The sequence below is a fragment of the Archangium violaceum Cb vi76 genome (assembly GCF_000733295.1).
Taxonomy (GTDB): Bacteria; Myxococcota; Myxococcia; order Myxococcales; family Myxococcaceae; genus Archangium; species Archangium violaceum.
The window spans coordinates 1-57,671 of record NZ_JPMI01000089.1 but is presented as its reverse complement, the minus strand read 5'-3'; the positions used below and the strand labels follow the sequence as shown (position 1 = coordinate 57,671).

The following is a 57,671-nucleotide window of genomic DNA, read 5'->3' as shown; positions in this document are numbered from 1 at the left end:
GTGAGGAAGTGCCCCGTCAGCTCCGCGCGCCGCTGCACGGAGATGTCATCCGAGCGGTCCTCGGCACGCACCTCCACATCACTGGAGGCATCACGCCCCACCGCCTCCGCCTGGAAGGCCAAGGTGCCCTTGGGGCCGGCGACATATTCCCACGCGAACTCCTGGCTCGCTCCAGGCAGGAGGTCCGCGCTCCCGGGCACCGGCCCCGACACGGCGGTCTCCACGGGCCCCGTCACCACCGACACAGCCGGCACCACCCCGATCGCCCCGGTCTCCCCCGTGTTCGTCACGCGCAGGGAGATCTTCGCCCGCTGGCCCACGTTGACCACCTGCTTCTCCAGGGCGAGGAACGAGGCGGAGAGCACCGCGCGCTCGCGGATCCGCAGCGGCCCCACCTCCACGTCGGGTGCCCGCAGCGCCGTGCCCGTCAGCTCCTCTCTTCCCTGGATCTCCAGCGTGAAGTGCACCTCTCCCGGCGTGACCGCCCCGAGCTCCCAGGCGAACGAGGCGCTCCCGCCCGCTGCGATGTCCGCGGGCGCGGGCTCCGAGACGAGCTCCACCCTGCCCTCGCCCACCGGGCGCAGCACCGGAGTGACGGCGAGCGCCGCCGAGCTGCCCGTGTTCTCCACCGTCAGCGTCAGCCGGGTCCGCGTCTGGACCGATACCTGCCCCCGCTCCAGCACGGCTCCGGCCTCCAGCCGCGCCAGCTGTTCATCCGAGCACAGATACGCCCCAGGCAGCTCCACGCGCCCGCCCAGGGGCCCCACCACCGTCAGCGAGTAGTCCTTGCGCGGCGTGAGCCCCCGGGGAATCAGGGCTCGCAGCGTGCGAGCATCCACCCACGTCACTTCCTCGAGCGCCACCTCTCCGAGGAAGGCCTCGAAGTGGTGGTCCATCGTCACCGGCACCTCGCCGCCCAGGTGCTGGGTGGCGAGTGGCAGGAAGTTCTCCCCCTCGATGACCACGGGCACCGGCTCGGAGCAGTTCTCAAATCTCGGCTTCATGACCAGGGGACGTGGGTCGTACGTGGAAGCCGGACTCCGGTCACACGCGGCCGCCAGGACGCACAGGGCGAGGAACACGGCGAGCCGAGGAAGGCCACGATCAATAGAGCTCAAGGCGATACCCCACGTGGAGACCGCCGCCCCAGAGCGCGCCACGCAGCACGCGCAGGGACGGATCATCGAACCAGCTGAACCGCGCCTCGAGGAAGGGCTGTCCCCGTCCCAGCGGAAGGCCCATCCCCACCATCGCCTGCGCACCCAACACCCACGTGCCCTCCTCCAGCGCGGGCCCCTCGCTCCACGCCACGCGGCTGCGCACCCGGGCCACCGACGGCCCCGCCGCCACCCAGCCCTGGAGTCCCTTCTCCGTCAGGGTTCGCAGGCCCACCGCCACGGTGGTGTCGAACCACTCGTTGCGCCCCGTGAAGCCCGGCGCCACCTGGCCTCCCGTCCGCGAGAACCCCAGGTAGCCGGTGTCGAGCAGCAGCCCCAGGGCCGGCCACTGGGGCCACGGCCACGCCTCCAGCCGCAGTCCCACGGACGGCGCCAGCACATCCCCGAGGTTCGTCACCAGGCCCACGCGCGGCGCCACCAGCAGCACCGGACGGCGGCGCAACAACGGGAGCGTTCCCCGGCCGCGCGCCTCCCCCACCCGCACCTCCAGCTCCGAGACGTGGTCCACGCGGGCCACGGGCGGCACGTACCGCAGCTCGTACGTCCCCGGCGCCTTCGACAGGAGCGTGCTGGCCAGCTCCCGCGCGAGCACGGCCTCGGGCCGGGGCTCACGCACCGGGTTGCCGAAACGGTCCTCCACGGAGATGCGCCAGACGGCCTCCGAGCGGCCATCCGCCATGAGCATCGGCAACAACGGCTGCACCGACACCCGCGCGGGCGCGGCGGGGCGCAGCTTCAGGGTCCGCGTCAGCACGGGCGCCGAGGCCTCCCCCACGAGCAGCCGCAACTCCACCTGCTCCCGTGTGCCGAAGCGCGGCGCGAAACGGAAGACTCCCGCGTACTCTCCCGCCTGACGCTCGGTGAGTGCCCCCTCTCCCGCGAAGTCGGACTCGAGCCGCGGGTCGGCACGCGCCGGATTGCCCACGGCGTCCCGGGCGGACACCTCCACCGCCACCCGCACCTCCTCGGAGGCCACGAGCTCCTCGGGGTCCACCCGCAGCTCGAACTGCCGCGCCGGACCGGGCACCGCCGCCAGCCGCACGCTCACGGCCCCTTGCCTGTCCCCCGTCACCGAGCCCTTCAACTCCAGACTCCCGGCCGGCCCCGGGGGGACGGTCCACCGCAGGAGGAACACACCCGGCTCCAACCCGGCCGGCGCGCTCAGCGTTCCGCGCGACACGGAGAAGTCCCCCGGACGTGGAGACGCCTTCCCGGGCTTCAACGAGTAGAGGCGGATGGCCACCGTCTCCTCGCGATCGGCCCGCACCTCGCGGCGCTCGGCGACGGCGTGCAGGAAGGGCTGCGGGGGCACCCCGAGCTCGATGCGCCGCTTGCCGAAGTAGGCCTCGTGCACGCCGGGCGGCACCGCCACGGGAATGCGCGCCACGCCCTTGCCGTCCGCCTGGACCGGTCCGAAGGACTGGCCTCCCACCTGGAGCGTGACGGGCGCTCTGGCCCGCGTGCGCACCTCGGCCTCGCCCTGGCCCCACAGCGGGAGCACCGACCAACCATCGAGCGTCCCCCGGGGACCCCGGGCCAACGCCACGAGGATGACCTCCAACGGGAGACGCTGCCGGGGAGGCACGTAGGTGGCGCGAAAGACGCCCGGCTTCACCTGCGTCACCGGCCCCACGTCACCCCTGCTGGCGAACACCTCGAGTCCGGTGGCCTCGGCCTCCAGCTCGATGCGCACCTCGGCCTCCTGGTCCACGCCGAGCCGCACATACCCGGGGACACACTGGATGCGGATGCCCCCTTGCGGCGGCCGGGCGGCGTCCGCCCCCACCGCGAGGCCAGGCCATCCACCCACCAGCAGCCCCACCAGGAGCAGCGGGAGTGTCCGCGGGCACGAGCACATGGCGTCAGTGCGCCTCGTCCCAGCGGAATTTCACCGACTCCGCCTGCCGGGGACTGGCGCGCGCGCGGGGCGGACGACAGGCCATCATCTTCTCCCGTATCTCCCCACCCGGCTCCCTCGCCACCACCTTCACCTGGCCGAGGCCCTCACGGCGCGGGACGTCCACCTGGAAGGAACCATCCCGGGAGACCTCGGTGGGCTCGCCTTCCACGAACACCTCCGTCCCCACCCGCACCTGCCCCGAGAACGAGACGCACAGCGAATCCCGGGCGGAGGCCTTCGACGCGACCTTCAGCAGCACCTCGAGCGGGATGGGCTCCGCGGCGAGCGGCCGCGCGCCATCGATCACCAGCGACTGCTGCCCGGCGGCGACCTGGACGGTGACGCCCGCGGAGGACAGATTCACCGAGCCTCCCCGCGTGGCCACCGCCACCACGGAGCCATTGCGCAACATGGTGAAGCGCGCGGCCCGCGTCTCGGCCACCGTGCCATCCTCGCCCTGCACGCGCAGCAGCCGATCCTCGCGTCCGTCGTAGTCCACGTGGATGCGGCCGCGCTGCAGCCGGATGTTGTGGACGGCGCGCGTCACCTCGCCCACCCGCACCTCGGAGCGCTCCGGGATGGACAGGCGCGAGGCCTCGTCTCCCACCTTCAGGTCCACCCGCGCGCCGGGGCTGGTCCGCACGGAGTCGTCGGGAGCGAGCTCGTGCCCCACCCGCAGCGGCTCCCACCTGCCGTCATGGGTCCACTCCACCGCGCCCACCACCTCGACGACCGTGGCGCGCACGTCCCGGACCACGGCCGGAACGGGGGATGGCGCGGGAGGTGCGGACACGACGGCCAGGGTGCTCGGCGGATGGGCGGCACCGAAGCGCTCGAAGAAGAACCAGCCCGCCGTGGCCAGCAGGGCCACCAGACCCAGCCCGAGCGCCAGGGCCCGGCCGAGGGAGTCTCGTGACGAATCGCTCATGTGAGGTGCGCCTCCGCGCCGGCCGCGGGAAGGATGACGGTGATGGTGGTGCCCTGCCCCGTGTCGCTCTCCACCCGGATGCGGCCATGGTGGGCCTCGACGATGCGGTGTGCCACCGACAGCCCCAGCCCCACGCGGCCGGGCTCGTCCTTGGTGGTGAAGAAGGGATCGAAGATGCGCTCGCGCATCGTCTCGGGGATGCCCTTGCCGGTGTCCTTCACCGACAGGCACACCGCATCCCCCTCGACGGCCGCGAGCCCCACGGAGAGCGTGCCGCCCGAGGGCATCGCGGTGAGCGCGTTCTGCAGAAGGTTCGTCACCACCTTCTGGAGCTGATCCGCGTGCCCGAGCACCCGCGGCACCTGCTCGCCCAGCTCACAGGACAGGGTGACGCCGCGGGACTGGAGCTCCTCGCGCACCTCGTGGAGCGCGGCGCGCACCGGCTGGGCGGGATCCAACGGGCGTCCAGCGCCCGCGCGCTCCTGCTCCGCCATCTGCCCCAGCTCCCGGATGATGCCCGCCATGCGCCGGGCCTGCTCGAGCGCCATCGTCAGGCTCTGGCCCACGGGCGAGCTCGCGGGCACCTCCTCGCACGAGAGCGACAGCAGGCCGAGGATGCCGGTGAGCGGATTGTTGAGCTCGTGGGCGATGCCAGCGCTGAGCGAGCCGAGCGCCGCCATCCGCCGGGTGCGGGCGATCTGATCCTGCGCCTCGCGCAGCTGCCGGGTGCGCTCGTCCACGCGCTGCTGCAGCTCCTGGCTCCAGCGCCGCAACTCGGCGTCGCGCCGTTGCAGCTCGCCGGCCATGTGGTTGAAGGAGCGGGCGAGCAGTCCGAGCTCGTCCCGGCCCTCCTCGGGAACACGCTCGCCGTAGCGGCCCTCGGCGAGCGCGGCCACACCCTCGGAGAGCCGCGCGATGGGCTGGCTCACCCCCCGGGCGAGCACGAAGCCGAGCACCCCGGTGGCCGCCAGCGCCATGAGGGCCCAGAAGAACGTGGAGCGCCGCACGTGCTCGGCGGGGGCGAAGGCGGCACTGGCCCGGCGGCCCACCACCGCGCCCCAGCCGAGATCCGGCACGGGGACGAAGGCGGCGAGGAACTCGGCCCCATTCGCGTCGTGCACCGTGCGCACCACGGGAGCGCTCCGGGAGAGCCCCTCGGCCACCAGCGCGCGCTGCTCCTCGCTCAAGGCGCCGGCCCCATGCGCGGTGGCCACCGGGACGCCCCGCGCGTCCACGATGAAGGCCAGTCCGTCTTCTCCGGCGAGCTCCTCCACCTGGCCCCCCAGCTCGGCGAGCGACAGCTCCGCGAGCAGGAGACGGGAAGCGTCCCCGCTCACGCGTACCGCGAGCGCCACGCGGCCCCCGGAGGTTTCGGGCGTGCGGTACGGAAGGCCGATGGCGGCGCCCGTGGAGAGGGCGTCGCGCACGGGCGCCTGGCGCGAGAAGAGATCCAACGAGGCGTCGGTGACGGGCTGCCGGTTGCCGCCGCCCTCGGGCGAGACGACGGCCGGCGCGATGGCGTGGCCCTGCGCGTCCACCAGCACGAGCAGGTTGAGGGCCGCGAGCTGGCGCAGGGGAATGCTCAGCACCGCGGAGGCCTCCTTGGGCCCGAGTTGCTCGAGCGGGAGGTACTCGGCGGCGAGGCGGAGGTTGTCCACGCCCGTGAGGACGAGCTGGCGGCAGGAGCGCGCGAGCTCCGTGGCGGACTGTGTCTGGAGCCCTCCCACCAGACGGTGCAACTCATCGCGGTTGGCGTGAAAGGACAGCCCGCCGAGCAACAAGACGGGGACCACCCCCACCAGGGCCAGCACGAGCATCAATCTGGAGACGAAGCGCACGGGCACGGACCCTTCCCCTGTCCAGCGGACGCGGACGATTGCAGCACAGGGAATAGGCCTGGATCCGACCCGGGTGAGGCGTGACGTCACACCGTGAACGCGCTCGGGCAGCAGGCGTTGGCAGGAGGACGCTTCCCCTCGGAATCAGACGGTGGGTTGGCGCCGTACATGGGAAAGGTGCGCGTCACCCCCTTCCGAGAAACGCCGCGCCAGCTCGGCCTGTCCGTGCTCGCCGTGCTCCAGCAGGTACGCCACCTCCGGTGGCAGCAGCGCCTTGACGGTGACGAGCCGCACCTCTCCGTACGGTGTGGTGAAATGTCGCGGCAACGAGCGCGACTCCATACCGAGCAGCACGCCCACGCGGCCCTCGCCCGTGACGAGCGCCTTGGGCAGGCGTTTTCCCGAGACCTCCATGGAGAAGAGGCCCGCCTTCACCCGCTCGCGCACGTGCTCGTGTCCGGCCACCTCGTCCGCCACGCGCTCGAGGAGGAGCAGGGGCCAGCCCTTCAAGACATTCTTCACGGCCACGTCCGTCTCCAGGGCGAGCTCCAGACCGAAGCCCACGGAAGGCTCCCTGTGCTCGTAGAACGGATCCGAGAGCCCGTGCGAGACGATCAGGATGCGCCCACCCTCGCGACGGATGACGCGCCAGAGCCGCCGATGGGCGGGCCATGAGTCGTTCATGGCGATGGGCGTGGTAACGGCCTTGTCGAGATTGCCCAGGGTGCGCCAGGTGGCATCGCGAGCGGCCTCCGCTGTATCCAGGAGCTCGCGCCACTTGCGGCTGCGCGCACGTTCCTCCGGGCTGACGGAGCTCGGGCCGGTGACCAGCGTGAACTTCGTTCCGGTGACTCCGAGGCGATCCAGCGCGGCCTTGATGTCCTCGGAGACAATCATGGCCAGCCAGCCCCAGGTACGAAACACCTGGGCATCGCCTACCTTCGAGGGATCGATGCGCATGCCGATCACGGACCGGTATTGCCCGAGCTGTTCTGGCAGTTCGTGCTCTGGCGTCACATAGCGCACCTCATCAGACGCCTCGTCGTCGATGCATTTCACGACGCGCGTGATGTTGAGGAGGAAGTGCGGCTCGGCCTGTCCTTCCACTTCCACCGGGATCAGCTGTACATCGCTCGGCGCCATTTCAGCGAAGATGGCTGCGGCCCTGGCATGAACCACGGGCACGGGGCCACTTGTCAGCAGGGTGAAGTCGAGCACCTTGCCTGGGATGTTGACGGGAATGCGAATCCGCCCCTCGACATGAAACGGTTCGCCTTGACCAAACCGCCAGGTCTGTATCTCCCGCCCGCTCTCATCCAAGGGACGCTCCAGATGCCAGCGGCCAGGGATGTAGAGGTCATCGAACAGGTCGAAATACTGCTTCACCATGAAGAACTCCTAGCGGGGTGCCCCTTCTGTCAGCAGCCTATAGAGCTTGCTGCTCGTGTCGGAGAGCTCCGCAGCCAACTCTTGGAGCGCATCCCTCAATGCTCGCTCACATTCCCGCTTGTTGGAGCAGAGTTCCGTTGCTTTGGACAAGCGCCGATGGACAACGTCGTGGTACCCCTGGGGATGCGGCCCTTTGTGCCCGATGAGTTGAACCTTGTTGGCGGGGTCATCCATCGACATGCCCGCCTTGTCGAAGATTTGCTTGAAACGAGGCGTCCAGGGCCCGCCGCGCAGCGAAGACTTGCTGTTTTCGATGGTGGCGATGTGGTGCCACTCCGGCTTGCTCTTCGCTTGAGACCCGCTCGAGAGCGGGCCCGTCGCGGCCATGCTGAAGGCGTTGGCGGGCAGGACCACGGTGAAGGAGCCCTCGGCCACCGCGATCTTCAGCTTGTCCGCGTCCTTGGCCGCCGTCAGCAGGTGCACACCGGATGACCCGGCCGAGTTCGCGGCTTGCGCGAACCCCGGCAGGTGCGGCGCCCTGAGCAGCAGTTGTGCCGTGCTCCCCGCGGCAGCGGTGCCCAGCATGACGAGAACCCGCACGCTGTTGGGCCCGATGATCCTGCCGAAGCGCTCACCGGCCTCGCGCAGCTCAGCGAACGTGGTGGCCCGTGCAGCCTCCTCCCGGAGCTGCAGGTAGCCCCGCATCAGGTCGTAGAGTTCCCACCCCAGGTACGCCCACAGCATGAGTCCAAAAGCCGTGGCCACGCTCTTGGAGACGGGCTCCGGCATCGCCAGGAGCGCGAGATACCCCGCGATGGAGATGCCCACCGTCATCACCAGCTGCGCCGTGGAGAACATGCCGCGCAGCTCCGCGTCACGCGCCTCGATGGCCGGCCCCACTGCGAGCGCCAGCGCGAGGGTGATCAAATCCTCGGCGTCGAAGAGCAGGCCGTCCCGCGACAACCCCAGGCAATCGCCCGGGGTGCAGCACCGCGCGCAGTAGTTCCCGTAGGACCGCTCCAGTTCCAACCGCCAGGGCTCGTTCCCGAGTTGCGCGGAGGCCAGGGCTTGCCCGCGGCTGGCATACGACGGTGAAGGAGCGGAGCCCCCCCGCCGCGGCACCGCCGGCATCATGTGGGCCATGACCTGCTGGAAGTCGGCATCACCCAGCCGCACCGCGCCGAAGCCGGTGGGCAGACGAGCCGCCCCTCCCGAAGGTGTCAGCCGCGCCTGTCGGGAGCCCTCCAACGGGCCGCTCCGAGACAAACCCGGAGCACACGCGGCCTGGAGGACGAGCACGATGAGAACCAGCACGCCCGGCAGGGAGCGCCACCGCGCGCCAGCCAGGCACCACCGCATGAAACCGTCGGACACACCGCACCTCACCCGCGAGACACACGGACCACCCAGAGCCCATCCCCCCAGGAGGGAAGACGGGCCCCCGGGAGGCCGCGCCGCCGGGACTCAGTACACGAGGAGCGGATGCGGGGCGTAGTAGCTGACGATGGTGAGCACCGGCAGCTTGGGCGCGTCCTCGTCATCCTCCTCGCCGCTGGAGGTGACCCGCAGCCCGTCGAAGCGCGCGAGCACGACGAAGTCCTTGCCCGGGGCGAAGAACGGATCCGCCTTCGACAGGCGGCCGAGCGCCTCGCGGCCGGTCTCGTCGGTGATGTTGTCGAAGCGCGGCATCGTGGACGAGCTCACCTCCTGCTCGCTGGTGGAGATCTGCCCGCCCAGGTTGGACGGACCGAGCAGCCCCACGTTCCCGCCGACCGCGCCCGAGTGCACCTTCACCGAGTCCCTCCGGGTCGAGTAGCCCACGGACTGCTCCCGCGCCACCGAGCCGAGTCCCTGCTCCACGAGCCACACCGTGGGCTTGTCGTCCTCGGTGCGCACGTCCGCCACCTGGGCGCGCAGCAGCAGGTAGCGCCCCTTGTACATCTCCGGCTGCGCCACGGCGGCCGACAACGCGAAGATGGGCACCTTGCGCGCGTGCAGCAGCGGCAACTCCCCATCCACGCTGCCACCGCGCTGGGCCACCACCTGGGCGATCACCTGCGCCGCGTCCGGCCGCACCCGCAGCTCCTCGTACCACGCGTCGCTCAGCACCGCGTTGAGCAGCGTGAAGTGGGTGCGCTCGACACACGACTTCAGCGCCGCCCAGGCCTCGTCCCGAGACGAGGCTTGCAGCCTGCGCGCCGCCACCTCGCACTGGGCCGGGGTCGCGTAACGGGCACCAAACGCCTTCTCGTCCGGGCGCGAGGGCACCGGGCCCGCCTCCGCCCGGGCCGCCCGGGGCGCCCGCGTGGGCCGCTCCTCGGCCAGCAGCGGCTTCGCCGGCGCCTCGTCCACCGTGGTGTGCGTGTGCCTCGAGGAGCCACACCCCACCATGGCCACCGCGCACAACAGGGCGGCGCCCGAACGCGCCGCCACCTTCGACATCTTCTGGATGACTGACATGGTTCGCTCCATCCCGCCGGTTGCCACTACAGCGACCCCGAGAGCTGCGATGAGCGCCGGGCCTGCTGCCGCACGGGCCGCACCTCTCCGGACGTGGCCTGGGAGGCCGGCATCACCAGGGAGCACGCCTCGCCACACTGGTTGGACAGGCACGCGAGCACGGACGCGCCCATCTCCTGGCGGGACACGTTCTCGTAGCAGCGCTCACCCGTCCCCGGGCAATTGCGCTTCTGCGCGCACTGGCAGCACGCCGAGGCCACCGTCGCCATCATGGTGGTGTCCTGCAACACCTGCGACAGCTGGCGGTAGCACGCCCGCGCGGCCGGAGCGAAGCGGCCCTTCGCGTCGATGATGGGCGTCTTCCCATCCAGGCCACAGTGATCCTCCGCGGCGTCGGAGAACTTGCGCTCGCACTGCGACACGAGGTTCTTGTCCGTCGTCACTCCCGTGGGCGGCTTCGAGGCCTGCGTGCACAGCGCGTGGCCGATGTCCTTGAGGGTTCGGACGTTGCCGGCGGCCTGCGCCTGCACATCCGTGGACGAGCTCACATCGGCCTCGAAGATACATTCACGGCCCGCCCGCAGGGTCTCCACGGTGCAGGCCCAGGCCGTCGGCGATTCGTCCGCTCGAGGAGGCGCGCCCAGAGCGCCAGGCGGCAGCGCCTGAGAGGCGCTGTCGGGAGACGAACAGAGAAGGGCAAGGAGTACGGCGGTGATCATGATGCCCCCAGCGTAGGACCAACACGTCACATACTCAAACAGGCCCCGGGTGGTAGGCAACCATGAGTTTGCCTCATGCACGGTGGCCATCACTGACTAGCTTTCGAGCGTTGTAACGCGGCGGTGCTCCGGAGGGGGGAGGCCATGCTGTCTTCCGTTGGCAAACGTGCGTTCACGCAGCTGCTGTTGACGTGTGTTCTCATCTGCGCATGCAGCGCGCCCGTCATCCTCAGGGGCCCCGCGGCCCTGCCCGGCGAGGTCACGGGAGCACTCCCGGTGAAGCTTTCCATCCAGGCGGTGGATCCCGCGGGGGGTGCGCTCACCTACGCCTGGCAGCAGGTGCCCGAGTCGCCCGCCGGGACGTTCAGTGACGCTTCCTCGCCTGCTCCCACCTGGCTGGCTCCGGTGGTGGAGAAGACAACCGTCTTCACGCTGCGGGTGACGGTGACGGACAGGAACGGAGGCACCGCGCGGGCCGAGGTCCAGGTGACGGTCCAGCCCCCGGAGCGGCGGCACAACCGCGCGCCGGTGCTCTCCGGGGCGCCGGTGGTCTCGCCCGGGCCGGCGAGGGCCGGGGACACCGTCACGCTCTCGGTGCGGGCGGAGGACGCGGACGGAGATGCCCTCACGTACCTCTGGCGCCAGCTCGCGCCCGAGCCCCAGGGCACCTTCGTCTCGGGGCCGGAGGGCGCGGACGTCACCTGGTTCTCCCCCGCCATGGGCACCGGGACGGCCTTCACCTTCGAGGTGCTCGTCTCCGACGGCCACGGCGCCCCGGTGCGCGGGACGCTGACGGTGCCGGTGCACATGCCCCGCTATGCCCAGGACATCCAGGTGCTGTGGAGCTCGCTGTGCACCAGTTGTCACGGCCGGAGCGGAGGATTGGATCTGGCACCGGGCCAGAGCCATGCGGCGCTCGTCGGGGCGCCGATGCTGACCCGGGCGTGCTCGGACTTCATGAGGGTGACGCCGGGTGACCCCGACGCCTCCGCGCTCCTGAAGAAGCTGACCGGCACGGAGTGTGGCACTCGTATGCCGCGCAACGATCCCACCCACTTCGATGCCCACCCGGGAGAGCTGGTGCGTATCCGCTCCTGGATTCTCGGGGGCGCGGCGGACGACTGACGCCCGCTCCCCTGCTCTCCAGCCACGAGCCCCCGGTGCTTCGTCCTGGATAATCCGGTTTTCGACAGATAGAATGGGCTGCCCGTGGCAGCCCAAGAGTCACAGTCCTGGGGCCACCGACTGTGGCCCGCGGCGACGTTCCAGTTCGCCCTCATCGCTGGCGTGACGCAGCTGAAGACGGCTGCCAACGCACTCGTGTTGTCGCGCTTCGAGTCGCACACGATGCCCTACCTGTACCTGGTGGGTGCATTGCTCGTGGCGACGCTGACGTTGTTGCCGCGCCGGGAGCCGGAGGCCCGCAGCGAGTCGCTCAGCGTGCTCACCGGGGTGGGCGGGTTGATCGTGCTGGGGCTGGCCGCGGGCGTGTCCATGGGCCAGCGGATTCCGGCGCTGGTGCTGTACCTCTTCGTGGACGCCTTCACCACGGTCATCTCCCTGCGCTTCTGGGGGCGGATGGCGTCGGCCTTCGACGCGCGCGAGGCGCGGCGGGCCTTCACGGCGCTCAACGGCGTGGGCATGGCGGGAGGCATGCTGGGCGGCCTGTTGGTGCAGGGACTCGCCGAGCGGCTCGGCACCGCCTCCATCGTCGTGGGCGGAGCGCTGTCGCTCTACGCCGCGGGAGTGGCCTTCCACTTCCACCAGAGCGAGGGGCCGCGGGCGGCACGTCCCCGGTACATGGCCCCGCCCGTGGCGGCCTGGGAGTACCTCTCCACCAGCAGCTATGCCCGGGTGCTGGCGGCGCTGGGCGTGAGCTTCGCGGTGCTGTCCTCCTTCGTGGACTACCTCTTCCGGCTGCGCGTGGAGAACACGCTCAGCGAGGACGGGCTGGCGGCGCTCTTCGGCTCGCTGCAGTTGTGGATCGGCCTGGTGTGCGTGCTCTTCCAGTTGCTGGTGGCCGAGCGGCTCCTCAAGCGGCTGGGGCTGATGAGCTACCTGGCGCTGCTGCCCGGGGCGATGGCGCCGCTGGCGGTGGCCTCGCTGCTGACGAAGGAGCTGTGGCCGGTCCACCTGCTGCGGCTGCTGGAGAACGCGGTCAACTACTCGCTGCTGCCGGTGGGTGTGCAGTTGTTGTACGCGGCGGTGCCGGACGAGGAGCGCGAGGCCCTGCGGAGCGCGGTGGACGGGCTGCTGCGCAAGGGCGGGACGGTGCTGGCCGGTGTGCTGCTGATCGGCGCGGGCCGCGCGGCCGACGGCGTCACCATGGCGCTGGTGGTGGTGGGCGTGTGTGGACTGCTCGGCATGCTGCTGATGCGCCTGCGGCCGGCCTACGTGGAGGCGCTGGGTGAGCAGGTGGGCGCCCACGGCGAGGACGACGAGGAGCTGGGCCGCGAGGATCGCCGGCTGCTGGTGGAGGCGTTGGGCTCGAGCGCGCCGGACCGGGTGCTGCACGCGCTGGAGCTCCTGGCGGAGGAGGGACTGCCGCTGCGGCCCCACCTGTCCGTGCTGCTGCAACACACGAATGAGCGGGTACAGGAGCGCGCGGTGGCGCTGGCGCTGGAGCTGGGCGCCACCGAGACGGCCCCGCTGCTCGAGCAGTTGGTGACGCAGGGCGCGCGGCGGCCGAGGGACAGCGCGGTGGGGGCGTTGGCGAAGCTGGCGCCGGAGCGCGCGGAAGTGCTGCTGCCACCGCTGTTGCAGAGCCCGGACGTGGGGCTGCGCTGCGCGGCCGTGGGAGCACTGCTGAACACGAAGTGGCGCGCGGCGGCGCAGGTGTCGCTGGGCGCGCTGACGGCCCGGGGCTCGCAGGTGCCGGTGGCGGATCGCCGCGAGGTGGCCCGGCTGTTCGGGCGGCTGAAGGACCCGAGCTACACGCCCATGCTGACGCCCTACCTGGGCGATCCGGACAGCACGGTGCGGCGCGTGGCCTTGCACTCCGTGGGCGCGGGCGGCTACGTGAAGCTGGCGCCGAAGCTGCTCACCTTCCTCACCTGGCGCGAGGAGCGGCGCGAGGCGCGCGAGGCCCTCGCCAGCCTGGGTGACGAGGTGACGCCCCTGCTGGAGGCGACGCTCAACGATCTGAACGCGCCGCTGGCCATGCGGCTGCAGGTGCCGCGCGTGCTGCGCCTGATCGGCACGCCGGGGGCGCTGCACGCCCTGCTCTTCTCCAACGTGCGCGACGATGCCCGGCTGCACTTCCGCATTGGCGCCGAGCTGTCGCGCCTGCGTGATGAGCACCCCGAGCACCCGGTGGACGAGGACCGGGTGCGCGAGGCGCTGGGCCGGCGGCGCGACGTGTACCGTGCCCTGGTGGAGCCCTTCCGGGATCTGCGCGCGGAGCTGGGAGACCACGCGCTGCTCACCCGTGTGGTGGGGGATCGGCTGGATCAGGCGCTGGAGCTGTCCTTCTTCCTGCTGGGCCTGCTGCACCCGCCCCACGTGATGCGGCGCGTGCACCAGCAGGTGGCGGGCCAGGACTCGCGGCGGCGGGCCTATGCGCTGGAGCTGCTGGAGACGCTGACGAACGAGGAGGACCGGGCGCTGGTGCGCGAGCAGGTGGAAGCGCACCACCGGGATCTGCCTCCGGGAACGCCGGGCCAGTTGGAGGCGCACCTGGCGTGGTTGTGCCGCAGCGAGGATGTGGTGCTGCGCGCGTGCGCGCGCTACGTGGCGGGGCGGATCGGCATGGATCTGCCGCCATCTCAAGAGGGAGACATGAGCCAGGCGACGGTGCAGAAGCTGTTCCTCCTCGAGGAGGTGCACGTCTTCTCGCAGAGCGACGTGGACGACGTGGCGGCGGTGGCGGCCATTGCCCGCGAGGCCCGCTTCCGCGCGGGTGAGCGCGTCTTCAGCCAGGGAGACCCGGGAGACGCGCTCTACGTCATCATCGAGGGCGCGGTGGACGCGCGCAGCAACGGCGAGCACGTGCTGCGGATGCGGGCCAAGGAGACCTTCGGCGACCTGAGCCTGCTGGACGGAGCCCCCCGCCCCACGGACGCCATCGCGGTGGAGGACACGCGGGTGCTGGTCATCGACCGGCGTGACTTCCTCGATCTGCTGGCGGATCGCCCGGAGCTGCTGACGGGCTTCTTCCGCGCGGTGACGCAGCAGATGCGGGCCGTCATCAACGCGTCCGAGCAGACGCCGTTGAGCGGGGCACATGTGGTGGAGTTGCCGAAGGAGGAGCAGACCCCTCCCCCGGAGGAGCAGAAGCGTCCCCTGGCGGGCTGAGCGCGGAGAGCCCTCTTCCCCTGGTTCGTGACCCCCGCCTTCACCCGGGAGTTCCTCCAGTCGAAGGGAGTCCCTCCGGCGCTGCTGGAGCGGCTCTGGCGAGCAGATGGGCCGCGGCCACGGGGATGAGGGGGCGCAGGAAGCACCTCACCAGCGGCAGCGACGACAGCGCCCGCACCACCGCGAGCCCCATCAGACCCCAGGGCCGCCGCTCCACGCTGGCGGCCGGGGAGAACACCTCGCGCGTCTGGTTCGTCCACAGCGAGCCGTAGGAGCTCAGCACCGGAACGCGTGAGGTGAGCCCGTTCCAAACACGCAGGAACCAGGGCTCGCCCGCGGTCTCCTCCCTCCAGGCCAGGGAGCTCTTGCCCGCGGTGAAGACCACGAACCACCAGGCGCCCCACAGGGACATCAGCGTGGCGAGGACCTCGTCACGCCAGGGCACCCACCGCGTGGCCAGCCAGAACACGGGAGCCCCGAGTACGAACAACACCAGGCCCCGCCAGCGGCGCCTCATCTTCGTTCGCACCCACGGCAGGTTGAGCCAGACACGCGGGGTGAGCGGCTCGTCCTCCGGCACCAGCCCGGTGCGCAGGCTCACCTCGCGCTCGATCACCGTGTGGAAGTCGCGCGACAGGGCGATGACGATCCACTGAGCGAGCTGCAGCATGGAGAACAGCGCCGCCCAATAGATGACCCAGCGCACCGTGTGCTTCCCCGCCAACTTCTCGGCCTGCTCTCTCTTGGCTTCCGCGGCGTCCCTCGCCGCCCGCCGGCGATCCTCGGCCGCCTGGGCCTCCTTCAGGGCGTGCTCCACCGCGGCGCGCACCTTCTCCTCGTCCGCTCCCGCCATCCTGGCGAGCACCCCCGTGCCCTCCGCGGCCTTCTGGAGCTTGCGCAGCTTCTCCATTCCGGCCTCGGCCTCCTCCAGCTCGGCCCGCGCCTCCTCCAGCTCGCGCGACACCTCCTCCTGATGCTGCTCCGACCACTCATCGGGCCCCACCGTCTCCACGACCCCCTTGCCCGAGCCCGTGAACAGCACCGCCAGCCCCAGGATGGTGATCGCCTGGAGCACGCCCACCTTCAGGTAGTACCGCCGCAGCGCCCCGTCCTTCCACAGGTCGCGCAGCAGGTGGAACGGCAGACACACGCCGTGAACGAGCTCCGCCAGCCGGTTCACTGGCAGCGCAACACTCCGTTGTGGGAAGTGTCCGGCGCCCTCACGCACGTCCGCCCACACCTCCCAGAGCCACCGCTCGCGAGCAGTGGCCGGTCCGGTTCCTGGGCTCCCCCCACCCCGCGCTTCCTCTGGAGGCGGAGCATCCTTCTCGCGAGTCAACACACCCGAAACGCTAGCACGGCCGGCCCTGGCGCGCGGGGGTGCCCTTTTTGACGACCCCGGGGGGGAGGTGTGGTATTCGCGCGGTCGTATCGCCAACGAATTCGGAGTCCTCATGCCTCGAGAGTCCGTTACCAGGCCGGCGGCGGGTGGAGTGAGCCCGTGGCGCCGTGCTTCCGGTGTGGTCGCCTTCGCCCTCCTGGGCGCGCTCACCGGCTGCGAGAAGGAAACCCCGCCCCCGCCTCCGGCCGCCCCGCAGGCCCAGGCGCCCGCGGCCAGGCCCACCCCCAAGCCCACCACGGTGACGGTGCTCGTCACCGGCAGCCCCAACGGGCAGCTGCTGTCCACCTCCCCCGCCGAGGGCGAGCAGCCGACCACCGGCGCCGCGGAGCTGCTCGGCTGGTGGGCCGCCAAGGAGAAGCACTGTGTCGGCCAGCTCAAGGACGGCCAGGCCCCCTGTAAGGACGCCTCGACGCTGGCGCTGGCCATCGGCGATGCGTGGAACGGGCCGGCCATCTCCTCCTTCTTCTACGGGGAGACGACGTCCGCGGTGATGGGCCGCATGGGCTTCGCCGCTTCCGCCCTGGGCAACCACGAGCTGGACTACGGGCGCGAGCAGTTCCAGAAGAACCTCAGGGCGGGTGGCTTCCCCTTCCTGGCGGCCAACCTGAAGGTGAAGGACGCGGCGCTGGCCAAGGACTGGGATCTGCCGGGCTTCAAGGTGTTCGAGCGCCAGGGCATGAAGATCGGCGTGGTGGGCCTGACGTCGTCCAAGACGGTGTCCACGGCCATGGCCGGGCGCGCCGAGGGCCTCGAGGTCCTCCCCGACGAGCAGGCGCTGACGGAGGCGGTGGGCGAGGCCCAGAAGGCCGGCGCGGACACGGTGGTGGTGCTCGCGGACGAGTGCGCCAGTGATCTGCAGCCCGTGGTGGGCAAGCACCCCGAGTGGAAGGTGTCGCTGGTGGCCGGTGGCCGCTGCGCGCAGCAGGTGAACACGAAGGAGGGCAACACCACCTACGTGTCGCTGGGCCGTGGCTTCGACAAGTACCTGCGCGCCGCCTACACCTTCGACGGCTCCAAGCCCGAGGGTGAGCAGGTGACGGGCGTGGAGGTGACGGAGGTGAACGTGACCGGTGGCGAGGGCGCCCCGGCCGCGGACGCCGACACCGCGAAGGCGATCGCCGACTTCAAGGCCAAGCTGGATCAGGCCCTGGGCGAGGAGATCGGCTTCACCAAGAAGGCCTTCGCGAAGGACTCCAAGCAGCTGATCAGCTGGGTGACCACGGCCCTCCGGGAGCAGACCGGCGCGGACGCCGTGGTGCTCAACCGCAAGGGCTTCCGCGAGGGCCTGCCCGCGGGCAAGGTGACCAAGGGCAGCGTGTACTCGGTTCTGCCCTTCGAGAACTCGGTGATGGTGGTGGAGGTGAAGGGCGCGGACCTGGCGCAGCAGCTGGCCAACCCGGAGGCGGTGTTCTCGGGCTTCACGCCGTCCGGCAAGGGCAAGTTCAAGGACGCCAAGGGCAAGCCGCTGGATCCGAAGAAGGAGTACAAGATCGCCACGGTCGAGTACCTCTACTTCGGCGGTGACGGCTTCGAGTTCGAGAAGCTGGATCCCGAGCCGGGCGAGACGGGCATGTCGTGGCAGACGCCCGTCATCGACTGGACCAAGGACAAGGCCACCACCGAGGCGAAGCCGCTGGACAAGCTGATCAAGTAGTCCACGCCTTCCAACGGTGATTCACGGGGCCCGGTCTCCTCTCGGATACCGGGCCCTCGTGTTTCCAGGCGTTACTTGCGGCGGCGCCGGGCCAGCATGGACACGGCCGTCAGCAGCGCCCAGCCGGAGAGCACGCCAGGCGAGGACGCGCCGCAGCCGCAACCGCTGTCGGTCTGGGGATCGTAGTCCCGCCGCACCTTCACCTCGAACGAGCAGCGAGAGACGTTGCCGGAAGCGTCCGAGGCGGTGACGCGCACCTGGGTGCGGCCCACCACGAAGTCACTGCCGGGCGCGGGCTCGTAGGTGATGGCCGGCTTGGAGACCGCGTCGAAGGACTTCGCCTGGAAGGCCACCTTGGCGCCGTAGCGGAACTGCCGCCAGACCTCCATGTTGTTCGGGCAGGCGAGCTGCGGCGCCGTGGTGTCGCGGACCTTCACCTGGAAGGAGCAGCTGGACTTGTTGCCGGACTCGTCGGACGCCGTGACGAAGACCTGGGTTTCGCCGAGGGGGAAGTCGCTGCCGGACAGCTTGCTGTAGCTGATGTCCGGCATCCCGGGCTTGTTGTCGTTCGCCGTGGCGAACGCGAACGAGGCGGGCGCGCCCGACGGCCCCTGCGCCTCCACGACCACGGGAGACGGGCAGGCCAGCTCCGGCGGCGTGCAGTCGTTCAGCACCCACGGCTCGGCACCATCGGTACCATCATCGGTGATGAAGAAGACGCGGGGGCCCACCGGGGTGAGCCAGGAGGGCTCCGAGGAGCCAGGCCCCGGAACGATGTCATGCAGCAGGTGCGTCCCGTCCCGGGTGCCATCCGTGGACCAGAGCTCACGGCCCTCCTCGGCGGTCTCCGCGCTGAACAGCACCTTGCCGTCCACCACCGTCAGCCAGAACGGCGCCGCGCTGTCGCGTCCGGGACGGATGTCCTCCACCAGCCCCGTGCCAGCCACCGTGCCATCGCTCCGCCACAGCTCGAACCCGCTGTCGTCGTCCCAGGCGGTGAAGAGCAGCTGGCCATTCAGGTGCGTCAGGAAGCGGGCGTCGCTGGACTCCTTGATCACGAACGTCCCGCCGGAGGAGCCATCGCTCCGCCACAGGGAGCCACCCGCCCCCGCCACGAAGAAGACCTGCCCACCCGTGGGCGTCAGCGTCACGGGGCCGGCGGCATAGTCCTCGGGGCCGCGGCTCAGGGTGCTGACCCGCACCGTTCCCGGACCCGAGCCGTCGCTCTTCCAGAGATCCCACTGCTTCGCGTAGTCCGAGCCGGCGAAGAAGTAGATCGTGTCACCCGCCACCGTCAGGCCGCGGATGAGCTCCTCGCTCGGATCACTCTCGATGACCCGGACGACGGCGACACGATCGGTGCCCTCCGGCGTGCCGTCGCTCTTCCACAGCTCGACCTCGCGGGGTCCACCATCCGCCGCGAAGTAGATCACGTCCCGGAACACGGCCAGCGAGCTGATTCCCGAGCTTCCGGTGCCGGGGACGAGATCCTCGACCAGCACCGTGCCCTCCGGCGTGCCATCGCTCTTCCACAGCTCCTGGCCGTGCACGCCGTCATCGGCGATGAAGAAGAGCGTGTCACCCAGCGCCGTCAGCGCCGTGATGCCGGAGTCCTCCGGCCCGGGACGGAGATCCTTGACGAGCACGGTGCCCTCGGCCGTCCCATCCGTCTTCCACAGCTCGCGGCCCACGCCATCGCCCTTGGCGCTGAAGAAGAGCGAGTTGCCCGCCACGGTCAGCGACTTCGGCTCCGAGCCCGTCGCGCCCGGGAAGACATCCGCCACGCGCTCCGTGTCGAGCTCTCCGCCACGGCTCTTCCACAACTCCAGACCGCTCACCCCATCATTGGCGGCGAAGAAGGCCGTCCTGCCCAGCACCATGGGCGGCTGCACGTTGTAGTCCGGGAAGGAGCCGGCACCGCCCGAGGCGATGGGCTTGACCATGGTGACGGGGCGGCAGGAAGCCGGCTCCGCCTCGGAAGAGGCAGCGGCCGTGAGCGGGGCGCCCGCCGCGGCCAGGGCACTGATGCATAGCAGTGAAGACACACCGGTCCAGTACCGACGCATGGGTCCACCTTCCTGTCTGAGGAGTGAATGAGAGGGGTGCCGTACTCTGTGCACTCGCTCCAACACGACAACTCGCGCTCCAGGGCGAGGCGGGGTTTCTGTGCTGCACAACTCACTTCCTCGGAGAGCAAGGGAGGAATAGTCAAATTGCAGGAATGACTGTCATTGGCGCATCCGGGCACGTCTCCACCGGCCCCTGGCTTGCGCTCCAGTGCGGGACGGTGGTACGCCCCGAGGCTCAACGCGTCCGTCTCATTCCTGACAGCCACACAGGAAACCGGGCCCAGAGTGGTTGCCGTGAAAGGCAGCGGGGGAAACAGCATGCACCTGTTCAGCAGCGCATTGTCACGCCGGATCGGGCGTGTCCCGCCACTCGCCATGCTCCTCGCCCTGGCGGCGGGGTGTCCCGGCGGTGGAGGCGGCGGCGGTGGCGGTGGGGGCGGTGGCACCCAGGTGACCCTCAGCGGCACGGTGACCTACGACTTCGTCCCGGCGACCTATGCGCGCGACAGGGCTCCGCTCGACTTCACCGCGGCCGTCAAGAAGCCCGTCCGCAACGCCGTCGTCCAGGTGCGCCAGGGAACGAGCGTCCTCGCCACGACGAACACCGACGAGCAGGGCAAGTACCAGATCTCCTTCCTGCGGAGTCTCAAGGGCTCGACCTCGCTCGAGGTGCTCGCCAAGACGAGCAACCCGCAGATCCAGGTCGAGGACAACACGGACGGAAACGCCATCTGGGCCATTGGCACCAACACGCTGCCCACCACCGACAGCACGCTGAACCTGCACGCGGGCCACGGCTGGACGGGAACGGCCTATGACGCGACCCGCCGCACGGCGGCTCCCTTCGCCGTGCTCGACTCCATGTACACCGCCGCCAGGTCGTTCATGGCGGTCCGTACGGTCACCTTCCCCGCGCTCAAGGTGAACTGGAGCCCGGACAACGTTCCCCAGGGTGGCGACAAGTCGGCCGGCTTCATCAGCACCTCGCACTTCTCGCCCTCGGAGAACGAGATCTACATCCTCGGCAAGGAGGGCGCGGACACCGACGAGTTCGATGCCCACGTCATCGTCCACGAGTGGGGTCACTACTTCGAGAGCAACCTGTCGCGCTCGGACAGCCCCGGAGGCCCGCACGGCCGGGGTGACGTGTTGGATCCGCGCATCGCCTTTGGCGAGGGCTACGGAAACGCCCTCGCGGCCATGCTCCTGCCCGAGCCCCTGTACGTGGACACCGTCTGGGCCGGAGAAGATGGAACGCTGGCCTCCTTCGGCATCGACGCGGAGAACGAGCCGCTGGACACCGATGATCCCACGCCCGGGGTGTTCTCGGAGGCGAGCGTGCACCGGCTCCTCTACGACATCTTCGACTCCGGCACGACGGAGCCGTACGACAGGGTCGCGGCGGGGCTCGGCACCATCTACGACGTGCTGGTGGGGGCGCAGAAGGCCACGGACTCGATGACGACCATCGCCTCGTTCGTCGCCGCGCTCAAGGCGCAGCCGGGCGTGAACGCGACCGATGTGAACACCCTGCTCGCCCGCTACCAGATGGGCGCCATCGCCAGCGAGTGGGGCGACGGGGACACGAAGATGCGCAACATGTACGCCGAGGCGCGGACGCTCCCTTACAGCAACAACATCACGCTCACGGGTGGCTACGAGTACAACACGTGGCAGCAGAACCAGTATTACGTGTTCACGGGGAATGGCTCCCGCATGACCGTCTCGGCCTCCGCCCCGGCCGATGACGTGGGAATCACCGTCTACCAGCGGGGCGAGGTGGTGGGCCAGGCGGATGAGCTCCTCGTCGGCACGGAAACCGTCAGTATCACCACCCAGCAGAACTCGAAGTACGTGCTGGTGTTGACCGGCTTCAAGGAAAGCGCGGGCGACTACGACGTCGCCATCTCCATCAAGAGCCCGTGACAGGGCCCCCCCAAGAATTCAGGAGCACACATGAACCGCAAGACCTTCGCCGTCCTCCCGGGCCTCTTCGCGCTGCTGGCCCTGGCGGCCTGTTCCTCCTCGTCGAAGTCCACTCCCTCCTCCACCACCGATTCGGAGCCCACCGTGCATGGAAAGATGGAGGCCCCGGTGGTGGTGAACGCGCAGTTCGAGGAGTCGTCCGCCCGCGTCACCGTGCGCTTCGACGCCCCGGCCACCGGGGTGCGGGTGAACGTGCGTGGCCTGGATGGCCTGGTGGTCACCAGCCAGCCGACGCTCGCCGACAACGTCAACTTCCCGCGGGACACGACCGCCACCTATGACGTGGCCTACACGCCGGGCGCCGGCCGCTCGCACCTGGTCGTCTCCGTGTCCGGTGAGTTCAAGGGCGCCCAGCGCTCGCGGGTGGCGACCTTCGCGATCGGCACGCCCACGGACTCGCAGCGCTCCTCCAACGCCACCAAGGCCGAGGGCGCCGAGGGTGAGCGCATCAAGGTGATGCCCGCCGACACGCAGTAACGCGCGCAAGCGAGGGAGCAGGCGCCTCCTGGCCGGGAGGCGCCGACAGCGGCTTCTCTGGCGTAGACTGGTGGGTATCCATGAGCGGAGCCAGGCCGACCGAGGCAGGCGGGTCCATCGACGCGCAGGACACTCCCGGCACCGACAGCACCTACACCATGCAGCCCGGCGACGGGCCCGTGGCGGCCGAGGCCGGGAGCAGCACCACCGTGCTCTCCTCCCCGCCAAAGGGCAGGACGAGCGCCACGGGCAGGACGCTGCCGGTGGTGGAGCCATCCCGCTACACCGTCGCCGGAGAGCTGGCCCGTGGCGGCATCGGCCGCATCCTCCGCGCCAGGGACGTGCAGCTGGACCGGCCCGTGGCCATCAAGGAAATGCTCGCGCCGGCCCGCGACGCCGAGCCGCGCTTCGTGGCCGAGGCGCTCGTCACCGCGCGCCTGCAACACCCCTCCATCGTGCCCGTGTACGAGGCGGGACGCTGGCCGGGCGGTGAGCCCTTCTACGCCATGAAGCTGGTGTCCGGCCGCTCGCTGGCGGACGTCATCTCCGAGCGCAAGACACTCGAGGAGCGGCTGGCGCTGCTGCCACACGTGCTCGCGGTGGCCGAGGCCATGGCGTACGCACACTCCGAGCACATCATCCACCGCGACCTCAAGCCGGCCAACGTGCTGGTGGGCGAGTTCGGCGAAACGGTCGTCATCGATTGGGGTCTGGCCAAGGATCTCTCGCGCGAGCATGGCGCCGAATCCAGTGGGGACTCGACTCCCGCCACTTCCGCCGTGGACAGTGGACTCACGCGGGTGGGCACGGTGATGGGAACTCCGGCGTACATGCCTCCGGAGCAGGCCGCGGGGCACTCCGTGGACAAGCGCGCCGACGTCTACGCGCTGGGCGCCATCCTCTACCACCTGCTGGCCGGGACCCGTCCCTACGAGGGGAAGACGTCGGAGCAGGTGCTTCAACGCGTGGTGGGCGGCCCTCCGCCGCCGCTCTCGCAGCGCCAGAAGCACATCCCCGTGGATCTGCTGGCCATCGTGACCAAGGCCATGGCACGAGACTCCGCCGCGCGCTACGCCACCGCGCGCGAGCTGGCGGAGGATCTGCGGCGCTTCCAGACGGGACAGATCGTCGGGGCGTACCGCTACTCGCGGACGGAGCTGCTGCGCCGCTTCCTGCGGCGCTACCAGGCCGCGGTGATGGTCACGGGGGTGGCCCTGCTGCTGCTGGCCACCGTGGGCGTGTTGAGCTTCCTCCGGGTTCGTGCCGAGAGAGACCTCGCCCACGCGGCCCAACAGAAGGCGCAGACCCAGGCCGATCAGCTCCTGCTGATGCAGGCCCGTGACGCCGTGGGCAAGGATCCCAACCAGGCCCTGGCCTGGCTCCAGCAGCTCTCCGCCGGCTTCGATCGTTGGACCGCGGTGCGGACCATCGCCGCCGATGCCCGGGCCCAGGGGTTCGCTCCCGTGCTGAGCGGCCACACGCAGGCCATCAACGACACCGCCTTCACGAGCGACGGCAGGTACCTCGTCTCCAGCAGCGATGATCACTCGGTGCGCGTCTGGAACCTGGAGACGGGCGGGAGCCGGGTCCTCCCGGGGCACGTCGATGAGGTCTGGCGGTTGCAGCTCCTCCCGGATGGCCGCCGCATCATCGCCAGCGGCAAGGACGGTACGCTGCGCGAGTGGAACCTGGAGACGGGCGAGGGCAAGGTGTTCGCGACCCTGTCCGGTCCGGTCTCCGCGGTGGTCCTCGGCTGTAGGAACACCTGTCTGCTCGCTGCGAGCCGCAAGGACGACGTGCTCCACATGTGGGACCTGGGCACGGGCGCGGCGCGGACGTTCCACACGGGCGTAGTGGGAATCGAGGACATCCTCCCCTCGCCAGATGGAGAACATGTCTTCCTGCGTGGCTACCGGATGCTGGCCTCCGAATCGGCGCTCGGCAACGTGGCGCGCGGCACCTTCCAGCTCATGAAGGAGGTGGGGATCGTCTGGGCGTGCGCGTTCGCTCCGGATGGCAGGCTCTTCATGGGCAGCAGCCTGGGGGAGCTCCACGTCTGGGAGCCGGTGCGCGGAAAGGTGCGGCTCCTCGCGGACAAGCCGGAGAGCATCACGGCGCTCATCGTCATCCCCGGCGGCACGACCCTGGCGATCGGCAGGATGGATGGAAGCGTGAGTCTCCGGGACCTCACCACCGGACAGGTGACGGAGTTGCAGGGCCACGAGGGACGGGTCATCAGCCTGTCCGCCTCTCCGGATGGCCGCTTCCTGGCCTCCGGAAGTGCCGACCGCATCGCCCGGCTCTGGGATCTCTCCACACGAGAGGTCCGCCTCCTGCGCGGCGCCCGGGAACAGACGAACCCCGTCCTGTTCTCCCCCGACGGCCGGCGCCTGGCCGTGGCCAGTGCCGATGGCACGGTGCGCCTCTTCCCGGTGGAGGCGGAGAGCCACCACATCCTCTCGAGCGTGCGCACGACGCGGGTGTCCCTGCGGCTCTCCACCGATGGCAGGCGGCTGGCCACCCTGTCCTCGAACGGCTCGCTCCATCTCCTCGACGCGGCCTCGGGCGCGGTCCTCCTGGAGCGGCCTGGCTTCAACTCGAGCGCCATGGGCTTCTCCCCGGAGGGCCGGTGGCTGGCCGCCAGCACGCCCGATGGCCGGATCTTCCTGTGGGAGGCCTCCACCGGCCGCGGAGAGCGCGTCCTCGAGGGCCACCAGACCCGGCTCCACACCCTGACCTTCTCCGGCGATGGCCGGTGGCTCGCCACGGCGGACGAGCGCGGCGACGTGCGCGTGTGGGAGCTCGCCTCCGGAAGAAGCCGGTGGCTCGGCGGTCACGGCAAGCGGGTGGCGCAGCTCGCCTTCTCTCCGGATGGCACACGGCTCGCCTCCGCGAGCTCGGACAAGACGGTGCGCCTGTGGAACGTGGCCTCGGGAGAGTTCCTGGCCCTGGAGGGCCACACGGATGCCGTGCGCTCCGTGGCCTTCTCCCCGGATGGGCAGCACCTCGTCAGCGGTGCCATGGATCACTCCTTGCGCTTCTGGAATCCGCGCACCGGCCAGAGCGTGCGCGCGCACGCGAGCGGCGCGGGCGTCCTGGAGGTCGTCTACTCCCCGACGGGCGAGCTCGTGGCCAGCCGGAGCGAGAAGGATGGGCGCTTGATGCTCTGGAATCCATGGACGGGCCAGCTCCAGGGCCCGCCGCTGAACGGCCCCCATGGGGAGATCCGCGACATCGCCTTCTCGCCCGACGGGACGCGGGTGGCGGCCGCGGGGCTCGACAAGACGGTGTGGCTGTGGGACCTGGCCACCGGCGAGGGCCGGGCGCTGCGCGGTCACACCGGGCAGGTGGGCTCGGTGGAGTTCTTCCCGGATGGCAGGAGCCTCGTCTCCACGGGTCAGGATGGCTCCGTGCGCATCTGGCCGGATGAGCTCCCCTCGGACGCGGACTCGCTGCTCGCCTGGATGAAGACCATCACGGGAGAACGGCCCACGTCCGGCGTCTCCTGGCATTGATCATGTCCTCCCCGTCCGCCTCCGCGCCGCTGCCCGTGGTCCTCGACACCAACGTGGTGTTGGATCTGCTGGTGTTCGATGACCCCCACGTGCGACCCCTGGCGCGGGCACTGTCCGCGGGCGAGGTCACCGCCTGGGCGGACGCGGAGACGCTCAAGGAGCTGGAGCTCGTGCTCGCCTATCCCTCCTTCGCCCTGGACGAGGCGGCCCGGCGGGAGCTCCAGGAGCGCTATCAGCGCCTCGTGTGCATGGCTCCCGGGGACACGGGTACGCCACCATCTCCCCTGCCCCGCTGCCGCGATCGGGATGACCAGAAGTTCCTCGTCCTCGCCGCGCGAGTGGGGGCGTCCTGGCTGGTGAGCAAGGACAAGCGGGTGCTCGCGCTCGCCGGGCACAAGCAGGTGCCGTTCGACATCCTCACGTCCCGGCAGATGGCGGAGCGGTTGCTTCAGCGGGAGCGCTGAACGGACGCCGCCTCAGGTCATCCGCTCCAGGCCGCGCCGCTCCGCCTCCCGCACCGACTGCCTCAATCCGGCGAGCTGCCGCCTCGCCCACTCCGGCCCCAGCTCGAGCTCCTCCGGGAAGAACAGATCCTCGCCGACATCGTCGACGCGCACCTGGATGAGCGGATCATGCGGGAACTGGAGGTCCGGATCATCGAACACCAGCCCCACCACGACACCGGTTTGACCCAAGAAGCGCAGGTTCATGGAGTCATCCGCCGAGTGGCTGATGATCTTCACCCGCTCGCCCATGCGCACGGGAGCGCCTTCCACGTCCTCGAAAATGATGAGAGAGACATCCTGGATCATGGCGCGAAGGACCGGGGCTTGAGGGACATGGAGACGGCGAGCGTCACGACGGCGACGATCGCCCAGGCGGACAGGTGGTAGCCCACGACGTGCTGCCAGCTCAGGGTGCACGCGAGCTCTCCCAGGAAGGCGCCCGTGGTGCCCACGGACAGGCCCGCCAGGAGGGCACGCAGGGGACGGAAGGCGGTGCCTCGCAAGACGGCCACCGCGACGACGAGCGGGACGAGCCCCACTCCGACATGACTGAGCGTGCAGACCCACTCCGGCAGGGTCGTCTCCCCCGACGCCGGGCCCCGCGTGAAGACGAGCGCCGCCGCGCTGGCCACGGCCATCATCACGCCCCAGGGCTCGAGCTTGCGCCCGCGCGGAGAGACCGCCCCCCAGGTACACACCGCGCTGGTGGCCCACAGCAACGCCAGGAGCGGCGCGCGGCCCAGCAGGACCGCACCGGACGTCCGCCCCAGCACGAGCAGCACTCCGGCCACCACGGCCGTCAGGCCCGCCGACGCCGTGAACACCCACCTGGCCTGCGTGCGCCAACGCCGCACTGGATGGCGCTGGGCCAGCTCCGCGCGCGCGGCGGACAGCGTCCGCTCCACGACCGCACCATCGGTGCGGAACTCCTCCGCGAGCAATGCGTCGAGAGAGGGTCGCATCAGGCCTCCTCCAGTCCACCCAGCAACTCCCGGAGCTTCTCGTAGCCCCGGTGTGCCCGGACCCGGGCCGCCACCACGCTGATGCCTCGCATCGAGGCGATCTCCTCGAACGACCAGCCCTCGACCTTGCTCAGGAGGACCGCCTCGCGCTGGTCCGGGTGGAGCTGTTGCAGCGCGTCCTCCAGCCGCCGGCGCATCCCGGGATCTCCCACTCCGGGCTGGACGGACGCGGGCGAGGGATCGCTCTCCCGGGAGTACGCCTCCACATGCTGGCGGCGGCGCAGCGCATCCCGCGCCGCGTTCGCGGCGATCGTCAGCAGCCAGGGAGCGACACGGGTGCCCAGCTCGTACCGGCCCCGCGCCCGGATGACGGACAGGAAGGTCGTCTGCAGCAAATCCTCCGCGAGCGGCCCATCCCGCACCATCCGCGCCAGGAAGCCCTGCACGCGTCCGGCATGCCGGGCGAAGAGCGCCTCGAATGCCGCCTGGTCACCGTCACAGAAGCGTTCCATGAGCTCTTCGTCCGTGGGACTCCGCATCTCCTGCCTCACGTACGATTCACCCCTGAAAACGTTTCTGGCCGTCTCGTGAAAATCCTCCCCCCGGCGCGACGCACCGCGTCACGAGAATGGCTCAGGGAGCGGGGGTCGCCGGCAGGAAGAAGGAGAAGGTGGCCCCCTGCCCCACCACGCCCCTGCCCCAGGTGCGGCCCCCGTGGCGCGTGATGATGCGCCGCACGTGGGCCAGGCCGATGCCCGTCCCCTCGAACTCGCTGGCGCGGTGCAGCCGCTGGAAGACACCGAACAGCTTGTCCTCGTACGCCATGTCGAAGCCCACGCCGTTGTCCTTCACGTGGATGACGACGCCGTCCTCGCCATCCTCGGCCGTCACCTCCACCCGGCCCTCGGCCCGGGGCCGTGTGTACTTCACCGCGTTGCCGAGCAGGTTCTTGAAGACGAGCCTCAGCATGGCGGGATCTCCCCTCGCCTCCGGCATGGGCCCCACCTCCAGGACGAGGTTCCGGCCCTCGCGCTCCGGCGCGAGCTCCTCCCATATCTCGGCCACCAGCGGCTCCAGCTCGAGGCGGGACTGGCGCATCTCCACCCGGCCCATGCGGCTGAAAGCGAGCAGATCATCCACGAGCTGACCGCCCCGCCGCGCCGACTCGGAGATGGTGCGCAGGTAGCCCTGGGCCTTGGCGTCCAGGGAGCCCTGGGCATGGCGCTCGAGCAGCCCGACGAAGCCGGTGATGTGGCGCAGGGGCGCCCGGAGATCATGGCTCACCGTGTAGCTGAAGGACTCCAGCTCCCGGTTGGCCTCCTCGAGCTGCCGGGTCCTATCACTCACGCGCTGCTCCAACTGGAGATTGAGCATCCGCACCGCCTCCTGCACCTCGCGTTGCTCGGTGATGTCACGCGCGGCGGCGTAGATGGCACCATCCGAAGCCGCGGGAGACGTCCTCCAGGCCAGCCACCGCCAGGAGCCGTCCTTGCACCGGTAGCGGTTCTCGAAGTGGAGGGCGTTCTCGCCCCGGGCGATGTCCGCCACCTCCTGGAGCGTCCGCTCCCGATCGTCCGGGTGGACGAGCTCGACGAAGCTCCGGGAGAGCAACTCCTCCTCGCTCCACCCCAGCACCCGGGTGAAGGCCGGGTTGACGCGCTTGAAGCGGGCATCCACCCCCGCGACACAGAACATGTCCGGCGCCAGATGGAAGAAGCGCTCGCGCTCCTCCTCCGCGCGCTTCAACTGGGTGATGTCCGTGGAGATGCCACCCACGGCGTAGAGCTGGCCCGACATGTCCTGCAACGGGAACTTGATCGAGTAGTAGACGTGCAGTCCGTCCGCGTGGGGCGCCAGCTCCTCCATCTCCATGGCCGTCTTGCGGCGCAGCACCTCCACGTCGTTGCGGCGGAACGCCTCGGCGACCTCGGGGTTCTCGGGGTTGTAGATCTGCTCGTCCGTCTTGCCGAGGATGTCCTCGCGCGTGCGGCGCATGAAGGACTCGTAGGCCTTGTTGACCAGCAGGTAGCGGCCCTGGGGATCCTTGACGTAGATGACGGCGGGAGAGGCGTCGAGGATGGCCCGGTAGTGCGCCTCCTCCCGGGAGCGGAGCCGCTCCAGCTCGTGGTTGCGCCGCTCCAGCTCCTCCCGGACGCGCTTGAGCTGGACGAGGTTGCGCACGCGGACGCGCACCTCCTCCGCCGAGAAGGGCTTCAGCAGGTAGTCCTGCGCGCCCTCGCGCAGCAGCTTCAGCTTGAGCGATTCATCGTCCCGCGTGGACAGAACGACGATGGGCACGCCCTCGAGCGACTCCTCCTGGCGCAGCGCGGTCACGAGGGCCTCGCCACTGAGCCTCGGGAGCTGGGTGCCGGTGAGGATGATGTCCGGCCGGAGCGAGCGGGCCTTCTCGAGCGCCTCCTGACCATCGAAGGCGGAGATGACGCGGTAGTCCGCCTGGAGCGCTTCCGTCAGGAAGCGGTGGAGCTCCGGGTTCTCCTTCACCACCAGCACGGCCGGACGGGAGGAGTCCTCCGTCCGGACCGCCACCTCCACCGGGGACCGCTCGTCCATGAGAGGGGTGAGGGACTCCAGGGTGCTGCGCAGCGCCAGGCCCGCCTCGAGCCCCCAGGCCGCCTCGGGGGCCCGCCGCGTCACCCGTGTGTCCTCGGGCGCCCGCCGGGGCAACTCCACCTGGAAGAGCTCTCCGCCGCCCGGCGCCTCCGTCACGCGGACGAGCCCCCCGTGCAGCTCGACGAAGTCCCTCGCGAGGGACAGGCCCAGCTCCATGCCCGCCACTCCGCGCGCGCCCTCCTGTCCCGAGTCCTCCACCTCCAGCAGGGCCCGCTCACCCGGAGCCCCGCGCACCGACAGGCGGATGCGCCCGCCATCCGGCGTGGACTTGAAGGCGTTGGACAACAGGTGGATGACCACCCGCTCCAGCTTCTCCACGTCCACCTGCACGAGGAGGGACTCGGGCGCGTCCACGGTGAAGGAGATGTGCCGCTGGAGCGCCAGCGGCTCGAAGTGCCGGGCCACCTCGCGCACCCGCGAGGCCAGCTCCACCTCGGTGTACGCCAGCGTCATGCTCCCCACGTCCATCCGGGCGATGTCGACCAGATCACCGACGTGCCGGAGCAGGACGACGGCGTTGCGGCGCATGACGTCCAGATCCTTGCGCTGGACGCCGGTGAGGTTGTGGCCGTGCGAGAGCAGGGTCTCCGCCGGTCCGAGGATGAGCGCCAGGTGGGTGCGCAGCTCGTGACTCACGTCGGAGAAGAACTGGGGGGTCTTCATGAAGGTATCCGTGGGAGTCGAAGCTGGAAGGTGGTGCCCTCTTGGGTGGACGAGCGGACGCTCACCGTGCCGCCATGGGCCCGGACGATCTGATCCACGATGTAGAGACCCAGCCCGATGCTGCGGCGGGAGTTGTCGGAGGCGTCCTCGCCGCGCTGCAGGGGCTGGAAGAGCCGGCCGAGCAGCCCGGTGGGGATGGGCTCGCCGATGTTGTGGACGTGGATCGACACCGCGTCCACCTCCCCCACCACCGTCACCGAAACGGGCCCGTCCTTGGGGGAGTATTGGAGGGCGTTGCTCACCAGGTTGCCGAGCACCTGCGCCAACCGATCCGCGTCCCACAGGCCCCTGCCCGCGTCCTGGCAGTGCTCGCGGAGCTCTCGCCCGGGGTGGTTCAGCCCCACCTCCTGCAGCACCTGCCGCACGAGGGCGTGCAGATCCACGTTCCTGCGATGCAGCGGGATGCCGCCGCCCAGGCGCGCCCGGGTGAAGTCGAGCAGGTCGCGCACCAGACGGGTGGCGCGCTCGGCGCTGGTGAGGATGAGGCGGGCGTAGAAGGCATGGCGCTCGTCCAGGTTCGCGTGCTGCACGAGCCCCGTGGCGCTCAGGGAGATGGCTCCCAGGGGATTGCGCAAATCATGGGACACCATGCCGATGAGTTGCTGGGCGAACTCGGCACGATGGAGCGCCTCGGCCTCGGCGGCCCGGTGCGCCGTCACGTCCTGGATGGCGCCCACGACCCGGAGCGGCCGCCCCTGCTCGTCCCGGACGATGATGCCGCGATCGGACACCGTGGCATGGGTGCCGTCCTTGCGGCGCAGGCGGTACTCGTCCTCCCAGCGCTCCTCTCCCGGCGAGTCGAGGGCCGCCTGGAGGCTGCTCCGCACGCGCTCGAGATCCTCCGGATGGACGGTGGCACGCCACCAGTCCCCGTTGGCGCCCACCTCCTCGGTGCTGTAACCGAACAGCTCCCAGAGGCCGTTGTTGCGGGTGATCCGCCCCGTCCGGATGTCCCAGTCCCAGAGCGCATCGCGGGTGGCGCGCTCCACCAGCCGGTAGCGCTCCTCGCTCTCGCGCAGACGCTGCTCGGCCTGCTGGCGCTCGGCGCTCTCGCGGGCCTCGCGCAGGGCGCGCTGGACGCTGGGCACCAGGCGCTCCAGACGATCCTTGAGGACGTAGTCGGTGGCACCCCGCTTGAGCAGCTCGATGGCGCGCTCCTCCCCGAGCGCTCCGGACACGAAGATGAAGGGCAGCTGGGGCCGGGTGCGGCGCGCCAGCTCCAACGCCTTGAGGCCATGGAAGCCCGGGATGTGGTAGTCCGCGAGGATGAGCTGATGGTGGTCCTCGGCCAGGGCCTCGGTGAAGGCACCGTCGGAGTCCACGCGGGTGAGCATCACGGACAACCCTTCCCGCTCCAGCCGCTCCTGGATGAGCTCGGCGTCGAGCGGGTCGTCCTCGAGCAGCAGCACGTTCAGTAAAGACACGAGCCTGGCGCCCAGTTCGAGGGGAACCTCGGCGGTGAGCGGGCGGCTCATGCGTCTCCCTTCGCGATGGGCGCACGGCCCGGCGGAGGCTCGTTCACCTCCGTCCAGAAGACACGCAGGCCATCCAACGCGGACTCGAGCTCCTGGAAGGAGACGGGCTTGATGACATAGGCATTCGCCCCCAGGCCGTAGGAGCGCATGAGATCCACCTCCTCGCGGCTCGAGGTGAACATCACCACGGGCACCAGCCTCAGGTCCGGATCGCTCTTCATCCGGCTGAGCACCTGCAACCCATCCACGCGGGGCAGCTTCAGGTCCAGGAGCACCACGGACGGATTGTCCGCCGGACGCCCGGCATGAGGACCGCGGCGGTACAGGTAGTCGAGGGCTTCCTGACCATCACTCGCCACGACCACCTTGTCCGCGAGGTGGGCCTCGGCGAAGGCGGCCAGGATGAGGGTGACATCGTTCTCGCTGTCTTCGACCAGCAGGATGCGTTTCAACGACGGCATGGGGGGGCTGCCACGAGAGGGGGGACAAGGCGGGGGGGGGGCCTTGTGGGGGTAGTAGACGAAAGGCCCTCCCGGGAAGCAACCCAGGCAGGCACCTACACCCGGATTCCTTTAAACACCAAGCGGTTCCCACAAGCCAAGAGGGACTACCCCACCGTGGCGCGCCGGGGAACCCGCCACCGGAGCCGGCCGCCTGTCTGCCGATCCTGTCGGCGGGCGCGCCGCGAGCGCCACCACTTCTCCAGGCCGATGACGGGCAGGACCGCGGCCCCCACGAGCGCGCACAACCCGAGTTCCTGGAGCGACAGGGGCGCGGTGTCGAACACCTTCTGCATGAAGGGCAGGTAGATGAAGCCGAGTTGCAGTAGCACCAACAGCCCGATGCCAGCGTAGACGACGGGGTTGCTGAAGAGGCCGATGCGGAAGACGGAGTCGCGCAGGGAGCGGCAGTTCAGCATGTAGAAGATCTGGAACATGATGACCGTGGTAACGGCCATGGTCTGCGCCTCGGCGAGCGCCAGCTCATGTGGCAATCCCTTCCGCAGGTCGGCGTTGTACTCCCAGAGGAAGAGCCCGGTGGCGCCCGCGCACATGAGCACCGCGACCAGGGCCGTGCGCATCAGGACGAAGCGGCTGAGGACGGGCGCGTCCGGGTGACGGGGGAGCCGCTGCATCACATCCGGCTCGCGGGCCTCGAAGGCCAGCGGCAGCGCGAGCGCCACCGTGGCCACCAGGTTGATCCACAGCAACTGGGTGGGGAGCATGGCCAGCAGCGGGACGTCCTCGCCGCCCAGCCGCATGATGGGGAAGAAGGCCACGCCGACGATGAGGATGAAGGCCAGGCCCAGGTTGGTGGGCAGCACGAAGGCGAGCGACTTGATGAGGTTGTCGTAGACGCGCCGGCCCTCCTCCACCGCGGCGGCGATGGAGGCGAAGTTGTCGTCCGTGAGGATGATGTCCGCGGCCTCCTTGGACACGGCGGTGCCGGTGATGCCCATGGCCACGCCGATGTTGGCCTGCTTGAGCGCGGGCGCGTCGTTGACGCCGTCGCCCGTCATGGCCACCACGTGTCCCTCCTTCTGGAGGGCGCGCACCAGGCGCAGCTTGTGCTCGGGCGCCACGCGGGCGAACACGTTGGAGGACGTGGCCACCTCGCGCAGCCGCGTCTCGTCCATCTCCGCGAGTTGTGCGCCCGTCACCGCCCTGCCCCCCTCGAGGATGCCGAGCTGCTCGCCGATGGCCTCCGCCGTCTTCGCGTGATCGCCGGTGATCATCTTCACGGTGATGCCCGCGGTGTGGCAGGCCTTGACGGCTTGGATGGCCTCCTCGCGCGGCGGGTCGATCATTCCCTCGAGCCCCAGGAGCCGGAAGCCACCGGTCACGTCCTCGGGCCGGAGGCCACCGTGCGAGGCCGGAACGGATTTGCTCGCCATGGCCAGCACGCGCATCCCGCGGGAAGCCAGACGCTCCACCTCGGCGAGCACCTTGCCGGCGTCGGGACCGTCGTGGGTGCAGCGGCGCAGGACGACCTCGGGCGCGCCCTTGAGGAGGATGATGCGGCCGCCCCGCCCGTCCTCGTTGAGGGTGGCCATGAACTGGTTCTCGGACTCGAAGGGGATGGCATCCACGCGGGCGTGGCGCTCGCGCGAATCGTCCACCTTCAAGCCGGCCTTCTCCGCGGCGGCGAGCAGCGCCCCCTCGGTGGGATCGCCCGTGAGCTCCCAGACGCCATCCATCGGGCGGAGCGCGGCGTCATTGCACAGCACGCCGGCCACGAGCAGCTCACGGGCGTCCTCGGTGGGAGGGCCGGGAGGCTGACCTTCGCGGCGCAGCTCGCCCTGGGGCGAGTAGCCCACGCCCGAGAGGGACCAGGTGCTGGAGGGCGTCCAGAGCGCCTGGACGGTCATCTCGTTGCGGGTGAGCGTGCCCGTCTTGTCGGAGCAGATGACGGTGGTGCTGCCGAGCGTCTCGACGGCGGGCAGCTTGCGGATGATGGCGCGGCGGGCGGCCATGTACTGCACGCCGATGGCCAGGGCGATGGTGACGATGGCGGGCAGGCCCTCGGGGATGGCGGCCACGGCCAGCGTGATGGCGGCCATGAGCGACTCGGCCACCTTGTAGCCGCGCAGCAGGCCCACGCCCAGGAGGACGAGGGAGATGACGAGGATGGAGCCGGTGATGTAGCGGCTGATGATGGCGAGCGCCTTGGTGAGGGGCGTCTGGAGATCCACCGTCTCGCGCAGCAGTTGGGAGATGCGGCCGAGCTCGGTGGCATTCCCGGTGGCCACCACCACCGCGGTGCCGGTGCCGTAGGTGACGTGGGTGCCGCCGAAGGCCATGCTGGTGCGGTCCCCGACACCCGCGCTCGCGTCGACGGGCTCCAACCGCTTCTCCGAGGGGACGGACTCTCCCGTGAGGGCGGCCTCCTCCACCTGGAGGTTGCGCGCGGCGAGCAGCCGCACATCCGCGGGCACCTTGTCACCCGAGGCCAGCAGCACCACGTCTCCGGGCACGAGCTGGGCGGCGGGCACCGTCTGTTTCTGGCCGTCGCGCAGGACGGTGGCGTTCTCCGGCACCATCTGCGTGAGCGCCTCGATGGCCTTGCCGGCGCGGAACTCCTGCACGAAACCAATGAGGGTGTTGAGCACCACCACGGAGAGGACGATGAGACCATCCGTCACCTTGCCCAGGGCGATGGCCAGGGCGGCCGATGCGAGCAGTACCCAGATGAGGGGGCTGTTCACCTGGCGCCACAGCAGCTTGAGCGGGCTGTCGCCGGAGACGCGCTGCAACACGTTGAGGCCATGGCGCTCGAGGCGGGCGCGGACCTCTGAGCCGGAGAGGCCCTCGTCGGGGCTGGATTGGAGGGTCTCGAGCACCGCCTTGGGCGGTAGCGAATGCCAGGGTGGGCCCTCGGGCCGCGGAGAATCCGTTGAAGACGCTGGCTTGCTCGGGTTCATGGGGCGCTCCTCACACCGAGACAATGTGTGGATGCCGTCCATCTCCGGCCAAAAGGAGATCCGTCGGTGATGCTTCGAGAAAACCGGGGGAAGCGCCCGCATTGCGCGAGCGCCCGCTCGTCCTCCTGGTATTCAATGAGACGAACAGGCGGTTCGCCTCACGGCAGGCCCGGACGACAGGCCCGGCTCACAACCCGTACAGGTGGTGCTCGCGGGCGTAGTCGAGCACCACGCGCGGCACCAGGTCCGAGGGCAGCTCCCCCCGGGCCAACCGCTCGCGGATGTCGGTGGAGGACACGATGGCCAGCGGTGGCCCCACGGTGCCCTCGGCCGGATGGCCCGCGCGATTCAGCACCACCACGCGAACCATCCGCTCGATGCGGTCGAAGTCCTTCCAGTGCGGCAGATCCTTGAGGATGTCCGAGCCGATGATCAGCGAGAAGCGGTGCTCCGGATGGCGCTCCCGGAGGAACTCCAGCGTGTCCACCGTGCGCCCGTCCTTGCCCACCTCGCTCTCCACCTTCGAGGTCTTCATCCACCCCGTGGCGTCCTGGCCCATCAACTCGCACATGCGCACGCGATGCTCGAAGGACACCGTCGCCTTGCGGAAGGGATGGACGAACGTGGGCATGAACCACACCTCGTCCACGCCCAGGGTGGCGCGCACGTAGTGGGCCGCCAGCAGGTGGCCCACGTGCGGCGGGTTGAACGAGCCTCCAAAGAGCGCGACCTGCACGGAGGGCCTCACTTGACGGACAGCTTGTTGCGGCGATCCACCGCCAACGTCTGCGGCTCCAGCACGGCCTTCCCATCCAACCGGAAGGCGGAGAAGCGCAGATCCTTGTCCACGCGCTCCAGCAGGGCGCACGTCTGCTCCGCGGCCCCCGCCAGCCGGCCCGGCGTGAGGAAGTAGCGCGGGCCAATCTGCACCAGCTTCGGCTCGGACTCCTTGCCGTGGATGAAGATGAGCGCGTTGACCAGGTCATCCCGGCTCAGATCGTTCTTGTCGTAGGTGAGGCAGCACAGCGTGTCGCCCACCATGTCCAGCACCTTCCGGGGGATGCTCGGGTCGCGGTACTGGATGGAGTCCCGCTCCGGCGTGCGCAGGAAGTGCTCGCGCACCAGCAGCGGATCCTCCTCGAGCTCCTTGAGGGCATCGTCCGGAACGGACAGCGAGCGCGGACGGGGCTTCTGCTCGGTGACGGCGAGCCATTTGGCCACGTCCTGGATGAAGTCCGCCCCCGAGTACTCCCGGCCTCCCCGGCTGCGCTCCCGCCGATCGAGGATCCACTCGTCCAGGTCGGAATAACGGCCGCCGAGGAAGATGAAGCGCTGGGCGCCCTTGGCCCGCAACAGCTCATAGGCCGCGTCGAAAGCGGCCAGGTCTCCATGGCTGTCGGACAGGATCCCGATGACGTCTTGGCTCACGACCCTTGAGCGTACAGCAGGTGACGCTCCCTCCGCTTGGCGAAGTCCCGGGCCTGGGTGTCGAAGCCTTCCATCAAACGATCGAGCGGCCAGCCGGCCTCGATCCCCCGGCGGACCTGATCCGTACCACAGAGCAGATCGAAGGCCGGCACGTCGTCCACGAACTCGTAGGCATCCTCGCGCCAGGCGAACTTCCCGCCCTGGCCCAGCTCGTAGAGGGCCTGGAAGATGGCCAGACCCGTACGCAGCGGGAGGAAGGCGTCACGGTCGGTGACGTGGATGAAGGCCCCATTGCAGGACTCACCCTTGTACTTGTCGAAGGTAGGGGTGAAGCCCACCGCCCGGAAGGCGACGCCGGGGAGCTTCTCGCGCTCCAGGCGGGCGATCAGCGCGTCCGTCTCCACCCAGGGAGCCCCGAACTGCTCGAAGGGACGGCAGGTACCGCGGCCCTCGGAGACGTTGGTGCCCTCCCCCTGGCACATGCCCGGGTAGACGAGCGCGGTGTCCGGCGTGGGCATGTTCGGCGAGGGCGAGATGAAGGGCAGCCCCGTGTCGGACCAGAAGTGCTCGCGCTTCCAGCCCTCCATGGGCACCACCGTCAGCTCGCAGCCGAAGCCCTGCTCGTCATTGAAGAGGCGGGCCAGCTCGCCGGCCGTCATGCCGTGCCGGTTGGGGATGGAGTACAGGCCCACGAAGGAGCGGTAGCGCTCCCCCACCAGGTTGCCCTCGATGGTGACGCCGTTGAGCGGGTTGGGCCTGTCCAACACGTAGAAAGGCACCTTCGCCTTGCCCGCGGCCTTCATGGCCAGGGCCATGGTGTAGACGTAGGTGTAGTAGCGGCTGCCCACGTCCTGGATGTCGAAGACGAGCACGTCCAGGCCCTGCAACCACTCGGCGCGGGGCGAGAGCGACTCGAAGGTGGAGCCGTAGAGGCTGTGCACGGGGACGCCGGTGCGCCGGTCGCGCGCCTCGCCCACGGCCACCATGTACTGGGCCTCGCCGCGGATGCCGTGCTCGGGGCCGAACAGGGCCGAGAGCTTCACCCCGGGCGTCTGCGCCAGCAGATCCGCGAGGTGGCGGAAGCTCGCGTCCACACTGGTGGGGTTGACGATGGCGCCCACCTTCTTGCCCTTCAGCGGCGCGAAGCCCTGCTCCACCCAGACATCCAGTCCTGTCTTCACCCGTTTCATGTCGTCCCCCAAAAACAGTCAGTGGCCGAGCCGCTTCAGGGCCTTCTTCGCCGCCTCGCGCGAGTCGCAGCCGAGGCCGAGCAGGCCCGGGTCCTCGTCATCAGGGCCGCCGGCCTTGGCCAGGTCCTCCAGCTCGCCGCGAGCGGAGTCCAACTTCAGGTCGCCCAGCGCGTCCGCGGCGTTGACGCGCACACGGCAGTCCGGGTGCTCCAACAGCTCGATGAGCCGGTCCTCCGAGTCACCGTGCTCAGCCTTCACACCACTCCGATAGAAGCCCACCGCCTGGCCGGGTGCATCCAGCGCCTCGGCGAGCTGCCCGTGAAGCCAGGCCTTCTCCCCGGGAGACTTCTCCTGGCTGATGAGCTTCTCGGCCGCCTGCACCAGCGCGAGCTTCTCCTTGAGCGGGATCTTCTCCTTGGAGGAAGAAGCCTCGGCCACGGCCTCGATGGCATCCTCCACGGGGCTGTCCCGCAGCACGAAGCCGATGCCGAGCACCAGCGCCAGCACGCCGCCGCCCACCGCCAGCTTGCGCGAGGCGAACGCGGGACGCGGTCCGGCCTTCACCGACTCGATGACCGTGCGGGTGCGGCCCACGAGCTGGCCGCCCACCGTCTTGGTGCGCTCCACGAGCTGCTCACCCACCGTCTTGGTGCGCTCCGCGAGCTGGCCGCCCACCGTCCGGGTGCGCTCCACGAGCTGGCCGCCCACGGTGGCCGCGCGAGAGCCCAGGGCCGCCGCGGTGGCGGCCAGGTCCGGGCCCGGCGAGGACACAGGCATGCGCGAGAGGGCCAGGTTGCCGAAGGGCGGCTGCTCGTTCGAAATCGGCGCCTCGGCCCCGGGCGTCACGTGCACCACGGCGGGCACCTCCACGCGGTAGGGCGCGCGAGGCACCCGGAAGACGCGGATCTTCCCGGGGATGCCCTTGAGCTCGAAGGCGCCCACCTCCTGCGAGGGCACCTCGGCCTTGTTCATGGCCAGGTAGACGGCCTCCGTGAAGAAGACCTCTCCAGCCTCGGCGATGGACTCCACCCGGGAGGCGATGTTCACCGGCTCGCCGAAGACGTCGTTGGGCTCGACCCGCACCTCGCCCACGTTGATGGCCACCCGCACATCCAGCCGCTCGGCCTCGAGCACGGAGCGGTTGTGCTGCCAGAGCCGATCCTGGATGGCCATGCCGCCGAGCACGGCCTGGGTGGGCGACTCGAAGGTGACGAGGAAGGCATCCCCGATGGACTTGATGATGCGGCCGCCAAAGGCCTTGAACACCGGCGTGAGGAGATCGTGGTGCACCTTGAGCAGACGCTGATTCTGCTCGAGGGTCTGCCGGCTGGTGCGCTCGGTGAACCCCTGGATGTCGGTGAACACGATGGCGAGGTTGGCGGTCTTCAAAGCGGGCGCAGTGTATGCAGTGGCGCCTTCCACGCAATCACGGAGGGAAAGAAAGGTTTCCTACCGGCGCGACGGGCGCAGAGGACGCATCCTCTTGGGGGGAGCGGGCGGCTCCAGGCTCGCTCGCAACCTCGCCGCGAGCTTCGCCCGGCCCGTGCGCTCGTAGAGGTCCACCAGACGACGAATGACCAGGGGGTTGGTGGGCTGCTCGTCCTTCAAGCGGAGCAGCTCCTTCTCCGCGTCCGCCGCCCTGCCCTGCTCCTCGATGGCCCGGATGAGCTGGAGGCGCACCTGCACCCACTCGGGACGGGAGCGGGCGAGGAAGCGGTAGTGCAGCTCGGCCTTGAGCCAGTCGCCCAGAGAAGCCCAGAGGCCGGCGAGCCGGAAACGAGCATCCTCGTAGGAGGAACGATAGAAAACGGCCAGTTCAAGGGAGCGGGCCGCTTTCAGGGGGTGTCCCCGCTCCTCCCACAACAACCCGCGCAGGTAATGGACGCGGGGGTTGTCGGGGGCCACGGCGGCGGCGACGTCGAGGTGGGTCTCCGCCTGGTCCAGGTCTCCTCCCAGCTTCAGCAGGAGCCGGGCCGCCTCCAAACGGGGGAGGGCCTCGGCGGGCCAGACACGCATGACGTCCTGGACGGCTTCCAGGGCCCCGGCGCTGTCACCCGAAGCCTCCCGGGCCAGGGCCGATGTCAGGTCCCCGGGGTTGGATGCGTCCATGGCCGCCGCGAGCGTGCCCGCCACCACGAGCCAGAGCATGGCGGGCAGATAGCAGAGCGGGACTGGCTTTCAAAACCCTACCTTCTTCTTGACGGGCGCCCCGGTGGCGCATGAAACCCATGACCGTGCAGATTGCTCAGAGAACGCTCGAAGACCTTGGATTCGCGGATGTGCTCCGCGCACTGGCCCATCGCTGCCGGACCGAGCCCGGGAGGGAGCGAGCGCTCGCCCGGCCGTTCCTCGATGGCGAGGAGCAGGTGGCGGAGGCTCTGGAGCTGATCGCCGAGGCGCGGCGGTTGGCGCAGGAGCAGTTCTCCCTGCCCCTGGGCGGGGTGACGGACCTGCGGGGCGCGCTGGAGCTGGCCTCGAAGGGCGGCATGCTGGAGCCCCGGCAGCTCATCGCGTCGGCGCAGTTGCTGTTCGCCTTCGTGCGCACCCGTGAAGCGCTGGAGGAGCGGCAGCACGTGGTGCCCCGGCTGGCGGCCATCTCCCGGCGGCTGCCGGTGCTGGAGCAGCTGGCGGTGCGCATCGACCGGAGCTTCGAGGCGGATGGGGAGATCTCCGACCGGGCGAGCCCGGAGCTGCGCGAGGCGAGGGATCGCGTGCGCGGCCTGCACCGGCGCATCAAGGGCTGGCTGGAGGAGAAGCTCCACGACGAGAACTTCCTGCCGAAGCTCCGGGAGAACTACTACACCATCCGCAATGGCCGGTACGTGGTGCCGGTGGTGTCCAACTACCGGGGCGAGGTGCCGGGCATCGTCCACAACGCGAGCCAGACGGGGCAGACGCTGTTCGTGGAGCCCGAGGGCCTGGTGGGCATGGGCAACGACCTGGCCATTGCCCAGTCGGTGGTGACGGAGGAGGAGCGGCGCATCCTCCAGGAGCTGACGAACCAGCTGGGGCGCGAGTCGGCGAAGGTGCTCGAGGGCATCGCGGCGGTGGCGGAGCTGGACGAGGTGGAGGCGGCGGCGGTGCTGGCGGGAGACCTGCGGGCCCACGCGCCCGAGTTCTCCGGGGTGGAGGATCTGTCGCTGCTGCGGCTGCGGCACCCGAGGCTGGTGCTGCGGGACACCGAGGTGGTGCCCAACGACGTGGAGATGAAGGGCCAGGCGCGGGCGCTGGTGGTGTCCGGTCCGAACGCGGGCGGCAAGACGGTGACGCTGACGGCGGTGGGCCTGTGCGCGCTGATGCTGCGGGCGGGCCTGCCGATTCCGGCGGGCGAGGGCTCGAAGATGCCGCTCTACCGCTCGGTGCACTCGACGGTGGGTGACGCGCAGGATCTGTCGCAGGGCCTGTCCACCTTCAGCGCGCACGTGGTGATGCTGCGCGACATCGCGCTGTCGGTGAACAAGAACTCGCTGGTGTTGATCGACGAGATCGCCGCGGACACGGATCCTCGCGAGGGCGCGGCCATCGCCATCGCGGTGCTGGAGGAGCTGCTGACGAAGGGGGCGGTGGTGCTGGTGACCACGCACCTGGAGGAGCTCAAGGCGCTGGCGCACCTGGATCCGCGCTTCCTGAACGCGCGGGTGGGCTTCGACGCGAAGAAGATGGCGCCCACGTACAAGCTGCAGCTGGGCGCGGCGGGTGCGTCGTCGGCCATCGAGGTGGCGTCGCGGATGGGGCTGCCGGAGCACATCTGCACGCGCGCCCGGGATCTCGCGATGAACGCGGGAGGGGCGCTGGCGAAGGCGCTGGCGGCGGCGGAAGAGGACCGGCGCAAGCTGCAGGACGAGCTGGACCGGGCGAAGGTGGCGGCGGAGGAGGCCGAGCGGCTGCGGGCGCAGTTGGAGGAGCAGAAGCAGCAGTTCGAGCGCGAGCGCAAGGCGCGGCTGATGCGCTTCAACGAGGAAGTGGCGGCGGCGAGCGACCAGGCGGCGACGGAGGTGCAGGAGCTGCTGAAGACGCTGCGGGCGCAGTCCAACGAGAAGGCGGCGGCGGACGCGAGGGCGCAGCTGTTGCAGCGGGCGGAGGAGGCGAACCAGCGGGCGAAGGCGGCGAGGGCGGAGCTATTCCAGGTGGAGGCGCCACCGCCGGCGGAGCTGCGGGTGGGAGCGCGGGTGCGGCACTCGGGATTGAACAAGGACGTGGAGATCCTGGAGGTGCACGGGGATCAGGTGCTGGTGGCGGCGGGCATCATCAAGATGCGCGTGCCGGTGTCGGAGCTGTCGGGCTCGAGGGCGCCGAAGCCGAAGGAGTCGAAGTTCCCGGAGCGCAACAAGCAGGATCAGCACCTGGCGAGGGCGAAGGCGGCGGCGCCAGAGGCGGTGGAGGCGACGAACTACCGCTGCGACATTCGCGGCATGAGGGCCGAGGACGCGCTGTCGGAAGTGGAGTCGTTCCTGGACCGGGGGATGAGGAGCGGCGAGGAGTCGGCGCTGATCATCCACGGACACGGCACGGGGGCGCTGCGGCAGGCCATCCGCGACTACCTGGCGGCGTCGCCGTACATCCGCATGTTCCGCCCTGGAGAGAACCACGAGGGCGGAGACGGCGTGACGGTGGTGGCGCTGAGGGCCTGAGGCCTCTCAGTCCAGCGCCTCCCCTGCCCCGTCGAGCGGCAACTCGAGGATGGCCGTGGCGCCCTTGCCCGGCCCCTCGCTCTCCAGAGCGAGACTCCCGCCCAGGGCCCTCGCGGCCAGGGCGCTGGAGTGCAGGCCCAGTCCATGGCCGCCCTCGCGCGTGGTGAAGCCCGGGGAGAACAGCCGCTGACGGTTCTCCGGGGCGATGCCCACGCCATTGTCCACCACCCGGATGCGCGCCATGCGGCCCACGGCCTCGAGCCGCAGGTGCACGTGGCGCTGTCCCTCGGGGAGCACCTTCACGGCCTTCTTGGCGTTGCTGACGAGGTTGATGAGGATCTGCAGCACCTTGTGTTTGTCCACCCGCACCGGAGGAAGCGCGGCGAGCTCCTGGGTGACGGTGACGCCATGGCGCCGGAGCGCGGGCATGAAGATGCGCAGGGCATCCTGGACGAGCCCCGAGAGCTCACACTCCTCGGTGAGGAGGGTGCTGCCAGCGTAGTTCTGCTGGATCTGCACGATGGCCCGGATGTGCTCGATGTGCATGCCCATCGAATCCATGCCCTCGCGCAGCGTGGCCTGCTCGCGCAGCAGCTCGTCGGCGAGCACGGAGAGGTAGTCCAACAACTGCATGCCCCGCGGATGCCGGGAGAGGAAGTCCGCCAGCGCGTGACGGTGCTCGGCGAGCAGGGTGGTGGCCTGCTTCAACCGCCCCACGCGTGAGGTGTCCACCGTCTGGCGCAGCACCTGGTGGTTGATGACGGCGCTGGTGAGGACGTTGCCCACGTTGTGGAGAACGTTGGCGGCCACCTCGGCCATGCCGGCGGTGCGGGCCGTCTCCAGCAGGCGGGACTGGGCCTGCTTGAGCTCCCGGGTGCGCTCCTCCACCCGCTTCTCCAGCTCGTCATTGGCGTGGCGCAGGGCGGTCTCGGCGCGCTGGACATCGGCGTACAGCCGCGCGTTCTCCACGGAGATGGCGGCCTGGGAGGCGAGGTGATCGAGCAGGGAGAGACGGGCCGGCGTGAAGGCGTCGGGGGCGAGGTCGTTCTCCAGGTACAACACGCCGCGGAACTCCTCCTGGCGCAGCAACGGCAGACAGAGCACCGAGCGGGCCTGGCCGCGCGCGAGCCAGGAGTCGGCCGCGAACGGGTGCGGCTGGGAGGCATCGCCGATGAGCACGTGCTCCCGCGTCCGCTTGACGTAGGAGATGAGGGACCAGGGCAGGCGTGGCTCGTCCGCGGCCTCGGTGGAGTCCTCGGAGGTGGTCCCCGAGAGCGCCACGATCTGGAGCGTGTCCCCGCGCGGCAGCAACAGGGCACCGCGCTGGGCCCCGGCGTTCTCGATGGCGACACGCAGCAGCGTGGTGGCCATCCGCTCGAGGACGATCTCCCCGGAGATGGCCTGCTGGGCCTTCACCAGGGTGAGGACGTCGAGCTGCGTCGAGGTCGTATCCGTGTCGGTCCCCTCGGAGCGCCCGGCGGAGACCAGCAGTGGCCACTCGGCGTCCAGGTGCTTGACCTTCCCGAGGGCGCCCCAGCGCACGTAGGCATCCCGGGCCTTGCGGGCATAGGCCTCGGCCAGGGTGGGAAGCTCGCGCTCGAGCCAGAAGCGGGCGGCCAGCTCACACGCCAGGGCCGCGTTCTGGATGAAGCCATGCTCACGAGCGGACTGGTGGGCCTGCTCGTAGGCACGGAGGGCCTCCCCCTCCTGACCCGAGAGCCGGGCCAGCTCCGCCGAGACCAGACGCTCGGGGGCGCGGAAGGTCGAGGGGCAATGGTCCGCCCACTCCGCGAGCTTCCGCTGGTGACCGCGGATGGCCTCGAGGGCCCGCGGCTGCTGCTCGGGAGCCATTTCCCCATAACAGGCGGCGAGGCTCAGCGCGCGGAAGAGGTGCAGCTCCAGGCTCGGGAGCAGCCCCAGGACGGCCCAGCGCAGCTCGTACGCTCTGTCCACGGCCTCGAGGGCCTCCGGGTACGCCCCGCGCAGGAAGCGGGACTGCGCCTGGGTGAGCCAGTACCAGCACTGCGTGGTGCTCTGGTTGGAGGGCAGCCCGGCCTCGAAGGCCTCCTCGTCGAACCCCTCCCCGCTCAGCGAGTCGAACGAGGGCGTGAGCCCGCGCAGTTGCTGCACGTAGCGCTGCGTGAAGTGGATCGTATCCCTCACGCCCACGAAGCCCGCCTTGCTCACGAAGTCCAGGCGGGCGATCGACTCCTGGTAGACCTCGTCCAGGGGGAGTCCCAAGGTGAGGCGGTTGGTGACGAGGTGACAGGCGGAGAAGCAGGCGATGTGGATGTCACTGGCCTGGAGCGCGTGCTGGAAGGCCCTCTGGGCCAGCTCGAGCGAAAGGGAGAGCGGCTCGGTCCAGCAGTTGGCCAGTTGCAGGGTGTGAAGCGCCTTGCCGCGAAGGGCCGCCAGGTCGTAACGCTCCACGAGCGCATGGGCGAGCTGGCAGAAGGCCTGACCCTCCCGGTACCTCTTGAAGGAGTGACCCACCATCGCCCCGTACCAGGAGTACCCATGGACGGACGCGGGGGTGTGGCCATGGCGCAGACTCAGCGAGACCATCCGGCTGAGATGGAGGATGAGCAGCGAGGGGCTCAGGAAGAACGCCGGCGCGAACAGGGCACCGAGGACGTTCATCATCGCCTCCATGTCCGGATCGTTCACCAGGGGCAGCTCGATGAGGCTCGCGATGGGCCGCTCCCCCAGCAAGGCCCACACCTCCGCGTTGGCCGTCTCCACCTCCTCCCAGGTGGGGAAGGCCGGCATCGGCATGCCCATCCGCTCCAGGCACTCCAGCAGGCAGGTGACGGCCTCCAGGTGCTCATTGGCGATGAGGTGCAACCCGCTCTTCAGCCGGCAGACGCCCGCCAGCTCCGGGAAGGTGCGTGCCCGGGGAAGGAGCTCCTCCACCAGCCGGCGGGCCTCGACGGCGTTGCCGCTCATGAACTCGCAACCCGCCTGGGCGAGCCGGACCTCGAAGGCCAGCCCGGCATCCAGCGCCCACGGCTCCCCCGACAGATGATGGAAGGCCGCGGCGAAGTAGGCGGCGGCCGAGCGGAACGCGGTCGAGTTCCGGGCCTTTCCACCGGCCTCGGCGTTCAGCCGCGCGGCGCGGCGGCGCTCCTCGGGCTCGCGGATCAGCTCCGCCCCGGCGTTGAGCTGGCTCACCACGTCGAAGAGCTTCTCGTGCACCTGCTCCGGGGAGAGGCTCGCGAGCATCAACCGGCCGATGCGCAGGTGGACGGCCTTGCGCTCCTGCTCGGGGATGAGGGCATGGGAGGCCTGCTGGATGCGATCATGGAGGAAGCGGTACTGGTCCGGGCCGCCCCGCACCAACAGGCCCTCCTGGAACGCGGCCTCCAGGCTCCGCTCCACCGAACCGGGCACGGACTGATCGGAGATGATGGCGAGCATTCCGCCGGAGAAGGTGTTCCCCACGCATGCCGCCAGACGCAGCAGGTGCTGGGTCACCATGGGGAGCTGGCGAAGCTTGCCCACCATGAACTCGACGACGTTGTCCGAGTAGCCCTTCGCCCGGACGCCCTCCGCATCCCAGCGCCACGTGCCCTGGCGCGTGCGCGCCAGCAGGCCGTCCTGGTGGAGCGTCCGCATGAACTGCAGGATGAAGAAGGGGTTGCCTCCGGTCTTCTCCTGGACGAGCGCCGAGAGCGGCTGGACGAGCCCCGAGTCCGCCCCGGGCAGTGTATCGGCGACGAGCTGCTGGAGCTCCTCCATGCGCAGCGGCTCGAGCTGGAGCTCCGCGAGCTGCGCGCCGGCCTTGCGAAGCTCCTCCAGCAGCAACACCAGGGGGTGCGAGGGGCTGACCTCGTTGTCGCGGTAGGCCCCGATGAGCAGCAGCGGTGGCGTCTCCGGGTGGGTGAGCAGGTGTTTGAGGAGCCGCAGGCTGGCCCCATCCGCCCACTGCAAATCATCCAGGAAGAGGACCAGCGGGTGCTCCGGGGTGGCGAACACGCCGAGGAACTCGCGGAACACCCGGTGGAAGCGGTGCTGCGCCTCGGAGGCGGGCACCTCCAGCACCGCCGGCTGCCGGCCCGCGATGAGCTCGAGCTGGGGCACCACGTCCACGAGGAGCTGACCCTCTGCGCCCCAGGCCTCCTCGAGACGCTCGCGCCACCGCTCCAGCTCCGCGTCGGTGCCCGACAGCAGTTGCTGCGTCAGCCCGCGGATGGCCTGCGCCAGGGTGGCGTAGGGGATGTCCTGTTGAAACTGATCGAACTTCCCACTCAGGAAGAAGCCGCGCCGTTGCACCACCGGCTTGTGCAGCTCATGCACCACCGAGGACTTGCCGATGCCGGAGTAGCCACGCACCAGCATGAGCTCGGGCCGGCCGCCCCGGGCCACCCGCTCGAAGCCCTGGAGCAGGGCCGCGGCGTGCGAGGCCCGTCCATAGAGCCGCTGCGGCAGTTGGAAGCGGCTGGGGAAGTCGTGCACCCCGAGCGGGAAATCCTCGTGCGCGCCCCGGAGCAGGCCCTCCTGACACCGCTCGAGGTCGGCCTTCAGTCCGTCGGCGCTCTGGTAGCGCTCCTCGGCCACCTTGGCCAACAGCTTCATCACGATGGCGGACAGGGCCGGAGGCAGGCCCGGGACGCGCTCCAGCGGAGCCTGGGGAACCAGGGCCAGATGGGCGTGGAACCACTCGAGCGCATCCCCCCCATGGAAGGGGCGGCTGCCCGTGAGCAGCTCGTAGAGCGTGACTCCCAGTGAATAGAAGTCGGTGCGGTAATCCACCGAGCGGTTCATGCGCCCCGTCTGCTCCGGGGACATGTAGGCCAGCGTGCCTTCGAGCAGGGAGGCGGGAGCCGCCTCCACATGCTCGACGAGGTGGAGGGTGGCGGTGCCGAAGTCGATCAGGCACGCCTCCCCCGAGGGCACGAGGATGATGTTGGAGGGCTTGATGTCCTTGTGGATGACACCGCGCCGGTGCAGCTCCGCCAGGGTCGAGGCCAGGGAGATGGCCAGCTTCAGGACGCGCGCGGGCTCGAGCGGCGTGCCGGTGAGCTCGGACAGGGCGGTGCCTTCCATGGCCTCGAGCAGGAGCACCGGACGCTCGTGGATCCGCTCACAAGCGTGAGGACGGGTGACGCCCCCCACGTCCCGCAGACGCTGGAGGATGGAGAACTCCCGCTGGTAGCGCTCACTCTCGCGAGCACCCGGGGAGGAGGCCGTGGGCGTCTTGAGGATGAGGGGCAGACCATCGGTGTCGCGCACCGCGTGGAACAGCAGGTTCGATCCGGTGGCCTTGATGGCCCCTCGAAGTGTGTAGCCTCGAATATGCAACATGCGTGGGCCCCCCGGCCGCCCCGGGTTTCTGCTCACGGGGGCCTTCGAGCAGGATATCGAAGAGGGATGGGACAAAGGAAATCCCGCCCCCCCGCGTCCCCTGCCCCACCATCAACGGAGCCCCCGCTTCCTCACCGTGCAACCACTCCACCGAGGCCCCGGGACACCAGCGAGGCCACGCCCGTGAGCACACAGACGTAGCCCTCGCGCTCCAGCTTGTGCACGCTCTGGCGCAGGGACTTGCGCGCCAGCCCCTCCAGGCTGAAGTCCGCGAGCGGCACCATGGCCTCCTCGCCCAGGTTGAGCAGGGTCAGCCCCAGGTCCAGGTAGCGCGGCAGTGCGCCAGGACCCACCTGGTAGAAGCACACCTGGCCGTGGTGCCGATCCGCCAGCTCGAGGAAGCGCCATGATGGACGGCAGGGACACCCCGGAGCCCGGCGGCAGCAACACCCACAGCACCGACGCCGCCAGCATCCAGTCCGCGCACGACACGGCGAGCTGTCCCAGGGCACGCTGGAACGTCGGCAATGACAGCTCCAGCCCGCGCACGCGCAGCGGCTTCCGGACGAGCGCGCAGGCCACGAAGTAGCCCAGGAGCAGCACCCACAGCCCCGCGCCCAGGGCACGCGCCAGTCCCGGCGACAGCGGCAGCACTCCGCCGCCTCCCTCCACCAGCAGCGACGTCCCCGTCACCGCCGCCAGGCCCACCCAGAAGGTGAGCGCATTGAGGGTGGCCACCTGCGCCACATCCAGCGCGGTGAGCCCCCACGCGGAGTACAGCCGGTAGCGCACCGAGCCTCCGCTGAGGAAGGACAGGCCGAGGTTGTGTCCGAACGCGTAGCCAACGAAGGAGGTGAAGCCCACGCGTGCATACGGGAGCTTCCGCCCCACGTGGCCCATCGCCAGCACGTCGTACAGCGTGAGGGCGAAGTATCCGGCGCTCCGGGAGCCACTAGGTGGGATGACCGGGCCCGCGGGCCCGCGACACGAGGCTGATGAGGCCCAGCACCACCGACGCGATGAGCACCAGATGGATGGCCGCTCCCGCGAGCTTGAAGATCAGTCCGGCGACCACCCAGACGATGAACAGTGCGAAAGCGATCCAGGCGAGGCTCTTCAATTCCATGGATGTCTCCTGTCCCGGAAGGTGGGGACCCGGCACCGGTCCGGAAGCATGGAGACATCAACCCGCTCGTGGGAAACCCGGCCCCCCCTCCGCCCGCATGGCCGCCAGGTCAGGAGTTTCCGTCGGCTCGCAGGTGCAACACCTCGCGGAGGAACTCCCGGGTCCGGGGTTGGGTGGGCCGGGTGAAGATGACCGAAGGAGGGCCCTGCTCCAGGATGACGCCCGCCTCCAACACGAGCACCCTGTGGGCCACCGCTCGCGCGAACTCCTTCTCGTGGGTGACCACCACCACGGTCATGCCCTCGCGGGCCAGGTCCTGCGTCAACTGGGGAACTGGCGTGCCCTGTCCGGTGCGTGGCGGTGCGACGCACCGGACCCGGCCGCGCCTACCGCTTCTTCGCGCTGCCCTTCGACTTCGCCCCCACGGTGGAGCGGGCCTTCGCGGCCGGGGCCCGAGCCGTCTTCTTCGCGGCGGGGGCCTTCTTGGCGGCGGGGCGAGCCGTCTTCTTCGCGGCGGCCTTCTTCACGGCCGGCGCCTTCTTCGCGACAGCGGCGGCCTTCTTGGCGGCGGGAGCCTTCTTCGCGGCTGCGGCCTTCTTCACGGCGGGAGCCTTCTTCGCGGCGGGCGCTTTCTTCGCGGCGGCGGGAGCCTTCTTCGCGGCCGTGGCCTTCTTCTCCGCCCCTGCCCTACCCGCCGCGGCCTTCTTCACGGCGGGGCGAGCGGCGATCTTCTTCTTCGCGGCTCCGGCAGCGGCCCTCTTCTCACGCGAGGGCGTCTCCGTGGCGGCCGGCGCGGCCTCTTCCGCCCCTGCGCGCGCATCCAGGGCGGCCAGGGCCCGGACACGATCGAAGCCCGCGGGCGCCGTCGGGGTGAAACGCTCCACGATCTCCACGGACTCGGTCTGCCGCTCCACGGTGGGAGGAGCCACCCGCGCGGCCTCGCCCTGGACGGCCGGAGCCAGCGCCGCGGCGGCCTCCTCGGCCTCCCGTTTGCGCAACGCCTCGGCCTCGGCCATCGAGAGTTCGGCGCGCTCGGGGCGAGGGCCCCACCGCTCTTCCCGGGACCGCTCGCGCTCGGCACGCCGGGCCTTCTTGCGCTCCTGCCGGCCCTGCTCCCGCTGCGCCTCGAACTCCTCCCGGCCCGCCTGCTGGAGGGCCTGCACGGCCCGGCCGGCGACCTCGAGGGCCTCGAACTCGATGCGCCGCAGGGCCAGGTTCACGTTGACGAGCCGCACCCGGGCCTTCTGTCCCACGCGCACCCGGAAGCCGCCTGGCAGCGTGAAGGAGTGCAGGTTCTTGTCGAAGCGCGTGCCGAAACCGAGCGAATCGGCGCGGACGAGCCCCTCCACGTGCACCTCGTCGAGCTCCACGAAGAAGCCGAACTCGACGAGCCCGGCGACGGTGGCATCGAACTCCTCGCCCAGGCGGTCCTTCATCATCAGGGCCGCGTAGAAGGAGACGACCTCGCGCTCCACCTGCATGGCGGCGCGCTCGCGCTCGGAGCTCTGCGAGGACATGTCCTCCAGCCGCTGCTCCTCGCGCTCGAGCTGTGCCGGAGAACGCTCCTGTCCACCGCGGGCCCAGTGCGCCTTGAGCAGCCGGTGGACGAGCAGGTCCGGGTAGCGGCGGATGGGCGAGGTGAAGTGCAGGTAGTACTCGGCGGCCAGGCCGTAGTGGCCGATGTCGGAGGCCGTGTAGACGGCCTGCATCATCGAGCGCAGCAGGAGCTGGTTGAGGGCGCGCTCCTCGGGGTGGCCCTGCAGCTGGGCCATGAAGGCATTGAGCTTCTGGGGGGTGATCTCCTCGGCCTGGAGGCGGAAGCCGTAGGCCTGGGCGAGCTGGGCGAAGACGGCCAGCTTCTCCTCGTCGGGCTCACCGTGGTAGCGGTAGACGCTGGGCAGGCCCAGGTCGGCGAAGAACTTCGCCACCGCCTCGTTGGCGGCGAGCATGCACTCCTCGATGAGGCGGTGGCTGTCCTTGCGCTCGCGGCGCTCCATGCGCGAGGGCATGCCGTCCTCGCCCATCATCACCTTGTGCTCGGGCAGGTTGAAGTCGATGGCGCCGCGCTCCTTGCGCATGCGCATCAACACCCGGGCCAGCTCCATGAGCCGCTCGAAGTGGGGCTTGAAGGCGTTGCGGTGGGGGACGTCCTTGCCGTCCAGCACGTCCTGCACCTCGTTGTAGGTGCAGCGGGCGTGACTGCGCATGACGCCCGGGTAGATCTCACTGGAGACGAGGTGCCCGCGCGAATCGAGCACCATGTCGGCCACCATGCACAGCCGGTCCTCGTCGGGACGCAGCGAGCAGATGCCGTTGCTGAGGCGCTCGGGGAGCATGGGCAGCACGCGGTCCGGCAGGTAGACGGAGGTGGCGCGGCGCAGGGCCTCGGCATCGAGCGCGGTGACCTCGCGCACGTAGTGCGTCACGTCGGCGATGGCCACCACGAGCCGCCAGCCCTGGGAGTGGGGCTCGCAGTAGACGGCGTCGTCGAAGTCACGGGCGTCCTCGCCGTCGATGGTGACGAGCGGCATCTGCCGCAGATCGCGCCGGTCCTCCCCGCGGGCCTCTTCCTCGCTCACCACGGGGCGGATGCGGTCCGCCTCGTCCATGACCTCGGGAGGGAACTCGTCGGAGAAGCCCTGCGAGTAGGCGATGGAGAGCACCTCGTTGCTCGGGTCTCCGGGCTTGCCGATGGAGCCGGCGACCTCGCCATAGAGGCCCTCGCCCGGCTCCAGCAGCTCCGCGCCGATGCCGAGCCGCACCTTCACCACGTCGCCGTCCCGCGCCATCTGGGTGGGCGGGACGCGGATGTGGCCCTGCGTCTGGAGGTTCTTGTCGTAGGGGATGACGAAGGCCTGACGCTTGCCTTGCTCCACGTAGGTGCCCACGGCGAGCTGCCGGGTACGGCCGACCACCTGCAGCAGGCGGCCCTCCATGCGTCCGGGACGGCCCCAGGCCTCGACGATCACCCGGTCATTGTCGAGCGCCCGCGCGGCCTCCTGCGGCGGCAGGAAGATGTTGTCCCCCTCGCCCGAGCTGGGGTGGACGAAGCCGTAGCCATCGCGGTGCACGTGGAGGATGCCCTCGAGGGTGGAGGTCTCCTGCCCCTCGCTCCGGTCACGGCCTCCGCGGCCCCGCGGCTCGAACCGCTCCTCGCGCTCGAAGCGCCCTCCCCGTCCCGGCCGGCGCTCCTGCTCGAAACGGCCGCCGCGCTTGCCGGGCCCGCCGCGCTCGTCCCGGGCGAACCTGCCCCGGGGCTCGAACCGGCCCTGCTGCTCGGAGCGTCCGCCGCCGGGCCGCTGCGGCTGTGAGCCGGAGCCGCCGCGCTGGGGGCCGGAGCCACCCCGAGGCTCGAAACGGCCGCGCTGGCCGGACCCGCCACGCTCGTCCCGGGCGAAACGGCCGCGGGGCTCGGGCCCCCGCTGCTCCGACGGACCCCGCGGCGGAGGCCCACCGCGCTCGTCCTGGGCGAAGCGATTCCGAGGCTCCATGCGGCCCTCGCGCACGAAGCGGCCCCGAGGCTCGGGCGTGCCCTCCTTGGAGAACCGCCCCCGGGGCGCGAAGCGCGGATCCAGCTCGGAGCGGACCTCCTCGCGGGGGCCACCGGGCCGGACATGGGGCGGTTGCGCCCGGCCGTCCCCATCGCCTCCAGGTGAAGCTGGCCGCTCGCTCCGCAGGCGGAAGCGCTTGCCCTCCTTGAGCAACTCGCCGCTGCGCACCATGTCCCGGAGGGTGCGCTTGAGCTGGGTCTGCTGACCGGGGTGGAGATGGGTGAGCTTCAACAGCTCCTTGATGCCGAGGGGTTGCTTGGACTCGGCCAGGTGTCGCTTCACGTCACGAGGAAGATCGGTCACGAGAGGTCCCGAATCAGGAAGCCCAGCGGGCGGCCCTGAAAAAAGTAAGCCCGGCGGGTCCCACGTGGGACCCCCGGGCGGAAGGACGATGACGCGTGGAGGGGCAGTGCCAGACAGGCCCTCAGGGCTTGACGTTCACGGTGAGCTTGAACGAGCGCTCCACCTGACCGGGATTGAAGGCCTTGGCGAGGAAGAACTCGACCTCGGAGGAACCGGGGTTGCGAGGGGTGAAGAAGAACTCGCGGGTGGCGGGCCCATCCGAGCTGGGCTCGAAATTGGCCTCCCTCAGGCCCACACGCTTGGCCGCCGTGGGCTCGATGGCCCAGGTGAAGCCCGGCTGCTCCGGGAGCCGCACGGTGAAGGCGTGGTTGAGCCTCACGTCGACGGCGGTCGACTGCTCGCCCTCCACGTGGACGGAGTCCAGGCCCTCGCGGGAGATGGGACGGGAGTCCGAGGGACGCGGCTCCACGTTCTCCACGTCGATGCGGCCGCCCCAGCCGGAGGACTTGTCCACCACGCCGGTGACGGACAGGGTGTGGCCCAGGAACTTGCGCAGCCCCTTGGCGCCCTTGCCCTCGAGGATGTAGGACACCTGCTGGCGGGTGCCGCCGTTGGACACCACCAGCACGAACTCGTCGCCGGTCATCTCCAGGTTGCCACGCAGCGCGGCGAAACCCTTCATGCCCGCGCCCATTCCGGCGGAGATCACCTGGGACACCTCTCCGGGGGAGAGGTAGCGCAGCCGGACCTCCGTCTCCACGGGCTCCGGGGTGGGCTCCTCCACCTCGGGCTTCTTGGCGGAGAACTTCCGCACGTCCACCGTGCCGCCGTAGTTGGTGGTCTTCTTGATGAGTCCGCTGACGGACACCTTGTGATCCAGGTAGGCCGGCAGCACCTCCTGATCCGGCCCCTGGAGGATGAAGGTCAGCTCGCGCTTGTCGCGGCCCACCACCACCAGGTTGGGAAGCCCGTCGATCACCGTCAGACGGCCCTTGAGGCTGCCCTCGCCCACCACGCCACGGCCGGCGCCGGCGGTGAGCAGCTGCTCCAGGTCGCGCTTGTTGAGCGGCTCGGCCAGGGGCGGCAGCTTGGTGGCGCGCGGACGCGGCTTCTCGGCCGCCGGCGGCGTTACCGGAACCTCGCGGCCCTTGCCCTTGGGCGCTGCCTCCTTGCCCTTGGGCGCTGCCTCCTTGCCCTTGGGCGCGGCGGCCTCCTTCGCCTTGGGCGCGGGCTCCTTCTCCTTGCCCTTGGGCGCCACGACTTCCTTCACCTTGGCGGCCGCCTTCACGGCGACTTCCTTCACTTTGGTGGCTGCCTTCGCGGCGGTCTTCTTCGCGGCGGCGGGTGCGGCCTTCTTCTCCTGCTGCTTCGCGCTACCGGTCGCCTTCGTCACCAACTTCGCGGCTGCCTTGGCCACGCTCTTGGAGGCGCTCTTGAGCACACCCGGCTTCGTCGACTTGACCTTCTTCGCAGCGGGAGTCGCCTTCTTGGCCCCGGACCTGGGCTTGGCCATCGACGCTGTCTCCTTGAATTCCCGTGTCTTTTCAACGGGTTGGCACATCGGCCCCCGCCCGGACGCGGGCCATGCGATCACCAGCGCTTGTAACGATGATCACTGGGACTGTCAAACAAAGTCTTGAATTTCCTAGGGACTTTGATCCCAAAAACAGCCAATCGCTACACGTATGTTTCGCGCTCCCGGGGCAAAGTGGATCAGCCCTGGGAGATCACCCCGAGGATGCCCGACCCATGAAGGAAGATGCCGCGCTGCTGCCCGTGGAGGATGCCCGAGCCCGCACCCTCGCCCTGGTCTCCCCGCTGCCCCCCGAGTGGGTCCGGCTGGAGGAGGCGCTGGGGCGCGCCCTGGCCGAGGACGTGCGCGCCCAGCGGACCCTGCCGCCCTGGGACAACTCGGCCATGGACGGGTTCGCGGTGCGCAGCGCCGATCTCTCGGCTCCCCTGCCCGTCCGCCTCCAGGTGAAGGAGACGATCTACGCCGGCCAGACGCCCCGGCGGGAAGTCCAGCCGGGCACCTGCGCGCGGATCATGACGGGGGCTCCGCTGCCGCCGGGAGCGGACGCGGTGGTGATGCGCGAGCGGACGCAACTGGCGCCCGGGGGGGAGGCGGTGGACATCCTCGAGGCGGTGGGGCCGGGCCACTTCGTGCGTCCGAGGGGCGAGGACGCGCGGGAGGGAGAAGTCCTGCTGCCCCGGGGCACGCCGCTGGGGATTCCGGAGCTGGGGCTGCTGGTGGGCCAGGGGATGCTGACGGCGCCGGTGCCGCGCCGGCCTCGGGTGGCCATCCTCTCCACCGGAGACGAGCTGTGCCGGGCGGACGCGCCCGCCGAGGGCCGCATCGTGGACGCCAACGCCCCGGCGCTCTCGCTGGCGGTGCTGCGCGCGGGCGGGGTGCCCTCGGTGCTGGGCATCGCCCGGGACACGCTGGAGGACGTGTCCCAGCACCTGGCTGCCGCCCAGGGGTACGATCTGGTGCTGACGAGCGCGGGCATGTCCGTGGGCGAGCACGACTTCGTCCGCGAGGCCCTGGAGAAGCTGGGGGTGGAGCGGGACTTCTGGCGGGTGGCCATCAAGCCGGGCAAGCCGCTGGCGGTGGGCCGCAAGGGGGGCACCGTCTACATCGGCCTGCCGGGCAACCCCACCTCCTCGCTCGTCACCTTCGAGCTCTTCGTCCGCCCGGCGCTGCGCCGCATGCTGGGGCACCCGGACGTGGAGCCACCGAGGGTGTCCGGCCGGCTGGACGGCGAGCTGCGCAAGCCCGAGGGGCTGGCCCACTACGTCCGGGTGACGTCCACCTGGCGGGACGGCGAGCTGTGGGTCAAGCCACTGGCCACCCAGACGTCGGGAGCACTGCGCTCCGCGACCTCGGCCACCCACCTGCTCCACTTCCCACGAGGGTCCAGTAGGCTGGCTACTGGTGACAGGGTGGAATTGCTTGCTCTGTCCTGGGGGGCATGAAGAACGAACTTCAAGGGTTCGCATCCAACTTGTGCCCCCAACTGTTGTGCGGGAGAAAGGGTCATCATGTCCGAGTCGCGTACACCGCAGGTTCTTCCGACCCGCAAGAGCACGTCCTTGCTGGAGAAGTTCTCCGAGGCGGACGTCCCCACGGGCCGAGGCGTGTTGCGCACGGTCGTCTTCCGCGAGAAGCGCAATGGCCGGGAGCACGTGGCGCTGGTGGTGGGTGAGGTCCAGGGGCTGGAGGGCGTCCCCGTCCGGGTACACTCCGAGTGCCTGACGAGCGAGGTCTTCGGCAGCCTGAAGTGCGACTGCCGGGAGCAGCTGGACCGGGCGCTGGACTTCATCACCCAGAACGGGTGTGGGGTGGTGCTCTACCTGCGGCAGGAGGGCCGGGGCATCGGCCTGGGGAACAAGATCAAGGCCTACGCCCTGCAGGCCGAGGGCCTGGACACCTACGAGGCCAACCGGCAGCTGGGTTTCCCGGACGATCTGCGCAGCTACGACATCGCCGCGGAGATGTTGAGGCTGCTGGGGGTGCGGTCGGTGGACCTCATCACCAACAATCCCCTGAAAATTGCAGGCCTGGTGGAAGAGGGAATTCCCGTACGACGACGCATTCCCTCGCGTACGGAGCATAATCCGCATAACGTCGGCTACCTGAGGACGAAGCGCGAGCGGACGGGGCACCTGATTGAGCTCTTCGCCGAGGACGACGACGACACGGAAGCGAAGGTTGGCTGAGAACGAACGAGAGGGAACGCCCGCCGAGGCGCGCGTCCCGTTCCATGTGCGTTTCTGGGGAGTGCGCGGCTCGATCCCTGCACCGGGGCCGAAGACGCAGCGCTACGGGGGCAATACGCCTTGCGTCGAGATGCGATGCGGGGACGAGTTGCTCATCTTCGACCTGGGAACGGGAGTGCGCGAGCTGGGGTGGGAGCTGGTGAGGGCGGGTGGACCCGCGCGTGCCTCGATCTTCCTCTCGCACTACCACTACGATCACCTGCAGGGGCTGCCGTTCTTCACGCCCATCTTCATCCCGAAGTTCGCCTTCACGGTGTATGGCGCGCCGCGAGGCAGCCACTCGGTGAAGGAGGTGCTGGCGGGACAGATGGTGCAGCCCTACTTCCCGGTGACGGCCGAGGAGACCTTCAAGGCGCAGCTGACGTACAAGAACCTGGAAGCGGGCCAGCAGTTGGAGATAGGCCCGGCGCGGGTGCGCACGCTGGACCTGAACCATCCGGGAGGCAATCTGGGCTACCGGGTGGAGTGCGACGGCCGGTCGGTGGTGTACGCGACGGACGTGGAGCACGGGTGCGAGAAGGACAAGGCCCTCGTGGAGTTCGCGAGGGACGCGGACATGCTCATCATCGACGCGATGTACACCGAGGATGAGTATCGGGGCCGCAAGGGCTCGGCGAAGATAGGCTGGGGCCACTCGACGTGGGAGTCGGCGGTGGAGACGGCCAACGCGGCGAACGCGAAGAAGCTGGTGCTCTTCCACCACGAGACCACGCGAGACGACGCGGAGATGGACCGGTTCGTCGAGGAGGTGCGGAAGCACCGTCCGGAGACGATCGCCGCCGTGGAGCTGGAGATCCTCAAGCTCTGAGTCCCCCTCGCCTCCCCCCTCAAT

40 protein-coding genes (1 of these 40 running past the window's edge) are annotated in these 57,671 nt (G+C 70.0%); 12 read left to right on the top strand and 28 right to left on the bottom strand.

Going from position 1 to position 57,671, the window contains the following annotated elements; all coding sequences use genetic code 11:
- The 8 genes from Q664_RS14285 to Q664_RS14250 form a co-directional block, all read right to left on the bottom strand.
- Positions 1 to 1,004, bottom strand: partial view of a COG1361 family protein gene (locus Q664_RS14285; protein ID WP_152622095.1) — the start only. 2,044 nt of this gene lie to the left of the window's left edge; 1,004 of the gene's 3,048 nt are visible here — the first part of the coding sequence; its start codon is at positions 1,002 to 1,004; its stop codon lies off the left edge, out of view.
- A 100-nt stretch (positions 1,005 to 1,104) separates the two neighbouring features.
- Positions 1,105 to 3,036 (bottom strand): hypothetical protein, encoded by a 1,932-nt coding sequence (locus Q664_RS14280; protein ID WP_043394703.1) that lies wholly within the window; start codon positions 3,034 to 3,036, stop codon positions 1,105 to 1,107.
- Positions 3,037 to 3,040: 4 nt separating this feature from the next.
- Complete coding sequence (locus tag Q664_RS14275; RefSeq protein ID WP_043394702.1) at positions 3,041 to 4,006, bottom strand: FecR domain-containing protein; 966 nt, start codon at positions 4,004 to 4,006, stop codon at positions 3,041 to 3,043.
- Positions 4,003 to 5,850, bottom strand: coding sequence for a sensor histidine kinase (locus tag Q664_RS14270; RefSeq protein ID WP_152622094.1), 1,848 nt, complete (start codon positions 5,848 to 5,850; stop codon positions 4,003 to 4,005). Before Q664_RS14270 ends, Q664_RS14275 begins: the two co-directional genes overlap by 4 nt.
- Positions 5,851 to 5,988: 138 nt before the next feature.
- Positions 5,989 to 7,233 carry an imm11 family protein gene (locus Q664_RS14265; RefSeq protein ID WP_043394701.1) on the bottom strand — a complete coding sequence of 415 codons (1,245 nt, stop codon included), beginning with the start codon at positions 7,231 to 7,233 and terminating at the stop codon, positions 5,989 to 5,991.
- A 9-nt stretch (positions 7,234 to 7,242) separates the two neighbouring features.
- On the bottom strand, positions 7,243 to 8,607 hold the full coding sequence (locus tag Q664_RS14260) for an AHH domain-containing protein (RefSeq protein ID WP_052518083.1): 1,365 nt from the start codon (positions 8,605 to 8,607) through the stop codon (positions 7,243 to 7,245).
- A 90-nt stretch (positions 8,608 to 8,697) separates the two neighbouring features.
- Positions 8,698 to 9,693 (bottom strand): hypothetical protein, encoded by a 996-nt coding sequence (locus Q664_RS14255; RefSeq protein WP_235216700.1) that lies wholly within the window; start codon positions 9,691 to 9,693, stop codon positions 8,698 to 8,700.
- A 26-nt stretch (positions 9,694 to 9,719) separates the two neighbouring features.
- Positions 9,720 to 10,412 carry a hypothetical protein gene (locus Q664_RS14250; protein WP_235216699.1) on the bottom strand — a complete coding sequence of 231 codons (693 nt, stop codon included), beginning with the start codon at positions 10,410 to 10,412 and terminating at the stop codon, positions 9,720 to 9,722.
- A 144-nt stretch (positions 10,413 to 10,556) separates the two neighbouring features.
- Here Q664_RS14250 and Q664_RS14245 point away from each other — a divergent pair, with 144 nt between their 5' ends.
- Positions 10,557 to 11,537, top strand: coding sequence for a PKD domain-containing protein (locus Q664_RS14245; RefSeq protein WP_052518082.1), 981 nt, complete (start codon positions 10,557 to 10,559; stop codon positions 11,535 to 11,537).
- Positions 11,538 to 11,621: 84 nt separating this feature from the next.
- Positions 11,622 to 14,705, top strand: a complete 3,084-nt coding sequence (locus Q664_RS14240; protein WP_043394700.1) for a cyclic nucleotide-binding domain-containing protein — start codon at positions 11,622 to 11,624, stop codon at positions 14,703 to 14,705.
- A gap of 40 nt (positions 14,706 to 14,745) precedes the next feature.
- On the opposite strand, the gene Q664_RS14235 is transcribed toward Q664_RS14240, so the two are convergent.
- Positions 14,746 to 15,885: a hypothetical protein gene (locus Q664_RS14235; protein ID WP_052518081.1), complete on the bottom strand. Its 1,140-nt coding sequence runs from the start codon at positions 15,883 to 15,885 to the stop codon at positions 14,746 to 14,748.
- A gap of 274 nt (positions 15,886 to 16,159) precedes the next feature.
- Here Q664_RS14235 and Q664_RS14230 point away from each other — a divergent pair, with 274 nt between their 5' ends.
- A complete protein-coding gene (locus Q664_RS14230) occupies positions 16,160 to 17,761 on the top strand; it encodes a bifunctional metallophosphatase/5'-nucleotidase (RefSeq protein ID WP_052518080.1) in 1,602 nt (533 codons plus the stop codon).
- Positions 17,762 to 17,832: 71 nt separating this feature from the next.
- Here the strand turns inward: Q664_RS14230 and Q664_RS52065 are convergent, their stop codons facing one another.
- Positions 17,833 to 19,827, bottom strand: a complete 1,995-nt coding sequence (locus Q664_RS52065) for an ELWxxDGT repeat protein (protein ID WP_084609876.1) — start codon at positions 19,825 to 19,827, stop codon at positions 17,833 to 17,835.
- A 378-nt stretch (positions 19,828 to 20,205) separates the two neighbouring features.
- On the opposite strand from Q664_RS52065, the gene Q664_RS14220 reads away from it, so the two are divergent.
- The 4 genes from Q664_RS14220 (at position 20,206) to Q664_RS14205 (ending at position 26,272) form a co-directional block, all read left to right on the top strand.
- Complete coding sequence (locus tag Q664_RS14220; RefSeq protein ID WP_235216698.1) at positions 20,206 to 21,756, top strand: hypothetical protein; 1,551 nt, start codon at positions 20,206 to 20,208, stop codon at positions 21,754 to 21,756.
- Between the two features lie 30 nt (positions 21,757 to 21,786).
- The gene (locus Q664_RS14215) at positions 21,787 to 22,293 is read left to right on the top strand and encodes a hypothetical protein (RefSeq protein WP_043394696.1); all 507 of its coding nucleotides are present in this window, start codon (positions 21,787 to 21,789) and stop codon (positions 22,291 to 22,293) included.
- An 80-nt stretch (positions 22,294 to 22,373) separates the two neighbouring features.
- Complete coding sequence (locus Q664_RS14210) at positions 22,374 to 25,808, top strand: WD40 repeat domain-containing serine/threonine protein kinase (protein ID WP_052518078.1); 3,435 nt, start codon at positions 22,374 to 22,376, stop codon at positions 25,806 to 25,808.
- Between the two features lie 2 nt (positions 25,809 to 25,810).
- A complete protein-coding gene (locus tag Q664_RS14205; RefSeq protein WP_043394694.1) occupies positions 25,811 to 26,272 on the top strand; it encodes a putative toxin-antitoxin system toxin component, PIN family in 462 nt (153 codons plus the stop codon).
- Positions 26,273 to 26,284: 12 nt separating this feature from the next.
- Here Q664_RS14205 and Q664_RS14200 read toward each other — a convergent pair whose 3' ends face one another.
- The 12 genes from Q664_RS14200 to Q664_RS14145 all read right to left on the bottom strand — a co-directional run bounded on the left by Q664_RS14200 (position 26,285) and on the right by Q664_RS14145 (position 40,292).
- Positions 26,285 to 26,620, bottom strand: a complete 336-nt coding sequence (locus Q664_RS14200; RefSeq protein WP_043394691.1) for a hypothetical protein — start codon at positions 26,618 to 26,620, stop codon at positions 26,285 to 26,287.
- Positions 26,617 to 27,276, bottom strand: coding sequence for a hypothetical protein (locus Q664_RS14195; RefSeq protein ID WP_043394688.1), 660 nt, complete (start codon positions 27,274 to 27,276; stop codon positions 26,617 to 26,619). The genes Q664_RS14200 and Q664_RS14195 overlap by 4 nt, the downstream gene beginning before the upstream one ends.
- Positions 27,276 to 27,815 carry an RNA polymerase sigma factor gene (locus Q664_RS14190; protein WP_043394686.1) on the bottom strand — a complete coding sequence of 180 codons (540 nt, stop codon included), beginning with the start codon at positions 27,813 to 27,815 and terminating at the stop codon, positions 27,276 to 27,278. The genes Q664_RS14195 and Q664_RS14190 overlap by 1 nt, the downstream gene beginning before the upstream one ends.
- Positions 27,816 to 27,909: 94 nt before the next feature.
- Entirely contained in the window at positions 27,910 to 30,570 is a 2,661-nt protein-coding gene (locus tag Q664_RS52060) for an ATP-binding protein (RefSeq protein ID WP_052518077.1), read from the bottom strand.
- A complete protein-coding gene (locus tag Q664_RS14180; RefSeq protein WP_052518076.1) occupies positions 30,567 to 32,105 on the bottom strand; it encodes a sensor histidine kinase in 1,539 nt (512 codons plus the stop codon). The genes Q664_RS52060 and Q664_RS14180 overlap by 4 nt, the downstream gene beginning before the upstream one ends.
- Complete coding sequence (locus Q664_RS14175; protein ID WP_043394684.1) at positions 32,102 to 32,566, bottom strand: response regulator; 465 nt, start codon at positions 32,564 to 32,566, stop codon at positions 32,102 to 32,104. The genes Q664_RS14180 and Q664_RS14175 overlap by 4 nt, the downstream gene beginning before the upstream one ends.
- Before the next feature lie 146 nt (positions 32,567 to 32,712).
- Positions 32,713 to 35,526, bottom strand: a complete 2,814-nt coding sequence (locus Q664_RS14170) for a cation-translocating P-type ATPase (protein ID WP_043394683.1) — start codon at positions 35,524 to 35,526, stop codon at positions 32,713 to 32,715.
- Between the two features lie 187 nt (positions 35,527 to 35,713).
- Positions 35,714 to 36,274: a nicotinate (nicotinamide) nucleotide adenylyltransferase gene (gene nadD, locus Q664_RS14165; protein WP_043394681.1), complete on the bottom strand. Its 561-nt coding sequence runs from the start codon at positions 36,272 to 36,274 to the stop codon at positions 35,714 to 35,716.
- Positions 36,271 to 36,954, bottom strand: coding sequence for a hypothetical protein (locus tag Q664_RS14160; protein WP_043394678.1), 684 nt, complete (start codon positions 36,952 to 36,954; stop codon positions 36,271 to 36,273). Before Q664_RS14160 ends, nadD begins: the two co-directional genes overlap by 4 nt.
- Complete coding sequence (locus tag Q664_RS14155; RefSeq protein WP_043394676.1) at positions 36,951 to 38,144, bottom strand: exo-beta-N-acetylmuramidase NamZ family protein; 1,194 nt, start codon at positions 38,142 to 38,144, stop codon at positions 36,951 to 36,953. Before Q664_RS14155 ends, Q664_RS14160 begins: the two co-directional genes overlap by 4 nt.
- A gap of 18 nt (positions 38,145 to 38,162) precedes the next feature.
- Positions 38,163 to 39,533: an adenylate/guanylate cyclase domain-containing protein gene (locus Q664_RS14150; protein WP_084609874.1), complete on the bottom strand. Its 1,371-nt coding sequence runs from the start codon at positions 39,531 to 39,533 to the stop codon at positions 38,163 to 38,165.
- Between the two features lie 60 nt (positions 39,534 to 39,593).
- Positions 39,594 to 40,292 (bottom strand): tetratricopeptide repeat protein, encoded by a 699-nt coding sequence (locus Q664_RS14145; protein ID WP_043394671.1) that lies wholly within the window; start codon positions 40,290 to 40,292, stop codon positions 39,594 to 39,596.
- Between the two features lie 80 nt (positions 40,293 to 40,372).
- Here Q664_RS14145 and Q664_RS14140 point away from each other — a divergent pair, with 80 nt between their 5' ends.
- A complete protein-coding gene (locus Q664_RS14140) occupies positions 40,373 to 42,775 on the top strand; it encodes an endonuclease MutS2 (protein WP_043394669.1) in 2,403 nt (800 codons plus the stop codon).
- Between the two features lie 6 nt (positions 42,776 to 42,781).
- Here Q664_RS14140 and Q664_RS14135 read toward each other — a convergent pair whose 3' ends face one another.
- Together Q664_RS14135 and Q664_RS59040 are read right to left on the bottom strand one after the other, a co-directional pair.
- A complete protein-coding gene (locus tag Q664_RS14135) occupies positions 42,782 to 48,079 on the bottom strand; it encodes a trifunctional serine/threonine-protein kinase/ATP-binding protein/sensor histidine kinase (RefSeq protein ID WP_043394667.1) in 5,298 nt (1,765 codons plus the stop codon).
- A 131-nt stretch (positions 48,080 to 48,210) separates the two neighbouring features.
- Entirely contained in the window at positions 48,211 to 48,432 is a 222-nt protein-coding gene (locus Q664_RS59040) for a phosphatidylglycerol lysyltransferase domain-containing protein (RefSeq protein ID WP_235216697.1), read from the bottom strand.
- A gap of 53 nt (positions 48,433 to 48,485) precedes the next feature.
- Here Q664_RS59040 and Q664_RS59035 point away from each other — a divergent pair, with 53 nt between their 5' ends.
- Positions 48,486 to 48,668 carry a hypothetical protein gene (locus Q664_RS59035; RefSeq protein WP_043394663.1) on the top strand — a complete coding sequence of 61 codons (183 nt, stop codon included), beginning with the start codon at positions 48,486 to 48,488 and terminating at the stop codon, positions 48,666 to 48,668.
- Between the two features lie 363 nt (positions 48,669 to 49,031).
- On the opposite strand, the gene Q664_RS59995 is transcribed toward Q664_RS59035, so the two are convergent.
- The 4 genes from Q664_RS59995 to Q664_RS14110 all read right to left on the bottom strand — a co-directional run bounded on the left by Q664_RS59995 (position 49,032) and on the right by Q664_RS14110 (position 54,572).
- The gene (locus Q664_RS59995) at positions 49,032 to 49,205 is read right to left on the bottom strand and encodes a hypothetical protein (protein WP_200883700.1); all 174 of its coding nucleotides are present in this window, start codon (positions 49,203 to 49,205) and stop codon (positions 49,032 to 49,034) included.
- Between the two features lie 109 nt (positions 49,206 to 49,314).
- Positions 49,315 to 49,530 (bottom strand): ATP-binding cassette domain-containing protein, encoded by a 216-nt coding sequence (locus Q664_RS14120; RefSeq protein WP_043394661.1) that lies wholly within the window; start codon positions 49,528 to 49,530, stop codon positions 49,315 to 49,317.
- Between the two features lie 61 nt (positions 49,531 to 49,591).
- Positions 49,592 to 53,059, bottom strand: coding sequence for a ribonuclease R (gene rnr, locus Q664_RS14115; RefSeq protein WP_043394659.1), 3,468 nt, complete (start codon positions 53,057 to 53,059; stop codon positions 49,592 to 49,594).
- Between the two features lie 121 nt (positions 53,060 to 53,180).
- Positions 53,181 to 54,572: a protease inhibitor I42 family protein gene (locus Q664_RS14110; RefSeq protein ID WP_043394657.1), complete on the bottom strand. Its 1,392-nt coding sequence runs from the start codon at positions 54,570 to 54,572 to the stop codon at positions 53,181 to 53,183.
- Between the two features lie 236 nt (positions 54,573 to 54,808).
- Between Q664_RS14110 and Q664_RS14105 the strand changes: the two genes are divergently transcribed.
- From Q664_RS14105 to Q664_RS14095, 3 genes are all read left to right on the top strand, one after another.
- Positions 54,809 to 56,035 carry a molybdopterin molybdotransferase MoeA gene (locus Q664_RS14105; RefSeq protein WP_043394655.1) on the top strand — a complete coding sequence of 409 codons (1,227 nt, stop codon included), beginning with the start codon at positions 54,809 to 54,811 and terminating at the stop codon, positions 56,033 to 56,035.
- 66 nt (positions 56,036 to 56,101) lie between these two features.
- Positions 56,102 to 56,779 (top strand): GTP cyclohydrolase II, encoded by a 678-nt coding sequence (ribA, locus tag Q664_RS14100; protein ID WP_043394653.1) that lies wholly within the window; start codon positions 56,102 to 56,104, stop codon positions 56,777 to 56,779.
- A 130-nt stretch (positions 56,780 to 56,909) separates the two neighbouring features.
- Positions 56,910 to 57,647 (top strand): MBL fold metallo-hydrolase, encoded by a 738-nt coding sequence (locus Q664_RS14095; protein ID WP_235216696.1) that lies wholly within the window; start codon positions 56,910 to 56,912, stop codon positions 57,645 to 57,647.
- Positions 57,648 to 57,671 lie beyond the last annotated feature (24 nt).

What these genes read in the sequence shown, in the direction of transcription:
- Q664_RS14105 (WP_043394655.1), top strand. Translation starts at nt 54,809, where the DNA reads ATGAAGGAAGATGCCGCGCTGCTGCCCGTGGAGGATGCCCGAGCCCGC.
- Q664_RS14275 (WP_043394702.1), bottom strand. Translation starts at nt 4,006, where the DNA reads ATGAGCGATTCGTCACGAGACTCCCTCGGCCGGGCCCTGGCGCTCGGG.
- Q664_RS14190 (WP_043394686.1), bottom strand. Translation starts at nt 27,815, where the DNA reads ATGCGGAGTCCCACGGACGAAGAGCTCATGGAACGCTTCTGTGACGGT.
- Q664_RS52065 (WP_084609876.1), bottom strand. Translation starts at nt 19,827, where the DNA reads ATGCGTCGGTACTGGACCGGTGTGTCTTCACTGCTATGCATCAGTGCC.
- Q664_RS14175 (WP_043394684.1), bottom strand. Translation starts at nt 32,566, where the DNA reads ATGCCGTCGTTGAAACGCATCCTGCTGGTCGAAGACAGCGAGAACGAT.
- Q664_RS14245 (WP_052518082.1), top strand. Translation starts at nt 10,557, where the DNA reads ATGCTGTCTTCCGTTGGCAAACGTGCGTTCACGCAGCTGCTGTTGACG.
- Q664_RS59035 (WP_043394663.1), top strand. Translation starts at nt 48,486, where the DNA reads ATGATGGACGGCAGGGACACCCCGGAGCCCGGCGGCAGCAACACCCAC.
- Q664_RS14205 (WP_043394694.1), top strand. Translation starts at nt 25,811, where the DNA reads ATGTCCTCCCCGTCCGCCTCCGCGCCGCTGCCCGTGGTCCTCGACACC.
- Q664_RS14140 (WP_043394669.1), top strand. Translation starts at nt 40,373, where the DNA reads ATGACCGTGCAGATTGCTCAGAGAACGCTCGAAGACCTTGGATTCGCG.
- Q664_RS14170 (WP_043394683.1), bottom strand. Translation starts at nt 35,526, where the DNA reads ATGAACCCGAGCAAGCCAGCGTCTTCAACGGATTCTCCGCGGCCCGAG.
- Q664_RS14195 (WP_043394688.1), bottom strand. Translation starts at nt 27,276, where the DNA reads ATGCGACCCTCTCTCGACGCATTGCTCGCGGAGGAGTTCCGCACCGAT.
- ribA (WP_043394653.1), top strand. Translation starts at nt 56,102, where the DNA reads ATGTCCGAGTCGCGTACACCGCAGGTTCTTCCGACCCGCAAGAGCACG.
- Q664_RS14180 (WP_052518076.1), bottom strand. Translation starts at nt 32,105, where the DNA reads ATGAGCCGCCCGCTCACCGCCGAGGTTCCCCTCGAACTGGGCGCCAGG.
- Q664_RS14230 (WP_052518080.1), top strand. Translation starts at nt 16,160, where the DNA reads ATGCCTCGAGAGTCCGTTACCAGGCCGGCGGCGGGTGGAGTGAGCCCG.
- Q664_RS14155 (WP_043394676.1), bottom strand. Translation starts at nt 38,144, where the DNA reads ATGAAACGGGTGAAGACAGGACTGGATGTCTGGGTGGAGCAGGGCTTC.
- Q664_RS52060 (WP_052518077.1), bottom strand. Translation starts at nt 30,570, where the DNA reads ATGAAGACCCCCCAGTTCTTCTCCGACGTGAGTCACGAGCTGCGCACC.
- Q664_RS14220 (WP_235216698.1), top strand. Translation starts at nt 20,206, where the DNA reads ATGCTCCTCGCCCTGGCGGCGGGGTGTCCCGGCGGTGGAGGCGGCGGC.
- Q664_RS14255 (WP_235216700.1), bottom strand. Translation starts at nt 9,693, where the DNA reads ATGTCAGTCATCCAGAAGATGTCGAAGGTGGCGGCGCGTTCGGGCGCC.
- Q664_RS14250 (WP_235216699.1), bottom strand. Translation starts at nt 10,412, where the DNA reads ATGATCACCGCCGTACTCCTTGCCCTTCTCTGTTCGTCTCCCGACAGC.
- Q664_RS14135 (WP_043394667.1), bottom strand. Translation starts at nt 48,079, where the DNA reads ATGTTGCATATTCGAGGCTACACACTTCGAGGGGCCATCAAGGCCACC.
- Q664_RS59995 (WP_200883700.1), bottom strand. Translation starts at nt 49,205, where the DNA reads ATGGAATTGAAGAGCCTCGCCTGGATCGCTTTCGCACTGTTCATCGTC.
- Q664_RS14215 (WP_043394696.1), top strand. Translation starts at nt 21,787, where the DNA reads ATGAACCGCAAGACCTTCGCCGTCCTCCCGGGCCTCTTCGCGCTGCTG.
- Q664_RS14280 (WP_043394703.1), bottom strand. Translation starts at nt 3,036, where the DNA reads ATGTGCTCGTGCCCGCGGACACTCCCGCTGCTCCTGGTGGGGCTGCTG.
- Q664_RS14210 (WP_052518078.1), top strand. Translation starts at nt 22,374, where the DNA reads ATGAGCGGAGCCAGGCCGACCGAGGCAGGCGGGTCCATCGACGCGCAG.
- Q664_RS14200 (WP_043394691.1), bottom strand. Translation starts at nt 26,620, where the DNA reads ATGATCCAGGATGTCTCTCTCATCATTTTCGAGGACGTGGAAGGCGCT.
- Q664_RS14110 (WP_043394657.1), bottom strand. Translation starts at nt 54,572, where the DNA reads ATGGCCAAGCCCAGGTCCGGGGCCAAGAAGGCGACTCCCGCTGCGAAG.
- Q664_RS14265 (WP_043394701.1), bottom strand. Translation starts at nt 7,233, where the DNA reads ATGGTGAAGCAGTATTTCGACCTGTTCGATGACCTCTACATCCCTGGC.
- Q664_RS14145 (WP_043394671.1), bottom strand. Translation starts at nt 40,292, where the DNA reads ATGCTCTGGCTCGTGGTGGCGGGCACGCTCGCGGCGGCCATGGACGCA.
- Q664_RS14095 (WP_235216696.1), top strand. Translation starts at nt 56,910, where the DNA reads ATGCGATGCGGGGACGAGTTGCTCATCTTCGACCTGGGAACGGGAGTG.